This window comes from Aliiglaciecola sp. 2_MG-2023 (assembly GCF_030548145.1).
GTDB lineage: Bacteria > Pseudomonadota > Gammaproteobacteria > Enterobacterales > Alteromonadaceae > Aliiglaciecola > Aliiglaciecola lipolytica_A.
In genome coordinates this window covers 57672-115342 of sequence record NZ_JAUORY010000006.1, presented here as the reverse complement: position 1 = coordinate 115342, position 57671 = coordinate 57672, and the positions used below count along the sequence as shown (strand labels likewise).

Annotated in this window: 46 protein-coding genes (2 of these 46 cut by a window edge); 31 read left to right on the top strand and 15 right to left on the bottom strand. The window is 41.8% G+C overall.

The features are described 5' to 3' along the window. On the top strand, window positions 1–345 hold the final stretch of the coding sequence (locus Q4567_RS08275; protein ID WP_303500060.1) for an efflux RND transporter permease subunit. Its footprint begins 2745 nt before the window's first position; the window shows 345 of its 3090 coding nt (coding positions 2746–3090); its start codon lies off the left edge, out of view; it ends in the stop codon at window positions 343–345. Window positions 346–505: 160 nt separating this feature from the next. Here Q4567_RS08275 and Q4567_RS08270 read toward each other — a convergent pair whose 3' ends face one another. Both Q4567_RS08270 and Q4567_RS08265 read right to left on the bottom strand, forming a co-directional pair. Further along, complete coding sequence (locus tag Q4567_RS08270) at window positions 506–1237, bottom strand: transporter substrate-binding domain-containing protein (protein ID WP_303500058.1); 732 nt, start codon at window positions 1235–1237, stop codon at window positions 506–508. Window positions 1238–1472: 235 nt separating this feature from the next. After that, window positions 1473–2477: a DUF1838 family protein gene (locus tag Q4567_RS08265; protein ID WP_216049288.1), complete on the bottom strand. Its 1005-nt coding sequence runs from the start codon at window positions 2475–2477 to the stop codon at window positions 1473–1475. Window positions 2478–2996: 519 nt separating this feature from the next. Between Q4567_RS08265 and Q4567_RS08260 the strand changes: the two genes are divergently transcribed. Beyond that, window positions 2997–3713, top strand: coding sequence for an SDR family oxidoreductase (locus Q4567_RS08260; RefSeq protein WP_216049287.1), 717 nt, complete (start codon window positions 2997–2999; stop codon window positions 3711–3713). Between the two features lie 53 nt (window positions 3714–3766). On the opposite strand, the gene Q4567_RS08255 is transcribed toward Q4567_RS08260, so the two are convergent. After that, window positions 3767–4396: a Crp/Fnr family transcriptional regulator gene (locus Q4567_RS08255; protein WP_289847921.1), complete on the bottom strand. Its 630-nt coding sequence runs from the start codon at window positions 4394–4396 to the stop codon at window positions 3767–3769. Window positions 4397–4550: 154 nt separating this feature from the next. Beyond that, the gene (locus Q4567_RS08250; RefSeq protein WP_303500057.1) at window positions 4551–6068 is read right to left on the bottom strand and encodes an aldehyde dehydrogenase; all 1518 of its coding nucleotides are present in this window, start codon (window positions 6066–6068) and stop codon (window positions 4551–4553) included. A 409-nt stretch (window positions 6069–6477) separates the two neighbouring features. Between Q4567_RS08250 and Q4567_RS08245 the strand changes: the two genes are divergently transcribed. Further along, entirely contained in the window at window positions 6478–6987 is a 510-nt protein-coding gene (locus Q4567_RS08245) for a VOC family protein (RefSeq protein ID WP_216049284.1), read from the top strand. 3 nt (window positions 6988–6990) lie between these two features. Then, window positions 6991–7695, top strand: a complete 705-nt coding sequence (locus tag Q4567_RS08240) for a hypothetical protein (protein WP_216049283.1) — start codon at window positions 6991–6993, stop codon at window positions 7693–7695. Between the two features lie 49 nt (window positions 7696–7744). Here the strand turns inward: Q4567_RS08240 and Q4567_RS08235 are convergent, their stop codons facing one another. Both Q4567_RS08235 and Q4567_RS08230 read right to left on the bottom strand, forming a co-directional pair. Beyond that, entirely contained in the window at window positions 7745–9391 is a 1647-nt protein-coding gene (locus tag Q4567_RS08235; RefSeq protein ID WP_216049282.1) for an alpha/beta fold hydrolase, read from the bottom strand. A gap of 30 nt (window positions 9392–9421) precedes the next feature. Continuing rightward, window positions 9422–11020, bottom strand: a complete 1599-nt coding sequence (locus Q4567_RS08230) for an FAD-binding oxidoreductase (RefSeq protein WP_216049281.1) — start codon at window positions 11018–11020, stop codon at window positions 9422–9424. A gap of 254 nt (window positions 11021–11274) precedes the next feature. Here Q4567_RS08230 and Q4567_RS08225 point away from each other — a divergent pair, with 254 nt between their 5' ends. Further along, entirely contained in the window at window positions 11275–12435 is a 1161-nt protein-coding gene (locus Q4567_RS08225; protein WP_303500056.1) for an NAD(P)/FAD-dependent oxidoreductase, read from the top strand. 47 nt (window positions 12436–12482) lie between these two features. Continuing rightward, complete coding sequence (locus Q4567_RS08220; RefSeq protein WP_216049279.1) at window positions 12483–13895, top strand: MFS transporter; 1413 nt, start codon at window positions 12483–12485, stop codon at window positions 13893–13895. Window positions 13896–14061: 166 nt separating this feature from the next. On the opposite strand, the gene Q4567_RS08215 is transcribed toward Q4567_RS08220, so the two are convergent. After that, window positions 14062–14730: a hypothetical protein gene (locus Q4567_RS08215; protein ID WP_303500054.1), complete on the bottom strand. Its 669-nt coding sequence runs from the start codon at window positions 14728–14730 to the stop codon at window positions 14062–14064. Window positions 14731–15062: 332 nt separating this feature from the next. Between Q4567_RS08215 and Q4567_RS08210 the strand changes: the two genes are divergently transcribed. The 6 genes from Q4567_RS08210 to Q4567_RS08185 all read left to right on the top strand — a co-directional run bounded on the left by Q4567_RS08210 (window position 15063) and on the right by Q4567_RS08185 (window position 23503). Further along, window positions 15063–15704 carry a glutathione S-transferase family protein gene (locus Q4567_RS08210; RefSeq protein ID WP_303500053.1) on the top strand — a complete coding sequence of 214 codons (642 nt, stop codon included), beginning with the start codon at window positions 15063–15065 and terminating at the stop codon, window positions 15702–15704. Between the two features lie 443 nt (window positions 15705–16147). Then, window positions 16148–17269 carry an LLM class flavin-dependent oxidoreductase gene (locus Q4567_RS08205; protein WP_216049276.1) on the top strand — a complete coding sequence of 374 codons (1122 nt, stop codon included), beginning with the start codon at window positions 16148–16150 and terminating at the stop codon, window positions 17267–17269. Window positions 17270–17428: 159 nt separating this feature from the next. Further along, window positions 17429–18289, top strand: a complete 861-nt coding sequence (locus Q4567_RS08200; protein ID WP_216049275.1) for an NmrA family NAD(P)-binding protein — start codon at window positions 17429–17431, stop codon at window positions 18287–18289. Window positions 18290–18571: 282 nt separating this feature from the next. Next, window positions 18572–20938, top strand: a complete 2367-nt coding sequence (locus Q4567_RS08195; RefSeq protein WP_216049274.1) for a TonB-dependent receptor — start codon at window positions 18572–18574, stop codon at window positions 20936–20938. A 143-nt stretch (window positions 20939–21081) separates the two neighbouring features. Further along, window positions 21082–22458, top strand: a complete 1377-nt coding sequence (locus tag Q4567_RS08190; RefSeq protein ID WP_216049273.1) for an MFS transporter — start codon at window positions 21082–21084, stop codon at window positions 22456–22458. Between the two features lie 64 nt (window positions 22459–22522). Further along, window positions 22523–23503 (top strand): alpha/beta fold hydrolase, encoded by a 981-nt coding sequence (locus Q4567_RS08185; RefSeq protein ID WP_303500051.1) that lies wholly within the window; start codon window positions 22523–22525, stop codon window positions 23501–23503. Between the two features lie 37 nt (window positions 23504–23540). On the opposite strand, the gene Q4567_RS08180 is transcribed toward Q4567_RS08185, so the two are convergent. Then, a complete protein-coding gene (locus Q4567_RS08180; protein ID WP_216049268.1) occupies window positions 23541–24431 on the bottom strand; it encodes a LysR family transcriptional regulator in 891 nt (296 codons plus the stop codon). A gap of 179 nt (window positions 24432–24610) precedes the next feature. Here Q4567_RS08180 and Q4567_RS08175 point away from each other — a divergent pair, with 179 nt between their 5' ends. From Q4567_RS08175 to Q4567_RS08140, 8 genes are all read left to right on the top strand, one after another. Then, window positions 24611–24763, top strand: coding sequence for a hypothetical protein (locus tag Q4567_RS08175; protein WP_216049267.1), 153 nt, complete (start codon window positions 24611–24613; stop codon window positions 24761–24763). After that, the gene (locus Q4567_RS08170; protein ID WP_216049266.1) at window positions 24760–25740 is read left to right on the top strand and encodes a nitrilase-related carbon-nitrogen hydrolase; all 981 of its coding nucleotides are present in this window, start codon (window positions 24760–24762) and stop codon (window positions 25738–25740) included. The genes Q4567_RS08175 and Q4567_RS08170 overlap by 4 nt, the downstream gene beginning before the upstream one ends. A gap of 135 nt (window positions 25741–25875) precedes the next feature. Then, on the top strand, window positions 25876–26994 hold the full coding sequence (locus Q4567_RS08165; protein ID WP_216049265.1) for an LLM class flavin-dependent oxidoreductase: 1119 nt from the start codon (window positions 25876–25878) through the stop codon (window positions 26992–26994). A gap of 14 nt (window positions 26995–27008) precedes the next feature. Then, window positions 27009–27587: an NADPH-dependent FMN reductase gene (locus tag Q4567_RS08160; protein ID WP_216049264.1), complete on the top strand. Its 579-nt coding sequence runs from the start codon at window positions 27009–27011 to the stop codon at window positions 27585–27587. Window positions 27588–28041: 454 nt separating this feature from the next. Next, window positions 28042–29058 carry a LacI family DNA-binding transcriptional regulator gene (locus Q4567_RS08155; protein ID WP_216049263.1) on the top strand — a complete coding sequence of 339 codons (1017 nt, stop codon included), beginning with the start codon at window positions 28042–28044 and terminating at the stop codon, window positions 29056–29058. A 35-nt stretch (window positions 29059–29093) separates the two neighbouring features. Further along, the gene (gene hisD, locus Q4567_RS08150) at window positions 29094–30422 is read left to right on the top strand and encodes a histidinol dehydrogenase (protein WP_303500048.1); all 1329 of its coding nucleotides are present in this window, start codon (window positions 29094–29096) and stop codon (window positions 30420–30422) included. Window positions 30423–30430: 8 nt separating this feature from the next. Beyond that, the gene (locus Q4567_RS08145; protein ID WP_216049261.1) at window positions 30431–31204 is read left to right on the top strand and encodes an SDR family NAD(P)-dependent oxidoreductase; all 774 of its coding nucleotides are present in this window, start codon (window positions 30431–30433) and stop codon (window positions 31202–31204) included. A 217-nt stretch (window positions 31205–31421) separates the two neighbouring features. After that, window positions 31422–32303 carry an AraC family transcriptional regulator gene (locus Q4567_RS08140; RefSeq protein WP_303500047.1) on the top strand — a complete coding sequence of 294 codons (882 nt, stop codon included), beginning with the start codon at window positions 31422–31424 and terminating at the stop codon, window positions 32301–32303. A gap of 26 nt (window positions 32304–32329) precedes the next feature. Here the strand turns inward: Q4567_RS08140 and Q4567_RS08135 are convergent, their stop codons facing one another. The 5 genes from Q4567_RS08135 to Q4567_RS08115 form a co-directional block, all read right to left on the bottom strand. Beyond that, the gene (locus Q4567_RS08135) at window positions 32330–32761 is read right to left on the bottom strand and encodes a hotdog fold thioesterase (RefSeq protein WP_216049259.1); all 432 of its coding nucleotides are present in this window, start codon (window positions 32759–32761) and stop codon (window positions 32330–32332) included. Window positions 32762–32882: 121 nt separating this feature from the next. Beyond that, window positions 32883–33770 (bottom strand): 3-hydroxyisobutyrate dehydrogenase, encoded by an 888-nt coding sequence (mmsB, locus tag Q4567_RS08130; protein ID WP_303500046.1) that lies wholly within the window; start codon window positions 33768–33770, stop codon window positions 32883–32885. A gap of 40 nt (window positions 33771–33810) precedes the next feature. Further along, on the bottom strand, window positions 33811–35301 hold the full coding sequence (locus Q4567_RS08125) for a CoA-acylating methylmalonate-semialdehyde dehydrogenase (RefSeq protein WP_216049407.1): 1491 nt from the start codon (window positions 35299–35301) through the stop codon (window positions 33811–33813). A gap of 210 nt (window positions 35302–35511) precedes the next feature. Beyond that, window positions 35512–37674, bottom strand: coding sequence for an ammonia-forming cytochrome c nitrite reductase subunit c552 (locus Q4567_RS08120; RefSeq protein WP_303500045.1), 2163 nt, complete (start codon window positions 37672–37674; stop codon window positions 35512–35514). A gap of 219 nt (window positions 37675–37893) precedes the next feature. Then, the gene (locus Q4567_RS08115) at window positions 37894–38901 is read right to left on the bottom strand and encodes a substrate-binding domain-containing protein (RefSeq protein WP_216049256.1); all 1008 of its coding nucleotides are present in this window, start codon (window positions 38899–38901) and stop codon (window positions 37894–37896) included. Window positions 38902–39087: 186 nt separating this feature from the next. On the opposite strand from Q4567_RS08115, the gene galE reads away from it, so the two are divergent. From galE to galK, 3 genes are all read left to right on the top strand, one after another. After that, window positions 39088–40098: a UDP-glucose 4-epimerase GalE gene (galE, locus tag Q4567_RS08110; RefSeq protein WP_303500044.1), complete on the top strand. Its 1011-nt coding sequence runs from the start codon at window positions 39088–39090 to the stop codon at window positions 40096–40098. Window positions 40099–40281: 183 nt separating this feature from the next. Continuing rightward, window positions 40282–41337: a UDP-glucose--hexose-1-phosphate uridylyltransferase gene (locus Q4567_RS08105; protein ID WP_216049406.1), complete on the top strand. Its 1056-nt coding sequence runs from the start codon at window positions 40282–40284 to the stop codon at window positions 41335–41337. Beyond that, the gene (galK, locus tag Q4567_RS08100) at window positions 41324–42484 is read left to right on the top strand and encodes a galactokinase (RefSeq protein ID WP_216049254.1); all 1161 of its coding nucleotides are present in this window, start codon (window positions 41324–41326) and stop codon (window positions 42482–42484) included. The genes Q4567_RS08105 and galK overlap by 14 nt, the downstream gene beginning before the upstream one ends. A 112-nt stretch (window positions 42485–42596) precedes the next feature. Here the strand turns inward: galK and Q4567_RS08095 are convergent, their stop codons facing one another. Continuing rightward, window positions 42597–44585: a glycoside hydrolase family 127 protein gene (locus Q4567_RS08095; protein ID WP_216049253.1), complete on the bottom strand. Its 1989-nt coding sequence runs from the start codon at window positions 44583–44585 to the stop codon at window positions 42597–42599. A 151-nt stretch (window positions 44586–44736) separates the two neighbouring features. On the opposite strand from Q4567_RS08095, the gene Q4567_RS08090 reads away from it, so the two are divergent. The 5 genes from Q4567_RS08090 (at window position 44737) to Q4567_RS08070 (ending at window position 50112) form a co-directional block, all read left to right on the top strand. Beyond that, a complete protein-coding gene (locus Q4567_RS08090; RefSeq protein WP_216049252.1) occupies window positions 44737–46305 on the top strand; it encodes an MFS transporter in 1569 nt (522 codons plus the stop codon). Between the two features lie 10 nt (window positions 46306–46315). Then, entirely contained in the window at window positions 46316–47215 is a 900-nt protein-coding gene (locus Q4567_RS08085; protein WP_216049251.1) for a 2-dehydro-3-deoxygalactonokinase, read from the top strand. A 12-nt stretch (window positions 47216–47227) separates the two neighbouring features. Beyond that, complete coding sequence (locus tag Q4567_RS08080) at window positions 47228–47869, top strand: 2-dehydro-3-deoxy-6-phosphogalactonate aldolase (RefSeq protein ID WP_216049250.1); 642 nt, start codon at window positions 47228–47230, stop codon at window positions 47867–47869. A gap of 111 nt (window positions 47870–47980) precedes the next feature. Beyond that, window positions 47981–48736 (top strand): FadR/GntR family transcriptional regulator, encoded by a 756-nt coding sequence (locus Q4567_RS08075; RefSeq protein ID WP_216049249.1) that lies wholly within the window; start codon window positions 47981–47983, stop codon window positions 48734–48736. Between the two features lie 374 nt (window positions 48737–49110). Then, window positions 49111–50112 carry a family 16 glycosylhydrolase gene (locus tag Q4567_RS08070; protein WP_216049248.1) on the top strand — a complete coding sequence of 334 codons (1002 nt, stop codon included), beginning with the start codon at window positions 49111–49113 and terminating at the stop codon, window positions 50110–50112. An 84-nt stretch (window positions 50113–50196) separates the two neighbouring features. Here the strand turns inward: Q4567_RS08070 and Q4567_RS08065 are convergent, their stop codons facing one another. After that, on the bottom strand, window positions 50197–52620 hold the full coding sequence (locus tag Q4567_RS08065) for a glycoside hydrolase family 42 (RefSeq protein ID WP_216049247.1): 2424 nt from the start codon (window positions 52618–52620) through the stop codon (window positions 50197–50199). A gap of 268 nt (window positions 52621–52888) precedes the next feature. On the opposite strand from Q4567_RS08065, the gene Q4567_RS08060 reads away from it, so the two are divergent. From Q4567_RS08060 to Q4567_RS08050, 3 genes are all read left to right on the top strand, one after another. After that, window positions 52889–54415 (top strand): sulfatase-like hydrolase/transferase, encoded by a 1527-nt coding sequence (locus Q4567_RS08060; protein WP_303500042.1) that lies wholly within the window; start codon window positions 52889–52891, stop codon window positions 54413–54415. A gap of 27 nt (window positions 54416–54442) precedes the next feature. Then, window positions 54443–55891 (top strand): sulfatase, encoded by a 1449-nt coding sequence (locus Q4567_RS08055; RefSeq protein ID WP_303500041.1) that lies wholly within the window; start codon window positions 54443–54445, stop codon window positions 55889–55891. A 110-nt stretch (window positions 55892–56001) separates the two neighbouring features. Further along, window positions 56002–57671: the 5' portion of a CRTAC1 family protein gene (locus Q4567_RS08050; protein ID WP_216049244.1), read on the top strand. 241 nt of this gene lie beyond the right edge of the window; 1670 of the gene's 1911 nt are visible here — the first part of the coding sequence; the start codon lies at window positions 56002–56004; its stop codon lies beyond the right edge, outside the window.

The window sequence follows — 57671 nt, the reverse complement described above, 5'->3', positions numbered from 1 at the left end:
ATCTTTAGCCTTTTAGGACTCTTGGCATTAGTTGGCATAGTGGTAAACGATTCGTTAGTTCTTGTTGATTACATTAATAAAAAACGTGAGCTGGGTATGGACTTATTAAAGGCTATTCTAACCGCTGGCTCGTCCCGATTCAGGCCAGTAATGTTAACCAGTTTGACCACTTTTATTGGTTTAATGCCATTATTATTTGAAAAATCGACACAGGCACAATTTCTAATTCCTATGGCGGTTTCTTTAGGTTTTGGGATTTTATTTGCCACTTTTATCACGCTGATTTTAGTACCAATAAACTACTTAATACTCGAATCAGTTAAGCAGCAATCGTGGTTAAAATAAGCGCGAATATGTAACCTAAGGGAGTGCAAAATTAGCCACTAAATAACATTTAGTGGCTACTTCATTTGCGCTCTTTTAGCGTTCTTCGCGGCATGATAGCGGGGATTGACAAGTTGATACCTTTAGCGACAACAACAATCAAAAATTTATTGTTTATGGGCTACTTTTTCGCCTGGGGCATAAAGCCTTTCGGTATTAAATGCGCAACTGATTCACATTCTGGATTTAGCCAAACAGGCAAAGGAAAACGAGCCAGCATCTTTTCTGAAAATTGCAAAGCTGGGCCATCTATCAATCCATTTTCACGGTAGTATTGGTAAGACAAACTATCCCCCAAACTATAGTTTACTCGGCCTATCATAACCATCTGATAGCTTTGCATCAACGAATCAACACTGACTAACTGCGCGCCTGCTTGGGTTAAGCGTTTCATTACTGGTTGTTCGTCAGATACTCTAAGAACACTGATGCTTTTGCCTGATAGCTCATTTATCGACTGCCAATCAAAAGGGGTAGATTCTGCAAGTCGATATAAGCCTAATGCAACATGAGGCATATCCAACATGATATAAGGCAGATTCTTTTTGCCTTGCATGGTGTGCATGCTAATATACCACTCACCGCTTCCCATGATTCGTTCCGCTCTGGCGGTAGGCACTACATAAGGGGCGAAATCGTAATTGACTGGCAGTTGATGCTTTTTTGTATAAGCACGCAGTGCATCAAACATCAATCCACCATTTTTTATCTTTTGTGTGCTGTATGGGGGAAATTCAGCACCGAGAACGAGTACTTTAATTGTTTCTTTTGAAGCTAGTTCAGAAGCCGCTGAAAATTTTCCATAAAAAATCAGGACTAACAAAAGTATGCATTGTGTAATTATTTTAGACATCGATGAGCAGCGCTAATCCATTAAAACCTGAAGTATAGCCTACTATAACTGATGGGTTGCCATAGGCACATACCTACAATCAATTGGTTTTCACTAGTAGTAACAGAGTATCAATAAGTTACCTAGTAAAGGTGAAGAGGGATTAGAAGGCAATTTACAAGTATTGCGTTGTGTTAAATATAAAAAAGCGGCAATTAAGCCGCTTTTGTATTTGTAGGGCATATGCTTATTTTAATTATTTTTTAACTGGGGCTGGTGTTTGTTGGCGGGCATAGTTTTCTAAACTTGATAAACTCGGGCCATACCATTCTGTTGGCGCTTCGAAATACTCTGGGAAGTGTTTTTCGGCATAGGCACGTACTTTAGGTGAAAGAATTTCCGAACTATTATAGGCACCCATCTCACAATCGTAGAAACAATGTCCTTCGGCTTGTCCCATTAACATCCACGGTAACCAAGGAGTGATTCGACTCCAAGCTCCAGAGTATTGAATGCTGGTCACGTTTGGGTTGGCTAAGTCGTCTTTATTGATAACGTAATTAAACATCTCAGAAACACGATTCATTGGACCTGAAGATTCTCTTGGCCATGCATCTGGTTGCAGTGCATTTGGATAAAATAAATGAATATGCGAATTTAATGTGACGGTATTGTTTGGTGTTTCTTTCCAAGGGTAGAGCATGGGGATCTTTTTCTTCTCGGTTTTATTTAGACCACCATAAGAAGGCCCCTCCGGAACATAGGGAGTTAGTTTATAGTTGAATGGGTCGTTTGCTACAGGCACCACTTTCACGGTTTCGTTGGTATATGGATTCGTCCATTCTTCTAATACGTCGCCAGTTTCTAAATCTGTATAAAAACCAACTTCTTTGAGCACTTTTCCGTATACGCCATTGCCTTCGTCAATTAAACGGGCATATGAAAATCCTTCAAACCCAACCAAAGGTTTAACTTTTTCATTAGGACGAACGCCATTCACTATACCGGCAAAATAACCAAATTTTTGTTTACCAAAATCAAGATCACCTTGCAAACGAGCCATGGCATCACGATTCCATTCAGGATCGTGGTAAGGCAATGCTCCAGATGCTTTAAAAGGCTTAGCAGGGCGATCAGTTGCGCAACCTGCTAATGCCAGTGTACCGGAAGCTGCAACACCACCACCAATCAAAATTTTACCTGAATTAAGCAGAAAATCTCTGCGCTCAGAAGTGTTAGTTTCTAGCTTTTTAGAATCCATAATATCCTCGGTCATCAGCTATGTAATGCTTGCGAATACCTAAGTTGTTATATTTGGCACAGCACTGGTATTCGTTTACGTTTATCAAGTATTTAATCTTGTCAGTAATAAGTACTAATTTAATTTGCAAACTTATTTTGCAATGGCTTTAGATTAGGGGCTGCAAAATACATGGGCATTAACAAATGTCAAAAACAGCCTATCTTTTTGCATATTAGAAAGGTTTGCATTCAATCATTTATGGCATTTAGGTGTTTTATGTTTAGGGGGAGTAGAATTACACGTAAAGCTGCTCATTATTTAATCATAATTCCTGTAAATCTTTTAAATCATAGAATATATCCAAGACCAATATCCAATGGCTTCCCAATGGACTGGAGTGGTTAAATGTAAATTCCTTCAAAGTACTATGACAATTATCAATGTTGAGATTGTTGATTAGTGGAAAACTGACTACGTATTTTGTGTCTGGGGATATGAATTACACTGTTTCATTCGGCTTACAGGAGAGCTTAAATAATGACAACTTATCTAATTACTGGCGCTAATCGAGGCTTAGGTTTTGAGCATACTAAACAAGCCCTAGCGGCTGACGAGAGCGTTATTGCAACTTGCCGAGAACCAGAAAAAGCAACTGAGTTGTTGGCATTAAGTGAGCGTTATCCAAAGCTGAGAATTGAGCAACTTGACCTATCTGAGCATGATTCCATAGCGGCTATCGCTAAACGTTTAGATGGTGTGGCCATTGATATTTTGTTTAATATTGCCGGTTTATTCGGTGGTGGTTGGTCGAATCAGGCTGATCGCTATAAACAGTCATTAACGGGTATGGATTACGCCCTTTGGCATGAAATAATGCAAGCCAATGTATATGGCCATTTTGAGTTGATTGCAGCTTTATTGGCTAATGTTGAAGCGAGTACACGAAAAACCATCATTATGATGTCATCTGATTTAGGTTCTATCGCCAATAATCAACTTGGGATGGCTCACGCTTATCGTTCCAGTAAAGCAGCCTTAAATATGTTAACAAAAGGTCTTTCTATTGAATTAGCGCCCAATAAGATCACTGTTATTTCACTTGCTCCAGGGTGGGTGAAAACAGATTTAGGAGGTGATGATGCTCCTTGGGAAGTAGACGATAGCGTCAGACACCAGCGTAATGTTATTGCCAATTTAATTCCCTCTGCAACGGGGAAATTCATAGATTTACTTGGTAAATCAGTGCCGTGGTAAGGGCAAAAATAATCGTATTACCCGCAACGATAAATACTTTTTAAGCCTTAACGTTAGTTTATGCTGCCCATTTCCTGCACTGCTTTGAGGTTAAGAATGCTGATAGTATTGGGTGAGATGACCGAAATGAGTCCATCTCCTCTTAGTTGACTGAGGGTGCGGCTGACAGTTTCTACTGTTAGCCCTAGATAATCGGCTATATCTGTTCGCGTCATCGGTAATTCTATTTTTTCTGGTTTGGCACCAGGCAGGCGATTAAGTAATTGTTTCAACATAAAACAGACGCGTTCATAGGCTTTTAATTGACCCAAAAGGTAAACTTGTTCAAAGGTATGAGACATGACAACTGAACGGATTTCTTTCAAGTTTTCGCCTAACGTCGGAAGCTCTTCGGAGAGCGCCAAAAGGTGTTGACGTTTAAATTCGTAAACGGTCAGATTACTTAGACTTTTGACGCCATATTGGTAACTGTCAGAATTGGATAAACCAATGAAGTCGCCAGGATAAACGAACGCAAATATTTGACGACGTCCATTGCTCGCTATTTTTTCCATTATCCCTACACCAGAAACAATATTATATAGCCTGTCGGAAGGAACATGTTGCATAAAAAGGTACTGTTGTTTGGCAAGTACTTTCAACCTAGCGCTGTTTGATAAGCAGTCCAGGTCCGGCTTGTTCATGTGCTTGAATAATAGACAATCATCTCCAAAGCTAATGCTTTTATACGGACTAGTTAATTGCACCATTGTTGAATCTCTCTCTATTATTTTGGGTTGTTTAATCAGTAAATGAATTACGCTACTCAGTACCCAATACCACTTATGTGCAATATAGTTACAGCTGAGCTGTAACTGCTTTTGTTTCCAAATAGGCATCTAGACCTTCTTGACCAAACTCTCGTCCCCATCCCGATTGAGCATAACCACCAAAGGGAATATTTGTGCCTACAGCACCATGACAATTAATCGATACATGCCCAGCTCGAATCCGTGCAACAAGTGAATGTGCAATGGATAAATTTTGTGTCCAGACGCTACCGGATAAACCATAAATAGTGTCGTTAGCCATTCGCGCTATCTCATCTAAATCAAGGCTGGAAAATCGTTGGACGGTCATTACGGGTCCAAAAATCTCTTCTTTCACTATGCGCATTTGTGCTGTGCAATCAGTGAAAATAGTTGGTTGCACAAAATATCCATCGCCTTCCAACTTTTTGCCTCCGGTTAGCATAGTCGCACCTTCATTCACGCCGATTTCGATGTACTTCAAAACCTTTTCACAATGTTTTTCAGAAATAAGCGGCCCAATCATGGTGGCTGGATTGATGCCATGGCCAATCACCAATTGTTCGGTGAATAACTTTACACGTTGCACTAATTCATCATGGATGGCGTCATGGATGAATATACGTGTTCCGGCCATACAGTTTTGGCCTTGTAGAAAAAATGTCGCCATCGCGATACCGACAGTCGCAAGATCAAGATCTGCATCAGGCATAACTACCACAGGGGATTTTCCGCCTAGCTCCAGAGCAACTTTTTTTAGATTGCCAGTGGCTGCACAGATAATTTTTCGACCGGTTTGCGTAGAACCGGTAAACGAAACCTTATCCACATCAGCATGTTCAGAAATTGCTGACCCCGCCTCGCTTCCATAACCATTTACAATGTTTACCACGCCTGCTGGAATCCCTGCTTCTAAACAAAGTTGACCAAGTAATAATGCGGAAAGCGGTGTTTCCTCTGATGGTTTCATAACGACAGTACAACCGGCTGCAAGTGCCGGTGCTAATTTTAGTACCGCTGTTGACGCTGGCACATTCCAAGGCACGATTAATCCTGCAACACCAATCGGTTCACGCAAAGTATAGGTCAAGGCTTCTGCATGATCGGTAATATGTCGCGGTGGAGTGGTCGTTGTGCCTTCAATACGCTGTGCGGCAGCACCATAATAATCAAACATTTCTGCAATATTTTGAATTGTTAGACGAGCAATATTGGTTGGCATGCCGTTGTCCAACACTTCAATTTCAGTCAATAAGTCAGTATTGGATTCAATCAACCTAGCTATTCGAGAAAGCAACTTGGCACGCTCAAAATTAGTCAGTTTCGACCATGGTCCTTCGAATGCTTTGCGCGCAGCAATAACCGCATTATCAATGTCTTGGGAGCCTCCAATCGCCACTCTTGCAATTACTTCATTGCTGGCAGGATCGCGGGTTTCAATGGTTTTTCCCTCAACCCCATCAACCCACACCCCATTAATTAATAACTTGTGAGGTTGTGTTAGAAATTGTTTAGTGGCTGTTGAAATAGTGATATTTTTGATGCTGCTGTTATTCATGTTTTGCATTGTTATTTACTCGCCCACTTAAATTATTAGCCGTCGCTTTCCCATGTGTCGAAAATGTTCGGAAATGTCATTTTTTCAAAAGAAAGATCTCATTCACTTAGCGTTCAATTATGCTTTGAACGCCGGTACAAAGTGTCAACCTAACCTCAACTTATAACGAACAGTTTTTGTTCACTATGATAAATGTCAATTCCCCCGATGCATCTTGAAACTAGCAACTCCTTGGTTTATACCCTTGGAGTTGTTATCGAGTCGAGCCATCTTGGTTTAGCCATATTTGTGGGTTTTTTGTGGTTATTTCGCGCTTTGGCAATATCTTAATTGTTCGACAAGATTGATTATTATCAAGGATAACCTTTAGATAATTCACGTAGAGTGTGGCTGTCGAGTTTAAAAGTGAAACTATATTATGCAAACTTCCAATACTAATGTTTCGGCGCTGATACGTGCGACCATTTTTGTGCGAGATTTACAAGTCGCAACTCAGTTCTATCGCGCCTTAGGTTTGTGTGAAAGCTATTATGAAGGTGAGCTCGAGCATCCTTCAGCCAGTAAGGTGCTGGGATTTCAGCAGCATCACCCGTATCCCATTAAAATCCTAAAAGTTGCGGGCCCAAATTTTGGCATGCTTGGTTTGTTTCAATTAGCCCAAGAACATCAGGCAGAGCAAGTTCAGATAGCCACTGGCGCTGCCCGTATCGGTGAAGTGGCGCTGGTTTTTTATGTGTCTTGCCTAGACGCTATTTTGCCAAAACTAAAACAGCTTGGGGCGGTTTGGCTACCCGAACCAGAATTGTTTGAAATGGGACCTATTTCACAGCGTGAGGTTTGCATTAGAGATGCCGATGGCACCTTATTAAATTTGGTTGAGCGCAGCCCTGACTGCCAAAACCTGCAAGGACCAGAGATGGGCTTTTAATTTATGACTGTCACTTTGCAACCTGCATTAGAAAAATATATTAGCGCACGCATTGCCTATTGGGGAAGGGATAACACCCTGATTGGAAGGGAGAGTTTTAGTTTAGCCTCACACGCTCAAGGGTATAGTTTTCGCGCATTCTGCGAAATGGATGACATTGCTTTACTGCGCGACGTGACTATGTCTCTTGATCGCAATTGGTCACCCATTGATGGCTTCTGCCGCATTACAACTGCTGGTCAGGTGGTTGCTGCGAATTGGTTCAGTTTTAATAACGATCAGGTCGTTGTCGAGACGGATCTTAAAGGCAAGGAGCGGATTTCACAAAAATTTGAGAATCAACCGGCTTATTGCTATTTGGGTTTGCATCCATTGCAAGGGGACGCATTGGTCACCACTCAGGTCGATAAATCGAAACCCGGAGAATATGTTGCGGTTCATGGTTTAACTAACTCCCTATCGGAAAACGGTGATCAAGGATTAACAGCTACCCCTGTGACCATTGAAGTTGCTTATTTAGGCAATCAAAAACTCACCGTTGCCGCAGGGCAATTTGATGCACGAAAGTACGCTTTGCGCTGGCAGCCCGACTGGCCACCTGCGTATGTGTGGGTGAAAGAGGGCGATTACATTTTTCTGAAAATGACTTGGCAGAAAATTGATAATTGGTACGAGCTCATCGAATTAACGGAACGTAATTCCGTCTAATTCGATGTCTGCTGTTAATTGTGTAAATTGTTTTGATTAACCTCTAAGCCTAATTCGCAAGCAGCAGTTGCGGCCAACGATACATTTCATTTGCTAACGGAATAGAGTCGACAAACAGGTTTCTACAAGGAGCTGTTGAGGTAAAGGCTACCTGTGAATCTGGGCAATTATTATAATCATCGGCACTGAACATCGACCCATGTTGCAAACACTCCTGCAAACCTTCGCGGGATTTTAACAATGCCAATAGTTCTACTTGCAAGCTATGCGCTTCTGGGATTTGTGCATTCTGAATTTGGCTATCTAGCGACCGTTCATACCAAGGGTAATAAAGGTAGCGGTCGCGCAAATAATACCATCCCCTTAACAAGTGAGAACCGGCAGAATCAACCCGTAAATCTGGCAATCTATCGGCATTTTTAGGTTGCATGTTGGCACATTCTGGATTGCAAAACGTCACTGCTCCTATTAATTCGGGAAATTGAGTTTTCAGTGCCAGCGCGCATGCACTTGCGTTAGCGATAGCGAAAACGTCTATCTTGCTTATATTCAATGTTGCTAATAGTTGAGCCAATGCAGCTGCCATTTCTGTGGGGCTGCTGCAATTCGCATAGTCGCTTTCACCATGGCCTGGTAAGTCTGGTGCGATTAACACTTTTTGCTCGCTAAGGGTCATCATTAATGTACGTAATGTCTCATTATTTAAGCCTAACTCATGCAAAACTAGCAAAGGTTTTGAGTGTGTATCGGTAGCAGAATCTTGGTTGCTGAGTAAATGAAATACACCCTTTTCAGTGGTCACGAAGCGGTTACTCAGTCCATATTGTTTGCTTTTAGAAATCCCTTCGAAAGACTCATGCAAGGGAACACAATTTTTCTGTGCATAGATTAAGAGTGCTTCGGGTATGTCACAAAAATCTGGCACTGTTTGAATATCTACGTTGGCGGGTAAAGGGGGGTAGTGTTCAACATAACGAGATAAGGTATCTGCTTTTGCGGCTAACATTAAACTAGGAACGGTTAATCTAATTAAATCATCAGCAATGGCATAATCTACGGCGGCACGATATGCAACGGGATAGTTATTCCCAGCTTCCATGTAATTTAAAAAATTCGCATCTATTTCAGCATCGGTTGCTGGCCAGTAATTGATGCTGGTGGTGGCGCGTTCATACCACGGGAAAAAGCTATGTTGATCCCTAAGCCTCGACCACAAGCAGCTTAGGTGAGTACCATCCCATTTAATATCATAAGTAGGAAAATATTTGTCACATAGATCTTTGCGTTCATCTGCGCTGTTAATTAGCACACCATTTGCCACTAACGCTGCGATCTTTTGTGGGTAACGAGCGGCTAACCGCACACCTATAATTGCACCAGTATGACTGCCATATAACAGTGGTTTTTGTAAATCTAAAACATCAAGAAAACTAGCCAATGCATCAACAAAATCATCTATTGAAGCCTGATGATTAGTACTGCCTAACGGGTCAGATTGCCCGTAACCCGGTGTGTCAGGGGCGATAACAGTGAAATAAGGTGCTAAGTATTTTATCAGAGGGATGAGCTCTTTACTGTTGTTCGGAGATTGATGAATCAATACTAATAGCGGTCCACTCCCGGCATATCGATAATGTACTTGTCGTTCACCAATCAAGGCATATTGGCGGGATATAGTGCAATCTGTTTTGCTCATCGTCGTTTATCTCCTTGATTAAATAACTAATTAAAGACCTAAAGTGCCTGGCGAAAATGTATTCTTTGGATCTGTCACTTGTTTGATATTTTTAATTAGTTCTAAGGTTTGTGGTGAGACTCTTGATGCATAGGGATAAGCTTTGCCCAACTGGAAATTGGTCGCATTGTGTTTAACGTATAACGCGATAATGTCCTCTTTTAATTGATGGATATATTCCCTCGCTTCAAGGTTAGCAGGATGTTTAGGTAAATTGGCAAGATAGTCTTGGGGGACAACTTCTTTGTGATATGCAGTGATTTCGTCAGGCCAATATAATGCTATTTCATATAAAAAACCCGATGAAGCAACGGTGGCAAACATGCCGCCACACCATATTCCAAGGCGCTGCATTTCGGCTGAACGCTGCGCATAAAATTGTTCAAGTTGTTGATGAAATTTTGCAACGTTAGAGTGGGGAATAATACCGTGTAAAGGAACCCAGCGTTCACCAGCAGGGCCTAAAGTATTGAAAAAAGGTGCAAAGGGCATTCCTCGGACTATGGCTGGAACGGTTGCTGGAATTTCAGATCCCAAATCAGTGGTTAGCTCACGGATGCGGTGTAATCGGCTTTTAACTTCAGCGTCATGGGTGCCCTCTACGATATAGTGTGTCATGTAGGGAGCGGAACTAATCGCTTTGCGGGCCGAAAATGCAGACTTAAACAATTGTTTAATACCAGCTAAATATGATGGCGAACTAGTCAGAATGGACAAGGCTATTTTCAGCGTTTGCCCAGCACTATCTTGACGAGCAATTTGCCCTTGAGACAATGCGCCATCTAAAGCAAAGTGAGTATCTTCTAATCGCTCTAAGCCAATGCGGCGCATAGATTCATGCATGGAATTAAAGTCTGCAAAGGCAAAAGAAATGACGCGGTGCGCAGAACGACGGCGAATAAGTGGGAGTGTAATGCGAGCTTTTATTCCAAGCGCACCACAATCTCCGGTAAATAATCCGGTTAAGTCAGGGCCAAAATGGCGCATGAAAGGACTTGCGCCAGCACTTGCAGAACCGGTTTGCAATAATGAACCATCACCTAAAACAATGTCTACTGCTTGTACTGATTGCGCGGAAATTCCATATAAACCCGATCCATGGCTGATAGTATTTTGTGATACAGAGCCTCCGACAGTGGCTTTTATTCCGGAAAATGGTCCCCAAAATGGTGTTCTGAGATTCCGTTTATCCAGCTCATCTTTAAGCGCAGACCAGGTTACACCCGCTTCGACAGTAACGTAGCCATCCGTTTCGTTGATTTCTACTATCTTGTTCAACAAACTTAAATCTAAAATCACAACACCCTTAACTGCTGGTAAGTAGCCGTCAGTATAGGACGCTCCACCGCCTCTTATGGTCACACAAATATCATGTTCATTGGTAAAGGCGACCAACTGTTGCAGTTGTTCAACTGTGGTTGGACGAACCACAGCGTCAGGAACTTCAAGCTGACGATAAACATCAGTGTAGAACGCTGCACCCGCAGTGCCAGTTAAGCATTGCTCTGCTCCTACGATGTCACACAACTTATCTTTGATTATGGGATCAAGGGTTACATGTTGGTCTTGTGCCTGATGTATATTTGTCATGCTTTTACCTATTACTTGTTAAGAGTAGGGAGCAGCGCAATATCCTGATGAATATTGCACTTTTCAATTCGTTTCTATGACCACTTAATAGTCGTATTCGTTATTGATTGAAAATTCAGAATACTATCAGGGGTAAACTGCGTCCTTGATAATTGTCATGGTTGAAAATTTACTTACTGGGATACTAGTTAGATTACGAGGGCTTTTTGCTCGACCCGTGAAAAGCAGATCTGGTAGCAATTAGGAGAGTAAGTATGAAAAACTTAGATATCGCTGTGGTCGGTGCCGGCATTGCTGGGCTCACCGCGGCGATTGCGCTAGCAAAAAATGGACAGAAGGTCAGCTTATATGAGTCTGCCCCCGCATGGGGGGATGTGGGGGCGGGTATTACATTAGCGCCCAATGCAATGCGAGGGTTAGATTATATTGGTGTTGGGGAAGCAATCGTTGAAGCCGGCATTGAACCTAGTACGCAAAAAATATCACATTGGCAAAGCGGCGAAACATTATTAATGGTGGACCGTTCTCAAACACGAGAACAATATAGCAGTGCCTATGTTTATATTCATCGTGCTGATCTACACCGTATTTTAGTTGCTGAGGCGGAAAAAGCTGGGGTAGGCATTTATTTAGGCAAATTGCTGCGATCAGTGAATTATCAAGCCGCTAAACCAGTTTTAATTTTTGCTGATGATAGCACTGCAGATGCTGATTTGATCATAGGTGCGGACGGTCTAAAGTCTCAAGTTAGACAGCTATTTAATTCAGTTCAGCCCCATTTTACTGGTCATATCGCTTATCGAGCTTTAGCGCCTATCACCCCCGCTATTCAACATCTAATTGAACAGCCAGGCATGCACATTGGCCCTGGGAAAATGGTTGTCCGGTATCCACTTCGCAAAGGAAAGCTGCTCAATTTAGTGTTTTTTGCTCGTCAAGATGGCTGGACTGAAGACGGTTGGTCAATTCCTGCTGAGCTGCAAGAACTGAAAGATTTATACGCTGGCTGGAGCGATGATATTAGCACCTTAATTGATGCGATTAAGCCTGGCACAGTATTTAAATGGGCAATCAATGCGCATAGCTCTCTACCTCATTGGTCAATTGACAATAAAGTGACTTTGATTGGCGACGCAGCCCATGCCATGACCCCATTTCTGGGACAGGGAGCGGCAACTGGGATTGAAGATGCCGTTATGTTGGCGCGGGTATTGGAAGATGCTGAATCAGTCGCAAAAGCCCTTGCTCGATACCAAGCTGCTCGCCATGAACGTACTACTTTTATTCAAAAAGAATCCAATGAAAACGCCGATCGTTTGCAAGGAGAAGCCGCCGAATTATATGGCTTAGGCAATTTGCGAAACGAGGAGACCTTAGGGCTTTTCAACTACGACTGCGTAACTGAGTCAGTTTAATTCAGTTTAAACAGCAGCAAAAATAAGTCACTAAAAAGGTAAAAATGATGAGCGATACAATAACAACAACAAGTTCGAACTCAGCAATACAAGCCGGAAAAACAGCGCAGGCTGAAAAAGTGCCGCAGAAAACCATGGTTTTATACGGCTTTGGTCAAGTAGGTGCACAGCTTTTTCGGGATGCGCCAGCGGCTTTATTACCATTATTTATGACAACTATGCTGGGAATTTCCCCTTGGTTGGCTGGCATGGTGATTTTAGTACCGAAAATTTGGTTGATCTTTTGTGACCCTATCATCGGTGCAATGTCCGACCATTATAAGCCGCGCTATGGACGTAAACCGTTTTTGGTGTTTGGTGCGATATTAACCAGTTTGTCGTTCATGGCATTGTTCGCTTTTTCCAACTTTGCTTCACCTTTATGGGCGGCCGCTACCGTGTGTGTGCTGTTTTTTATTGCTTCTACAGCGTTTAGCGCATTTTCAGTACCCTACTTAGCAGTGGCTTCAGAGTTGTCTAGCGATCCCCATGAGCGCACCAAAATTTTATCCTATCGTATTATTTTTGCGGTGGTAGGCGTGGTGATGGGCGTCGGTCTTGCACAACCTTTGGTATTTCAATTGGGCGGAGATGCTGCAGCTTGGCGTACAATGGCAATTGTTTTTGGCAGTATCTCATTGCTTGCCATGTTGGCTACCGCATACGGCGTTCCCATCAATTATGGTAAAGCGCACACAGTGGATCCCAAAAAGCTACTAACGCGCTTGTCAGTGGTTATGCAAAATAAAGCCTTTGTGGTGTTAAGCAGTACCTTTTTTGTGCAATCTATTGCTCAGGCAAGTGGATATGCAGTGGTTGCATTTGTGTTTATCTATGCCATACAAGATATCAATCTGTTGCTTCCGTTTGTCATGGTAATGGCGACAGGTTCCATTCTGAGTCAGCCCTTGTGGTTAAAGTTATCTGCAAATATCGGTAAGCAAGGGGCGTTTTGGATTGCCTGTGTCGGTTGGATGTTAGTGACTTTTACTTGGCTTTGGGTCGCGCCTGGCGATGACGTGCTATTTAGTTTGCCATTTTGGGGCGAGATGCCAACGGAGCATTTTTTGGTCCTAATTAGGGCTTTTATTATTGGCTGCACTAACGCTGCATTTTCGGTTTTAACATTTTCACTAATGACTGACACCATCGACAATCAGCGCATTAAACACGGTAGTGTAGATGAAGGGGTTTTCTCTGGGGTGTTCTCAGCGGTTGAAAAATTGGCTTTTGCATTAGGTCCGATGTTAGCGGGAGTTGTATTGAGCCTAAGCGGATTTCAATCCTCAACCGGAGGGGTAATTGTCCAAGGGACTGGCGCTATCGACGGTATGGTGTGGCTATATTCGACAATTCCTAGTTGTATCATGGCGCTGAGCTTGTTGATATTTAGCCGCTACAACAAAGCGTTATCAGCATAGACATCAGCACTTAACTAGTTACCGTTAACTAAAGGCTTTTCATTTAGTTGAACAGAAAAATTTAGATTCAAAGTAATTGGGTAGGCACTGGTTTTAGTCAGTCCTACCCATTTTATATGTATTTATTGTGAAAGCTGGAAGTCGATTCACAGTCAAAGATGAATGGCTATTGAAACAAGGGTTTAGCAATGCCTATTGCACCTGCGCTGATTAATCCTGCCCAAATTGTATATACCCAAGGCTTGGCTTTGTTCATTGCTTTTAACATTGCTCGGTCTTCAACTGCAGTATGAGTGCCTTGGATAAGTTTAGAATAAGCTGGGCCGAAGTCTTTTAACGCGAGACGAATCATCAGTCCACAAAATACCAATAAATAAAAGATAGACAGTTTTGCTGCTATCCAAGTGTTGTCATTCAATTTGCCATTAATTACCGCAAAACAAAGGGATATTAAGCCAATTACAATCAACGCACAGCGAAATATAAAATCAAATTTAACAAGATTGTTAATGTACGACGCGTGATGTTTGTAATGTTGCAGTAATACTAAGGTTAACCAAAATGGGCCTAACAAAATAATCGCAGCCATCTGCCATACAGGATGCTCAACACCAAAAAATGTAGTGAGTAAACCGCCAGTGGTTAACATCAACGTCATACAAAGTTTGGGCACTAAATCACAGGCAACCATTATTTTACCTGCGACAATCCTAGCTTCACGGCTAGCCTTGCTATCCACCACAATATTGCTGGAATAAAACACGCCTATATCACCACCAAGCCAATAACAAAAAAGCAAAATATGAATAAGTAGTAGTAGGTCATGTGCAGTCATAGTGGAACACTCCATTTTTAGAATCGTTATCGAGATCATGCGTTTTTGTCGTTTAAATTTGTGCCCGTGCAATGAACGGTATTTATAGCAAGTGTTTGTTTACAAAACTCTTGCTGGCCTATAAAGAAATATTAGCATAATATTATATCATTAGAGTGTAAAGTCTAAGTTTTAAGCTCAGTCTCAAGACGCTTTATAAAAGATCTCATGAGAAAACAGAGCATATGTTTAACCAATACCCATTTAAAAATAGCTGTGGATTACTCATCAATTCACCCATTCATTAGGGTTAGAAAACGTTTCAACCCTGACTAATTAGGAAGCGAATAAAAATGAAATTATACAGTCTGCCCCATTCTCCTTATGCTGCTAGGGTAAGAATGCAAATATACAAAAAACAACTGAACCTCAAAATTGTAGCCCCTGAAATTCCCCTAAAAACAGATGAGTTCAAAGCGGCTTACCCTATGGGAAAGGTGCCGCTATTAGAGATTTCTGCAACTGGGTTGTTGCCGGAGTCAACAGCCATAGCAGAATATTTAGAAGATGTATTTCCTGACAATCCATGTCGACCTAGTGATCCCTATGCATTAAGTATCACCAGAGCAACAGTGAGTTTTGCCAACTCGCACTTCGGACCGTCACTATTTCCGTTGTTTAAGAATATGGCGCAAAAAGATGCTCACAGTGATAAAAGCACATTTACAGCTCCTCTGTGTGCAGAGCTAGATAAATTGAATCGTTGGATGAGTGTTCATAAATCCGACTCGTTTGATATTGGTGATTTTGCTTTAGCCAGTAGTATTTGGTATGCCACAACGTTAGCGCCTTTTTACGATAAGTCAGATGTTCTAGCTGATTACCCACTGGTTAAATCTTGGTGGGAGTCAATAATCAAAGAACCTTATGTGCAGAAGGTACTAACTGAAATGGCCGTGGGTTTTGCGGAATTTTCAAAAAAGTTAAAAAACTAAGGCACTTGAATAACCTCGGATAACTGATTCAAACATCCATTGCTAAATCAAGTGACCAATTTTTTGGTCACTTGGCCACCAGCATTTTTCTACTCGTTAAACTTAAAAAACAATATTTATAATTTTATTGTCACTAAAGTATGACTATATATCATTTAATTTTCCTTTTTTTCATGAAGTATTGAACAGATAAAATTCCTTTATTAATTATGACGAGACTAATCCGCATAATTTGTTCAGCCCCCGTATAACAAAGCTTTTGTGCTAATTCTGCTTGTAATTTGAACTAGTTTTGATGGCTATCTGAACAGTGAGTTTACAAAATCAGCTTAAGATTGGTTATAGGATTAATGTATAGCGCATACGTAAATTGATTTAGGAAATCTATCTCATAGGGCCTAGTATCGAATCCATCGAAATGAAATTTATTTATAGGAGCTACCATGAATTTTGGAACTTCAGACGACCTAGAGATCATTGGACTAGTAAATCACCATGCGGGTGCAGTAGGTGATCCTCCATCTCCTGTCGATTTTGATGCTGAGCATATTCGTCATTCTGCGACCTCACAAGAAAATGCCGGCTATGACAGAGTTCTAATTGCCAATGCAGCGACAATGCCAGAGAGTTTTTCCATTGGGGCTTATCTTTCTGGCGTAACATCACGTTTAGGATTTTTATTGGCGCACCGTCCTGGTGTTGTTCCTCCCACAACTGCTGCTCGTAATCTAGCCACACTTGACCGTCTTAGTGGTGGGCGCGCTGCTGTGCATATCATTGCCGGTGCGGACGACCGCGAAGTGCAAGCCGACGGACTGTTTAACACCAAAGAAGAGCGTTATCACATTGCCGCCGAATATGTAGAAGTGATGCGTAAAGTATGGGCTTCTGCGGAACCCTTTGATTTCGATGGCGAGTTTTATAAGTTTCGTGGCGCCTATGCCATGGTAAAACCTAAGGGTGGAGCGATTCCTGTTTACTGGGCCGGTACCTCTGATTTGGCAATCGATCTTTGTGGAAAAGTGGCGGATGTTTATGCATTAGGTGGTGATACCTTCGATAGAGCCGGAACACTGGCAACTAAAGCTTATGCAGCCGCTGAAAAGTATGGACGTGAGATAAAAGTGTTAATGACGATGGTGATCATCGTTGCAGACACAGAAGAAGACGCTTGGGCTAAGGCTCAGATGCTTTATGAAAAAGTCGAACTTCAAGTGGCTAATGGTAACGGTGCCATATTGGCCAAGCATGAGAAAATCGGCGACAAACCTGCCGCTGGTGCTTTTCGACGTATGATGGACCAATCCAAAGAGGGCGATAGATTAGACCGTTGTTTATGGACTGGTCTTAACAAAGCCTATAAAGGTCGAGGAAATAATAGCGTCTTGGTGGGAACAGCAGAGCAGATTGCAGATAGTTTGATGGAATATCGACGCTTAGGTGTTACTCGGTTTTTGCTGCGAGCACCGGATCAAGATGTAGATGCGGCAAAAATTGGTAGTACGCTAGTTCCTGAATTACGAGAAAAAATAGCTCAGGCAATGGCCAAAAAACAAAGTGCTTAAATATTGAATAACCTAGAGGGCTTGTATGCCCTCTAGTGCTGTGATTAATGACTAAGTAAATGAAACACCTAGTTGCACAGACCAGAAGAAACTGATTGAAAGGTTTCACCAGCCAAGTTTAATGGATAACCATTTTAATTTTACAATAGTAGGTCGTATATGATTTTGATAATTGGAGCAACAGGTAAAACTGGCAGTAGCGCAGTAAAACACTTAGTTGAAAAAGGGTGTTCGGTCAGAGCATTGATTAGAAACCCAGACAAAGCATCGGCCCTCACTGATGTTGGTGTCGATGTTGTCGTTGGAGATGTTGCTGACAGCGTGGCTTTGCAAAAAGCGATGCATGGCGTGAATAAAGTGTTTTTGCTTTTACCTAATAGCTCTGATCAATTGGAATTAGAAAAACAGGTTGTCGATGCTGCGGTTAAAGTGGGTGTTGAGTTATTTGTTAAACAATCCTCACAGGAGTCGGTGGAAGGAACAGACAAACCAATTCCATTGAATCATCTTGCTTCAGAAGCCTATGTTAAAGCTTCTGGTTTGAATTGGGTGATGATACGACCTACCTTCTTTACTCAGATGTTACTTACCTGTGCTCCTGGTATTAAAGCTGCAAATAAACTCACTTTTCCTATGGGGCAAGGCCAAGTCGCTGCTACTGACGCTCGCGATGTGGGCGAAGTTGTGGCTAACGTACTTACCCAATCTGGTCATGAAAATAAGAGTTATGACTTAACCGGTCCAGAGCTTCTGACTTTTAGTGAAATTGCAGACATTTTCACTAAGTTGCTGGGACGGCAGATTGATTACGTTGATCAACCTATGGAAGATTTTCACGCTTTATTGTCCAAGTTTGTCCCTGATAAGTGGAGAGTCAATGCTGTTTGCGAGGAAATACGTAGTTTGGCTGAAGGCGCGTCTAATCACACAACAGATACCATGAGAGACTTATTAGGTAGAGAGCCTCGTTCAGTGAAGCAGTTTATTCAGGAATATGCCAAGGCTTTTAATCCTGAATAAGAGACATTTTTGAAACTTACACACTGAATAAATAGCTCATATTAGCAAACTAAAAATGACTGTGTAGCCAAGCTTAATGTGCTGATAGTCGTCAAGATTCAAACCTCATTTATGCATTTTACATATTCGCAATGGGGTTACTACGATTTGAAAGGTATATTGATAATACAATATGTGGTTGTGTGGATATGCGTTTAGAGCAAAAGCTGTGCGTCTTTTTCAGAGATTGAGAAACGACGATTAATTAAAACTATAACTAGCACTGAAATGACAGGAAAACTTATGAAAAAAAATAAAAACTTTAAGTTAACGTTACTTGCTCAAGCGCTTTTAACTATTGCAAGTGCAGGAACTGTTACCACTGCTGTATCAGCTCAAGAAGTTGATATGGCAGATAATGCTAACGTTGAGCGCGTAGTGGTAACAGCTAAAAATCGTGTAGAGCCTCTGCAAGAAGTACCATTAGCTATTAACGTATTATCTGGCGACGATTTGAAAAATAATCAAATTAATGGAATGCGCGATTTGCAAGATGCAGTTCCCAATCTTTATCTCTCAGGTGCGAACCGGAATGACCCTACTGCTGTTGGTATGCGTGGTCTAACACCGAATACCTCAGACGAACGTTATCAAGGGGTTTCCTTTTTCCTTGATGGTATTCCGCTTAGTGGTCAATTAGCCTCATTAGGGCTAAATGGTGTAGAGCGAGTTGAAGTCATCAAAGGCCCCCAAGCTGCAAGTTTTGGTCGCGCTACATATAGCGGAGCCGTCAACTTTGTTACTAAGGAATTAGGCGGTGACGAGGTGACCGGTAATGTTCGAGCTAAACTCGGTCAAGTTAAAGGCGGTCCTGACACCAGTTATCTACTTGAAGGTTCAGTGGAAATACCATTGATCGATGACAAACTCTGGTTAGGTATATCTGGCAGTACTTTCCAAAATGGCGGGGTGACCGAAGCAGTAGATGATGGTTCATCTATTGGTCAAGAAAAATCGAATATTGCTTCATTAGAATTATATTATACACCCTCGGATACTCTTTCAGTCAAATTGCGGGGCTTGTATTCTCATGATAGAGATGGGGGGAATGTATCTGTTATTCAACATCCTAGAGACTGGGTTGAGGCGGGGGCAGATTTTGTTACATTGCCACGCGCGTCAGGCTCAAGATACCCCACGGTTCTGCCGGACCCTGATTTTGATAAAATAGCTAATCTAGGCGCTAGTGGCACTACTCGAGACCGTTATTTTACGTCTTTGATAGTGAAAAAAGAAATCGGAGATTATGAGTTAACCTATAGTGGCGGCTATTTTTACAATGAAGATGAGCGGGTCTCTGTGTATGCGAATAGGGATTATGCACCAGGGCAAGATCCAGTCTTTGGTGACCTTGTGGGTACCGACGAAATTGATTTGTCTTTTTATGCGGGTTTTACTTTTCCTTCTCGTGAAATCTTTGAAAACTTTAGTCAACAGCTAGTCTTGTTGTCGCCAGGAGATTCGGATTTTCGCTGGCGTGCTGGGCTTTATTACTTCTATGAGTCGGATGAAACCCAATTCACTGCTCTTACTAATTCTGCCAATCCTAATGGAACTGCGCGTCGAGATAAGATGGAGAACTATGCGATCTTTGGTGGCTTTGATTATGACTTGACTGAGCAACTTACCTTTAGTGCTGAAGGTCGAATTGCAGATGAAAAAGTTATCTACACTGATTGTCCTAATTGTACGTCGCCAATCGCTGAAGGAGACAGTTATTCGTCTACCGACTTTTCGCCTAGATTAACCCTTAGTTATAAATTGTCAGACGATAATATGCTTTATGGTCTTTATTCCTCAGGTGTGAAAAGTGCTCGCTTGAGTCGCATCGTCGTAAATGGAGAGGCTCAAGTCGCTTCAGCAGATCCTGAAGAGTTGGATAACTTCGAACTCGGTTCCAAAAATGAGTTTTACGATGGTCTTTGGACCTTGAACATGGCGGCTTTTTATCAACATGTTGAAAATCAGCAGTTAGTTAGTTCAGTGAACGTTATTACGGGTGACGGGGCCATTCCCGTAACTTATGTTAACAATGTGGGTGAATCAGAAGTATCTGGGTTTGAAATAGAATCAAAAGTTGCGATTTCAGATTCCTTTTCTCTGAATGGCTCGGTCGGTTATGCAAAGCATGAATTTGTTAACGATGAACCATTTGTTATGTCGGCAACCTCTGCTTGGGGCTTCCCTGGTGAAGTCGGTGACCCAGTATCATTGGACGGTAAAACCCAGACTAACGTACCTAAATGGAATGGCCGACTTGGTGGTGAATACTATGTAGCTGATGCATACAAAAATATGAGCTTGTCGGTACGATTCGATGCCAACTACCGAGGTAAATTCTATGCGGATCTGTCTAATCTTGTCACCATTGAAAGTGCTTGGACTTTTAATGGACGCATAAGCTTGACTGGGGATGACCTAGAAGTTGCTTTGTATGGTAAGAACATCTTTAACCAAGACAGAGCCATTGGTGCCGGTTTAGCTGGTTCATCATCAGTTTGCGCTTTTGTCGAAACAGATACCGCAACTTACGGTAATAACCAACTTTGTTTACAAGCAACAGGGCAAAGACCTGCTGAGTTTGGTGTAGAAGTGGGTTACAGGTTCTAAATTGCAATTCCCGTTGGCTCTGGCTGCATTTTTGTGTCGTCAGGGCCTTTTTTCGTTATTAGCAAATGGGTCATTTTTTACTATTTGTGGAGTTTGATAATTGATTAATAAAAATAATAACTCAAATAAATCGGAGGCTATCTGTGTCTAATCAAAGTTTAAGCGACACTCTGCCTGATCCAACTGCTGTTGATATCAATGCAGAAAAAAATAAATATGCGACTTTCTACTCGCTAGGCGGTCGCATAACCATTTTTGCCCTAATTCTGACAGCAGCATTGAATACAATGGACCGAATGGTGCTTTCAATGGTTGTGGAGCCATTGCGAGCAGATCTTCTTCTTAGTGAAACCCAAATAGGCGTTTTGCAAGGCTTATCCTTTTCGTTACTTTACGCATTTGCTGGAATTCCGTTGGGGTTGATGGCAGACCGTTTGAAACGTAATAAACTACTAGCATTTGCCGTATTGACTTGGAGTGGTGGGACCATTGCTTGCGGCTTGGCAAATAGTTTTGAATCATTATTTGTGTTTCGTATGATCGTTGGAGCTGGCGAAGCGGCACTATGGCCGGTGGCAATTTCCCTAATTGGAGACCTCGCTCCACAGCGTAACAGGGGCTTCCTTATTGGAGGGTTGATTCTTGGTCAATTGTTTGGTGCAAGTTTCTCACTCATCTTAGGCGGACATCTACTTGAAAGCGCAGTAGGCGGTGGTTTAGCTGGCATTCCATTTATAGGTGGCATGGATTCTTGGCGAATATTGTTTGTTATTTATGGCCTTGCTGGCTCATTGGCGATATTGATGTTGTTATCAGGCAAAGAGCCTCCGCGTGAATATACTAGCAGTAATCAATCTACACACCCTTTAGCCGGTCTTGGAGAGTTTTATAACTTCTTTAAGAGAAACTGGAAATCAGTCGGCTCGTTATATCTATTGACCACTGTAGTTGCAGTAGTGCAGTACTCAGGTTTAGCATGGAATGTGCCCTTGTTTTTAAGACGCTTTGAGTTGGGACCACAGCAAGTGGGTCTGATTTTAGGAATCGTTATGTTTGCAGCTGGTGGTATTGGTTCTCTGGCTGGTGGTTACGTTTCTAAACTTACTGGAAAAAGTCCTGTTAAACGGCTTAATGTGATTATTTGTGCGTATTGTTTATGTATCGGTTATGGGCTTGTCGCATTCAATCCTGGCCTTTATGTGACTGTATTTCTGGTTTCATTTCCTGGAATACTATTGGCTATAGCGGGCATTATGAAGTTGGTTATTCTACAAGACATTATACCTTCTCATATGCGTGGTGTAGCTACATCGTTGGAAAGATTGTTCTCTAGTTTGATTGGCGCATCATTGGGCCCAATGCTGGTAGCGATGTTAACCCAATATGTATTTGAGGCTGATGATATGGTTGGTGTATCGCTTGGTTTGGTCGTGGGGCCAGCCATGGGAATTGCGGCTATTTTAGCGTTCGTTCTGAAAAAAGAGATTGTTAAAAAGTATGATGGTATGAAGGCAGAGTAAGAGTCCTAAGTGGGGCTCTTTGTTTATTTTCTACTGCTAGCTTTTTATTAACTAAAGGTTAAATATGATAAAACGTATATTAAAATGGGTGAGTGGCATACTTATCGTTGTATTTCTAATTTGTGCGGGATTGATTGCAAGTATGCGCGCTGGTTGGTGGAATCCGACTTACGACTATGTACAACAAAAACATGCAATAGCACCTTCAAAGTTTGTCAAAGTAGGTGATACAACGTTACATGTGCGGGACGAAGGCGAAGGTCCGGTTATCATCATGTTGCATAGTTCAATGACAAATCTTCGCATCTATGATGACTGGGCTAATCTGTTAAAAACAGACTATCGTGTTATTCGTATAGACTGGCCTCCGTATGGACTTTCTAATGACCCTAAACCATCTATTGGTATGCCCGGTATTGTTGCGTTGCTTGAAAAATTTGTTGAACAAGAAGAATTAGAGAAATTTACTTTGGTCGGTAGTTCTAGTGGTTCAACTATTTCAGTACTTTATGCCGCATCTCATCCAGAACAAGTGCGTGCGCTTGCGTTGTCGACATTACCTTTGTCAGCACCACCAACAACAAAGCGACCAATCATCGCAAGTGTGAGTCGCTATATACATCAAAATTGGGTGCCTAATTATCTGCCACGATTTTACTATCAATCTTCTTTGAGTTGGTTGTACGGTGTCCCTTCGCGACTCAAGCCTGAGACGGTGACTTGGTATTATGAAACTAATAATATCCCGGGAAAATTTGCGCAGGTTAATCAGTATTACCAGGCTAATGTGAAAGCAATTTGGTCGAAAACTAAAGGTGCGGGTAATGAAGCGGCCCAAGTTAGGGTACCGATACTTCTTCAGTGGGGTGATGTTGATCCTGTTTTACCTATAAATCTGGTTTCAGGTGCAGTCGCTGAATTTAAGAACACCGAAGTGAAGGTGATTCATTACCCAGATGTTGGACATTATCCGATGTTAGAGTTACCAGAAGAAACCGGTAAAGATTTAAAGGCCTATATAGACCAAATTCATGCTCAAGAATAACCTTAGCTAAGTGTTTGCAATCTATTCTTCGCTTAGTCTATTGACAGACTTTGCGAAGAGTATTAATTAAGGTTTTCTCGCTCTGAGACAAGCGCGCTTCCTCTCGCCAAAATATTCCAGCAGGACGAGAGTAGCTAGACTGTCCGAAGTCTATCTGGATTAATTGACCTGATTTAATTTCGTCAGCGTATTCTCTGTGATTTCCTAGCGAAATAAAATCGCTGTTTAACAAACAACCTTTCATCAGTAATAAAGACGATGTTCGCAGACCAATCTCTGGTACAGGTAATTCATTATCGAGGAAAATCTTTTTCCAACCCTGAGTGACCATTGTATCGTCTGGCACGATCCATCGTGCATTGACGACATCTTTGAGTTTTGGTTTGCCTTTTTTCAATAACGGGTGGCCAGCGCGCATTAACATGCTAGCGCCTTCATCGGATAATTGTTCGAAAACTAGACCTGTAAGATCTATGGTTGGCGCCCTTGCACCGAAGGCCATGCGCACACTTCCTTCCTTTACCAATTCTACTAATTCATGGATGTTGTCTTCAACTACGGTAATTTGTAATTGTGGGGTCGTTACTGCTAATCGTGAAATAGCTAGAGGTAGTCGATGCATAATAAACATTGCTTCTGTACCTATTGTAATAGCTTCTTCCCGTCGACCACGAAGTGAATTGATGGTTTCTAGAGCTCGATCTCTTTCAGTCAAAATAATACGAGCATGAGGAAGGAGTTCTCTAGCTTGAGACGTTAAGGTGATACCTTGAGATCCTCGCTCAAAGAGCTTGATGTCTAAGGTATCTTCCAACTGTTGAATACTGCGACTCAATGAAGGTTGTGACACAGCGAGTATATCTGACGCCTTATTAAAACTGCCATGTTCAGCGACAGTTACAAAACGTTTTAATTGTCGGATATCCAAACTTTATTCTCCTAGATAAATATAATCTTAATGTATGTGACCATTGATTCTGCATACTAGATATTTTGTTATAGATTTATTGTATAGGCAATCGATAAATTCATTTAGATATTTTATAACTAAATGGTTATGGTGGACGCTCATTTTGATTATTTGATAGCCGATGATAGGAATTGATAATGGCAAAGAATTTATTTGTAGACTTAGCTATATTCGGTGACTCTTATTTATTGAACCGTCATTTCCCCTTATCAATTCAACAAAAAATCGTCCCCGGTAGGATGCATATCAATTTGCGCAGTAACCAACAGAATAAAGAGATGAAACAATGAAACCATATGTGATGGCGATGTGCCGTCCAGCGATTAAGCCCGTTTTTAATTCATCCAACAAAGTGCAACAAGAGATACTTGATGAGAATTTGACACTTTGCTGTGACCATATCTCTAGGGCCAGCGCAGAGCATAACGCCCGTCTAATTGTATTCCCTGAATTTACCTTTACAGGCTATGGTCCCTTGACCAATGCAGACTGGGTAGAGGCAGGAGTAACCTTTCCTGGGCCAGAAACCGATCGCTTTGCCGAAGCAGCTCAAAAAGCCAATGCTTACGTGGTCGTTCAAGCGGTCGAACGTCATGATGCGTTTCCGGGGCGTTACTTTCTTTCGGCTATCATCATTACTCCTGCTGGCGATATTGGTCTTAAATACCGCAAAAATTACACAATATCATTGCGCACTAGTCCTATAGATGTGTACGACCAATATATTGCTGAGTTTGGTGTCGATGCTTTCTTTCCGGTTTTAGATACTCCTCTTGGTGTTTTGGCCTTGTCCATTGGTGCTGAACCTCATTGGCCAGAGGCTATTCGTGAGTTGAGTCTTCGAGGTGCAGAAGTTGTGCTCAATCCTGTTGGCTCGCTATTTGGTGTGGATTATATGAAGCGACCCGGTGCTGAGCTGGTGCGAGGTACTAGGGCATTTGAGAACATGCTGTATTTTGGCATGACTAATATTGTCGGTGAACAAGCCGCTGATCCGCAAATATTTGATTTTAATGGCGCTAACATTGGCGAGGATGCGAATTACGGCATGACATTGGCTGAGGTGGATATTGAGGCGCTACGCTTGGCGCGCAAACAGCCTGGTGCCAATTTCTTAGCACAGATTCAGACCGCGCTTCATCGCGAGTTAAATGATTTTCCCCTTTGGCCTAAGAATACCTTTCCTAACGGGCCTACACCTGGTGCCGAAGAATTGCTAGCCGTTGAGAAAGCGTCTTGGCAACGTTGGTTGTCTTTATCGAAATAACAATGGGTATGAACCCTTAATCAAGACACTTAAACAATGCTTACTTGGTTAAATGTGGTGATCAATATTAAAAATAAATTCTGCGTACTTTAGTCAAACTAATACGCGCTTGTTTTTCCTTATGGAGGTTATGAAATGCCATGTGAAATTGTTGGCTTACACTTTTTTGCTGACTCGTCAGAATTACATCCAGTGGACAATGTTTTGGATACTGATTTTATTCGTGAATATGCCATCGCCCATGAAGAAGCAGGGTTTGATCGAGTATTGATTGGGCAAACTGCCACTTGGCCAGATGGAATTACTATCGCCAGTCATATTGCTGCGGTAACAACCAAACTGAAATTTATGATCGCACATCGTCCAGGATTTATTGCCCCGACTATGGCTGCTCGTATGTTCGCTACTTTAGATCAGTTATCAAATGGTCGTGTGGGTGTGCATATTATTACTGGCGCCAGTGATGTTGAAATGCAGTGCGATGGCGACTTCCATACTAAAGATGAACGCTATAAACGCAGTCGTGAATATGTTGATGTATTGCGTCAAATTTGGCAAAGCGATGCTCCTTCAAATTTTGCAGGAGACTGGTATCGCTTTAATGCTGGCTATTCAACCATCAAACCCAAGCAGGAATCTATTCCAATCTATTGGGGCGGCGGTTCGGAGCTCGCCGTTAAGTTGGGCGCAGAATGTGCGGATACATATGCAATCGGCCCTGGCACTGTTGAGCAGACAGCTAAGGTTATCGAAAATTTTAAAGCCGCAGCTGCAGAGCACGGACGTAACCCGGGTATTTCAATGTCGATGCGAGTCATTGTCGGAGAAACTGAAGAGGCCGCATGGCAAAAAGCACAAGGAGTATTGGACGCTGTAATTAAAATTCAGTCTACCGGCAAAAAAATCGGTCGTGATAAAGGGCCTGATGATTTGGGCGCTAAACATATGTTAGCGATTGCAGAGCAGGGAGATTGTCTTGATGAAAGACTTTGGACTGGTATTACCAAAGCAACTGAAGGGCGGTTGCATGCAATGGCCCTTGTTGGTACTGCCGAACAAGTATCTGATGCGCTCATGCTCTACTACCAAGTGGGAGTCGACCGTTTCCTCCTAAATGGTTTCGATACGATAAACGATGTTCGTCTATTTGGTCAGGAGCTTATCCCGCTGATCCGTGAAAAAGTGGCGATGCAAGATAGTAACTTAAGAATTATAACTAATATAAACGGTACTCAAGACTTTGTACCCAATTAATCGAGGAAAGATGAATGACTGAAAGTATATCAATTGTCGGAATTGGTGGTACTACTTCACCGAACTCTTCTACTGAGTGTGCGTTGCATATTGCATTGCAATCAGCTGTGTCTCAAGGCGCTTCAGTAACCCATTTTGACGGAAAGTTTCTTTCCGAATTACCGCACTATTCAATGGATGCATTAAACAATTCTGCTGAAGCTCGTGAGTTAGTCGCCAAGATACGTCAGGCAGATGGTATTATCATTGCCACTCCAAGTTATCATGGCTCAATTTCTGGATTAATAAAAAACGCCATTGATTATTTCGAAGAAACGTCTAAGGATTCCCGAGTTTATATGGATGGTCTTCCGGTTGGGATTATTGTGACAGCTTATGGTTGGCAAGCAATAGGATCGACACTTGGCTCAATGCGCTCAATTGTACATGCATTGCGCGGTTGGCCTACACCTTTTGGAGCTGGTATTCGAGTAACCCCAGGTATGTTTAAAGACGGTGCAGTTGATGATGCTAACGTAGACACTCAACTCACACTGGTTGGCAAGCAAGTGTTTGATTTTGCAAAACTACATTGCACTCCAACGTCAATTTAGTGATATCAAAACCGCACTCAGCGCGAAGCTAATTTAGTTTTGCGCTTGATAAGTTTATGCCCCACAAATGGCATTATTTAGTTTAATCATATTACACGCCTTGCAAGGCCGATAAACTCAAATTGTTTCTTCTTTGCTAATACTCATTATGACGCTTTTTTAAGCGTCAAACTCTTTTAATCCTTAATAAGCCGTACTGCAATTATCTCAGATTGCATATATTTCAACTTTCGAATTTATATTGACAATAATTATCAATGCGTGCAAATATAGATTTTTGCATAGCTATGCAAAAATGCTGATTAGCCAATTCTGGCTGATAAAAACAAGCTTAATTAAGGTCTGAATATGATTTATCAAATAGTACAAATGGACTTTAGGCGAGTGTTCATTAGCGGGCATTTTTGCGCAGCGCTAAAACGTTGTCATAACTATCTAATTGTTGGTTTGGTAAATGAGTGAAAATCATAAACAAGTGGCCGCGGCCAGCGATGTAGCCAAACTCGCAGGCGTATCCCAGTCCGCGGTATCCCGCACCTTTACTGAAGGAGCGAGTGTTTCGCTAAAAACCCGTAACAAAGTAATCGAAGCGGCGCAGCAATTAGGTTATCGACCTAATTTATTGGCTCGCAGTTTACTCAAGGGTAAGTCCAATATTGTTGGCGTGGTTTTAGGAAATCTGGAAAACCCGTTTTATTCTCAGATACTTGATGTGTTATCAACCAGTTTATCGGCGGGTGGTAAAAGGCTGTTGGTCTTTACCGTTGGAGCCAATGCTGAAGCTGATGCGCAGATAGATGAAATGCTTCAGTACCGAGTTGATGCCTTGATTCTTATGTCGACCACCTTGTCTTCCTCACTCGCTAAACAATGTCAAAGTGCCGGTATTCCCGTTGTCTTTTTAAACCGCACGGGACAATTTCCCGAATGCTGGGCAGTGACAGGTGATAACCAGCGTGGCTCACACTTAATTGGTAAGCACTTAATCGATTGTGGTTATCAGCGAATCGCCTTTATGGCTGGTTATGTTGATTCGTCTACCAGCTCAGAACGAGAGCAGGCATTTAGCCAATACATACAAGAACAAGGGCGGCCAGCTCCAATTCGCGAAGTAGGACATTTTAGCCGTCAAGGTGCATTAGCAGCGGCAAGACGACTATTAGCGCTACCACAGCCGCCAGATGCCATATTTTGTGCCAATGACCATATGGCTATGGCTTGCCTTGATGTCGCAAAATTTGAATTTGATTTAGAGCCTGGTAAAGACATCGGCATCGTCGGTTTTGATGACGTAAGCGCCGCTAGCTGGCCGAGCTTTGAATTAACCACTTTTAGTCAACCGGTGGCACTGATGGCACAAAAGGCCGCCGAGCTAATTATAAACCCTGCACTTGTGAGTCAACAGGCAGAACATTTTGTCGTACCAGGAGAGCTGCTTATTCGTAGCAGTACCGTTGGTAAAACGAAGTAAAACAACAAGCCCAATTAACAAACTAGGATAATAGAATGGCCGTTTGGTTAAAACGCGGAGCAACCGCAGAAGTAAAAGCTGATGCTGATCGTAAAGTCAGAGATATTGTAGAAAGTACCTTAGCCGATATCGATCAACGTGGTGATGCCGCAGTGCGAGATTTGTCGATAAAATTTGATGGTTGGGATCGTGAAGATTATCGACTCTCAGCTAAAGAGATCCAAGCCTGTATTGATACCTTGTCGAAACAAGACTTAAAAGACATCGAGTTTGCTCAAGCACAAGTCAAAAATTTTGCCACCATTCAACGCCAATCGATGCAAGACGTAGAAGTGGAAACTATGCCCGGAGTTATTTTGGGCCACAAAAATGTGCCAGTTAACGCTGCTGGTTGTTATGTACCTGGCGGTAAATATCCGCTTTTGGCCTCTGCTCATATGTCAGTTATCACTGCAAAAGTGGCTGGGGTTAAACGAGTCATAACCTGTGCGCCACCGTTCAAAGGTAAACCTGCACCGGCGATAGTCGCAGCTCAGGCGTTGGCGGGAGCTGATGAAATATATGCTTTAGGCGGTATTCAAGCTGTGGGCGCGATGGCATTAGGTACGCAAACTATCGATCCTATCGATATTCTTGTTGGCCCTGGAAATGCTTTTGTGGCTGAAGCCAAACGCCAGTTATTTGGTCGCGTCGGTATCGATTTATTTGCCGGTCCTACGGAAACATTGATTATTGCAGACGAGTCGGTTGACGGTGAAATATGTGCTACCGATATCCTTGGTCAAGTTGAACACGGCCCTGATAGTCCAGGTATTTTATTAACCAACTCTGAAAAACTTGCCCGTGAAACTATGGCTGAAATTGAACGCCTATTAGAGATATTGCCGACCGCAGATATCGCGCGCAAAGCGTGGGAAACCTACGGTGAAGTTATAGTCGCAGAAAGTTACGAAGAAATGGTACAAATTGCCGATGAACTTGCGTTTGAGCATGTTCAAGTGATGACCAGTGACCCGGAGTATTTCTTGAATAACATGACAAACTTCGGTGCCTTGTTCCTTGGTCCACGCACCAATGTGTCCTTTGGAGATAAGGTGATTGGTACTAACCATACATTACCAACCAAAAAATCGGCTCGTTTCACTGGCGGATTGTGGGTCGGTAAATTCTTGAAAACCTGTACCTATCAAAAAGTCACCACTGACGAAGCATCCGCTTTGGTGGGTGAGTATTGTTCACGTTTATGTAACTTGGAAGGTTTTTCTGGTCATGGTGAACAAGCGAATATACGTGTTCGTCGTTATGGTCATAGAGATGTGCCATACGCAAGTGCCGTTGTTCCTTCTGATAAAACTCGCGCCTGAGGTGAATTGTGACTGAGATTAGCTTACCTAAACTTCCAAATATGCGACTAGATGGACGTCGTGCGCTAGTGACGGGGGCTGGTCGAGGTATTGGCATGGCAATGGCTGCTGGTTTAGCTGAGGTTGGTGCGCATGTGACCTTAGTTGCCCGTAGTCAGGGCGAAATAAGTGCGGTGGCTGCGGCCATCGTCGCTGCTGGTGGTCAGGCTGAAGCTGTGTGTTTGGATGTTACCGATTTACAACAAGTCGAGGTCTTTTTCGAGCAGCGCCAAGGGTTTGATGTTTTGATTAATAACGCGGGTACTAATCGTCCGAAAGGGATGATGGATGTCACTGAAGATGACTACGATGCAGTTTTAAATCTGAATCTCAAAAGTGCGTTTTTTGTTGCACAGGCATGTGTGAAAAAAATGGTCGCGTCAAATATTAAAGGTTCGCTTATACATATTGGTTCGCAAATGGGTCATGTTGGCGGCCCTAATCGGTCGTTATATTGCGCTTCAAAATGGGCCTTAGAGGGAATGAATAAAAGCCTAGCTCTGGATCTTGCAAGTTATGGCATTCGCTCCAATACCATAGCGCCAACCTTTATTGAAACACCCTTAACCAAGCCGTTTTTTGAAGATCCGTTATTTTTACGCTCGGTATTAAGCAAAATTAAATTGGGTCGATTAGGACAAGTGCAAGATTTGATGGGCGCTGCAGTATATTTGGCTTCGGATGCTTCTTCGTTAGTCACTGGAACCAGTATAGTGGTGGACGGTGGTTGGACAGCCGATTAGTTTGCCACACCCCCTGCCACTGCTTTGCTAGCTGCTAATTTCTGTTAGAAGATGGCCCCAGTGCGTCCTCACATTAGACTTCTACTCATCTGGATCACCCTCTCGGTTCCGCTAATTTATTTTGTATCTCATTATTAATATGGATTATATTGCGTTGTGCAGCCTTGAGTAAAATGAAGCCTTAGGTTTAGATTATCCAATTGGAGAGAACAGCGCAGTGAGCAAAACATCGAACTGGCCCCTCAGTAGCCACAGCGAACGAATGGTGTCGCCCGTTGTTATTCGCCAGCAACTACAACAACATCCACTTACTCAAGATTGTTACCCTTTGGCAGTGGGCCGCTACGAAAAAGCGCTTTTTCATGAAATGTCACGAAATAGGCATGACGACAATATCTTGATTTATTGCTTTTCGGGCAAAGGTTTTTTACGTACTAGTGACTGGAGCGGCGAGATACAAAGTGGTGAGCTGGTGTTATTGCCTAGGGGAGTGAGTCATAGATATTGGGCAAATGCCGATGACCCTTGGTCGATTTATTGGTGTCACTTTTCCGGTCATCAAGCTCAAGAATATGTCTTTAATATGGATTATAAAAAGCAAATGCCGATCCTTAAAATCGGGCATTCACCCCAACTAATGGCACAGTTTGCCTCAGTGCTGGCCGAATCAAGCACAGGTTACAATACGCCAGCTATGATCTATGCTGCCAATATGCTTAAACAATTACTTGCTTATATCGGTAAGCTGGCGCAGCAAGTTAACACTCCTGAAAGGCAGCAATTTAACCTCGATATTTTACAAGCTTATATGTTGCAGAACCTGAATAAATCAATTGATCTGGATGCATTGGCAAAGCAGGTGAATTTGTCTAAGTTTCATTTCAGTAAGAAATACAAAGAAGCGACGGGTTTTTCACCGGTTCAACACTTTTTAAAAATGAAAGTGGAATATGCCAGCTACTTATTAGAAACCAGCGAATTAGCGATACAGGGTATCGCTTCACGGGTAGGTTATGACGATAGTTTGTATTTTTCTCGATTATTTAAAAAACACACTGGGTTGTCGCCTTCAGAGTATCGAAAACTAAAGCATAGTTAAGTGATAATGCCTTTGGTTATTCTTGCTTAACGTCTTATTGGAACTACCGCAGTCGTCAATTTCGACAAACAGCTAAGTTTACCTTGATCGTTCTCTAAGCGAATTTCCCAGATTTGTGAGCGAGAACCTAAGTGAATAGGTCTAACTGTTGCCGTTACTAAACCTGAGGATACCGAACGTATATGACTGGCATTGACTTCCTGACCAAACACTTGAAATAAGCTTGTGTCGACACAGTAGTAACCAGCTATGCTTCCTAAGGTTTCTGCAAGTACCACATTTGCGCCTCCATGGACTACACCGTATGGCTGAAAAGTGCGTTCATCCGCTGGCATAGTTCCACGTATAAAGTCGTCACCCACTTCCGTTACTTCCAGCCCAAGTGAGCGATTAATCTGACCTTTGGCTAACATTTGATTTAGATCTTCAACCTGTGGTTTTGCAAACCAGATACTCATTGCTTTACCTCAATAATCATCACAAAACATAAATTCCATCATACTAGCCTAGTAACGGTCAAATTAGTGTCACTTATAACGGACTATTTTTAGCCGTATGTATTTGAATAAACTGGTTTTATTAGTCTTGATATAATTGCATTATGCTGGAAAAGTCCAGAGCTCCATTGCCTTTTGACTTGTGCATCGAATACAGTGATTTTGCTTGCGAACCCATGGGCGCTGGTGAGCCACTTTGATGGCTAATGTCCATTGCCAAGCCTAAATCTTTGTACATCAAATCAACCTGGAAGCCTCCTTGATATCCGTTAGACGAAGGCACTCCTTCCATCACATTGGGATAAGGATTATATTTTTGTAACGCCCAATTATTGCCAGAGCTTTGTAACATTATTTGCGATAACACTGCGGGATCTAGGCCATTTTTTACGCCCATATTAAGTGCTTCCGCAGTGCCTGCCATTAGCACTGACAGCAACATGTTATTACAACATTTTGCGATTTGACCTGCGCCACTAGCGCCTGCATGAAAGATGTTTTGACCCATGTTCAATAAAATCGGTTTAGCTTCGGCAAATTGTGCATCTGTCGCGCCAACCATAAACGCTAAGGTACCTGCCACTGCGCCAGCCACACCACCAGAAACTGGAGCGTCAACAAAGCTTAATCCGCGCTGCTCGGCAATTTCACATACACGTTTTGCAGTTGCTGCATCAATCGTTGATGAATCAATGATTAAGGCGTCTTTTTTAACCACATCAAACAATGGTTGCGATGACGATACGTAAAGCCCTTCAACATGCTTCCCTGAAGGCAACATTGAGATCACTACATCTGACTCTTGAGCCGCCTCAACCGCGCTGCTTGCGGCTAAACCACCTTTTGTTACGACATGTTTAATCGCCTCAGAAGATAAATCGAATACTTTAACAGAGTGACCAGCGTTAACTAAATTGATGGCCATTGGACCACCCATATTACCTAAACCTATAAAACCAATAACGGCCATGACTTTGTCCCTTACTAATATAAAGTTAAACGGTGAAAAATCATTTCAATTCAATAGTGGTATTTACACCGGTATCAATATCATCATCGAACCATCTTGCTGTGATGGTTTTTGTCTCAGTATAAAACTTCACGGCTTGCTTACCATAAGCGTGTTGATCACCGTAGAACGATTTTCGCCAACCAGTAAACGAAAACATCGGGAGCGGCACAGGGACTGGGACATTGATACCCACCTGTCCGACCTTTATCTCGTGTTGATATTTACGAGCAACTGCGCCAGAAGAGGTATAAATGGAGGTGCCATTGCCATAAGGGTTTTCATTAATTAGGTTAATGGCTTCTTCTAAGGTGTCCACTTCCAATACAATCAATACCGGACCAAATATCTCTTGTTGGTAAATTGACATGTCGCGAGTGACATCGGTGAACATCGTTGGACCAACCCAATTACCATCGGGATATCCAGCAACTTGATAGTCACTACCATCGAGTAAACAGGTTGCCCCCGCATCTTTGCCTTCTTGAATCAGCTTCAACACCCGTTGTTTCGCTTGTGGATTGATCAAAGGACCATAACCGGCTTCAGGATCATCCCAAACACCAGGTTTGACCTTCGCCAATGCATCACGCATTTCACCAATCCATTGCTTTGTTTCACCTACCAACACGACTACCGAAATCGCCATACAACGTTGTCCGGCAGCGCCAACTGAAGCTCCTGCAATACCATTAATAACTTGGTTTTTTGATGCATCAGGCATGACGACCATGTGATTCTTAGCGCCAGCAAAGGCTTGTACTCGTTTTAGGTGGTCGGTACCGGTACGGTAAATATGTTCACCCACAGCCACTGAGCCTACAAAGGAAATCGCCGGTGTATCTTTATGTTCCAATAATTGATTAACAGCATCTTTTCCACCGTGCACAACTTGCAATAAGCCGTCAGGTGCACCTGCTTGTTTAAACAGTGCCGCCAATCGCATAGGCGTGAGTGGATCTTGTTCTGACGGTTTAAGTACAAATGTGTTACCGCAGGCAATTGCCATGGGGAACATCCACAACGGGATCATCGCTGGAAAATTAAAGGGGGTAATACCGACGCAAACACCTAAAGGTTGCGTGATGCTGTAACAGTCAATCTTGTTAGCTACGTTTTCAAGAATCTCACCCATACTCAATGAGGCGATATTGCAGGCATGTTCAACAACTTCGATACCCCGCCATACATCCCCTTTGGCATCAGCAAAGGTTTTTCCGGTTTCTTTAGCCAGTAAGCTGGCAAGTTCATCATGATGCTCTTTAAGTAAAGCTTGGTAACGCAACATGAGTCGCGCTCTGTCACCAACTGGCACATCTTTCCAAGTTTCAAACGCTGCTTTGGCTGCGTTCACTGCATCTTCGACTTCTTGCGAGGTGGCGAGAGGGACTTGAGCAATCACTTGTTGGTCGGCTGGGTTGGTAACATCCAACCAGTGTTGGGTTTTACTTTGGACTAGCTCACCATTAATTAGCAATGGCACTTTGTGTATTTGTTCGGACATAACAATTCTCAAGTATCGTATCAATACTTTAAGATTAGCATATCTGGCCGAACTAGAAGATTGATAATCTTGTGAACATTATGGACTATCTTGCGATCATAAATGAGGGATTGTTAGCAGTTTTGTTGCGCTCACGCCGATGGCGATTTGCCCATAAACTGGCAATATCGCCTTGCTCGGTCAGTGAAAGTTAATTTGTTAGTTTAACCTTTGGAAAAAATTGAATGATCCTTGGTCACCGATTTTTCTAGAAAAACTAATGCCAAGTTCAATCAATTGAGGTGCATTATTGTACTGTTTAATGACTTTTTTCAGTTCACTGACCGCGCGTTTTGTTTGGTCAACGCTATCTAATGCAATAAAGTAAACATAAGCGTATTGAACATTTTGCGAGTCCCATTTTATAGCCTGTTTAAATGACTTTATAGACTGCAATTTTTGTTGCTGACGAATTAAATGCAAACCTTGCGCGTAGTGTAATACTGCTGATTTAGGATTGGCTGTTAGCCCTTGTTGAAGGGTTTGTGCAACTTTATCGGTTTGTTGTGATGCACGATAAATATCCACCAAATTAACGTAATTGATATCAAAGTAAGGATCGACTTCAATTCCATGTAAAAGTGCATCTATCGCTTGCTGGTTTTGTTGAAGTTTCATATACACTTGGCTTTGATTCAGATTTCCTTCACCGCGCCACTGGGTTTGTGCATTGCTGGTAAGCAGTATGTCTAACGCTTGTTTGAATACCGCAGTGGTGTCCAATCCTAAGCCAATTAAATCACTTGCAGCAAACGCTCTTACGGCTTTATATTTATCGTTTAACAGCGTTTGATAGCTTTTTAAACGCTCTGCTGGTGGCAGTAAATGGCCTATTCTGGCGGTAGCCAAGCGAATTAAATCATGCTCTGAGTTTACCCATTTTTGAATATCTGCATCACTCAATTGTTGCACAGAATTTGGTAACATAGAGATGGCACTGGCGCGTTTTATCACGCTCAGCTGTTCATCATTAATCAATCTGAAATGCGCTTGCTGGGGCAAATAGCCTCGATGCATTAAGTCAATATAAGCCTGTTCTCCTTGCGGTAACGACTTAGGTTTGCCGTGCCAGAGTTCGACATTTTTGGCTGCCCATTGGGCTGACTGATCTTGATGGCACTGGTTACACGCATTCGGTGTGTCATAGGTTACCGACAAATCAGGGCGAGGGACGGTTAAGTTGTGGTCGCGCCTATCATCTACACCCATATATGTGGTCTCCGGCATATGACAATTAACGCATTGAGCACCAGCAGAATCCATTGGGTGACGAATATGTTCAGGCTGTTGGTATTCTTGAGGATTGTGGCATTGCAGACATAATCCGTTGCCTTGCACCTTAATCTTCATACTGTGTTGATTATGACAGTCAAGGCAGTTGACTCCAGCTGCAAACATTTTACTTTGTAAAAATGAGCCATAAACATAGACCTCTTCCTTAATATGGCCATCAGCATGATACAAGGGAGGTGATAATAACGTGGGTGAAAATTGATCTAAAAATGCCGTTTCGGAATCGATTCCATCTGTCAGTGGAGCGCGTAACGAGTGGCATGCAAAGCAAGTATCCATAAATTTGTTGTCGCGGGGAGGCCCTTGCCAATGGGCGACCTTATCATCTTTTGTACGCAACCAATTGCCAAACTCCTGCTGTTCTTCTTTGCTTAATAGGGGCTCAGAGCTTGTGGTTTGAGTGGAGTCAGTTTTTGGGTGCTCGGTCATTTTCCCGTGACATGATTGACAGCCAACATTGATGTTGTCCCAATGTGTATCGAAACTGTTGTCAGCCACATTGTAATTACGTTTCAGACCATCAGAATGACAGTCCGCACACATGCCATTCCAGTTCTGCAAAGGTTGTTGCCAATGTAAGCGGTCATTGGGTTTGATGTCTTCTTCGGGATAAATGGGGTACCAACGCTGCCCACCGTTTTGTTCTGTTCTAGAGTCCCAGGCAAAGGGAAAAACCTGCAATCGGCCACCGTCTTTTTCGATGAGGTATTGCTGCAATGGGTAATGGCCAAAGGTGAATTTTACTTCATAATCATTGGTGCTTGCGTTTTCAGTAAAGCGAATACGATAGGTATCATTTTTTGTATAAAATTTGGCGTTTTGTGAATAATGCTCTGCCTCAACGCCGGAAAAGTCACCCAACACACTATGTTTGTTGGCGATGGCCATCGCCTTTGCATGGTCTGACTGATTCCAATCTGACACTGCTTGTTGGTGGCAAGAGACACAATCTGTCGCATTAATCGAGGCGCTAATCTCACCAATATTAGAAAACCACAGCAACAACAAAAGCAAAGGAACAAACTTCATGGATTAAACTCACAATTTACTTATATAAAAATACCTAGACGATGCAGCTAAATTTAAAAACGGCAAACATCTTAAATTAGGGACTTAAAATACAGGAATTAGTAGTGATTAACACCCTCATATTGCATATTAGTAATTAGGCCATGATCAGACTTTGGTTAGCTAGGTCAAAAACTTTTTTTAGGTATTTATACAAACCTGTCTGGATGGGGTCATAGTTTATTGGTTTGCTTTGGAAACCGATTCTCTTTTTACTATAGTCGGTGCGTACTTAAAAGTTTTTCCTGGCTCAGGCTGAATCCCTGCTGCATATTGCAGCGCAAGTTCGGTCGCTTTGACTGCCATCATTTCTATAGGGTATCGAAGTGTAGTCAATTTAGGGCGACAATATTTGGCAAGTAAAACATCATCGTAACCGATGACTGAGACTTCGTTGGGTATATCAATACTGTGATCTAGTAGCATGGTCATTGCACCTGAAGCCATCGCATCGTTATAGGCTAACACTGCGGTAAATTCTGCTCCCTTAGCGAGAAAATTTTGCATCGCTACTTCGCCACCTTCTTGATCTGGCGTGCTGTACTCAATCATATTAGGTGATAAATCAATACCGTTTGCGTTCAGCTCTTGTTCAATACCTGCAATTCGGTCTACTGGATCGTTTATCTGATATTTACTACTTACAACAACAAGCTTTTTGTGTCCTTGCTTTAGTATGTATCGAGCCATAGTTTCCCCCCCCGCAATATTGTCCAACCAAACGCAACGATTGCCGATTTCTTCGATATAACGATTGATTAATACAAATCCGGGAATGGTATTTGCGAAATCTATCAAAGTGGCATCATCTAGTGCCTTACTATGCACCACCATAGCGTTACAGCGGTGCTCTAAAAGGGTTTCAATTGCTTTTAATTCTGTGGCCTTTTCAATTGATCCTGTGCTCATCAATATTTGAACATTCTTCTTACGGGTTACCGATTCAATGCCATGTGCCATAGTCGCAAAAAATGGATCTGATAATTCTGGTAGTACGATGCCAAAAGAGGCACTTCGCTGGGTAACAAGCGCGCGTGCATTGGCATTTGGCCGATATCCAAGGTCGGCCATGATCTTTTTTACTCTATTGCGTGTTGCCTCTCCCACCTTAGGGCCATTATTGATCACACGAGATACCGTGGCAGACGAAACGCCCGCTTCTTGTGCAATATCTTTAATTGTAGCCATAGCTGGAAGTACCTCTCAAATCCGAAGTTGTTGTGAGCATTAACGCTACTGATAGTAAACTAACTATTGCTACCATCCTAGCTGTTTTTGTGAAAGTTTAACCTGTTTTTCATTTATCTCCATTATATCCCTTTATTTATGTAGGGAAAACGTATAACCTTCATGTTTACCTTAAGGAGTCATAATATGAATATATTGGTTACCGGTGGAGCAGGTTACATTGGCACACATACGCTGATTTCGCTTATCGCGAGCGGTCATGATGTTGTGGTGGTAGACAATCTAATTAACAGTAAAGCTGCAGCTTTGAAGCGCGTCGAAAAAATTACGCAAACAAAAATTCCATTTTATAATGTCGACATTCGAGATGAAAACGGTTTGGATGACGTTTTTGTTCAACATGATTTTGATGCGGTAATTCATTTCGCTGGATTAAAAGCGGTTGGTGAGTCAGTACAAAAGCCCTTGGCATATTATGACGTTAATATTAGTGGCACTAGGGTGATTTTAGATGTGATGCAAAAACATGGCGTCAATAGTATTGTGTTTAGCTCTTCAGCCACAGTTTATGGTGATCCGCATCAAGTTCCCATTGACGAAGGCTTTCCGCTAAAAGCGACTAACCCCTATGGCCGCACAAAGCTGTTTGTTGAAGAAATGCTAAAAGATGCGGCTATAGCGAATGCAAATCTTAACGCTATTATTCTAAGATACTTCAACCCTGTTGGCGCTCATCACAGCGGTTTGATTGGTGAGGATCCCAATGGCATCCCAAACAACTTGGTACCTTTTATCGCGCAAGTGGCGGTGGGTAAACGTGAGTCGCTGGCAGTATTTGGTAGTGACTATCCAACGGCAGATGGTACTGGAGTACGTGATTATATTCATGTGGTGGATTTGGCTGAGGGTCACGTATCTGCGTTAGAGAAAAAGCACGAACAAGCAGGGGTACATATATATAACTTGGGTACAGGCAATGGCAACAGTGTCCTACAAGTGATTAATGCATTCGAGCAAGCCAGTGGTCAACAGATCAAATATACTATTTGTGACAGACGAGCAGGAGATATCGCTCAATGCTTTGCCTTAGCAAACAAGGCACAGCAGGAACTTGACTGGCAAGCAACAAGAGATATCAACACCATGATGGAAGATGTATGGCGATGGCAGTCTGCTAATCCAGATGGGTATGAATAGATAACTAGGTCTACTCCTATTTGCTAATAAATGTAGATGTATTTATATATTTTCAACGTTAATTTTGTCGTATTTCATTTGCTTAAAAAATAATCTATAGCGACATGTTGCGATCTGTAGGGTAATCGTTTACCCTCCATGGGTTGATAAAATTTACACTAACTATCAAGGTAGAAAAATATGATGGATACCGAATTCGATCCTACTGAACATCCACATCGTCGTTTGAATCCGATGACTGGAGATTGGGTGCTTGTTTCACCTCACAGAGCGAAACGTCCTTGGCAGGGGCAGTCTGAAGCCGTCGATAACAAACAAAATCCAAGTTATGACGCAGATTGTTACTTGTGTGCTTCTAACACGCGAATAAACGGTGAAGTCAACCCTGATTATAAAAATACCTTTGTATTTGAGAATGATTTTGCTGCATTAAAAGAAGACGTCCCTACTTTTGCAACTGAAGATCCACTTTTTACTATGCAAGTAGAGAAGGGCCGCAGTCGTGTTATTTGTTTTTCTGAAGATCACAGCAAAACTCTACCAGAGCTTTCATTAAACGAACTTGTAGCAGTCGTTGCGACTTGGCAACAACAAGCACTAGAGTTGGGCCGCGAGTATCAGTGGGTCCAGGTGTTTGAAAACAAAGGGGCGATAATGGGGTGTTCTAATCCTCATCCCCATGGTCAAGTGTGGGCTCAATCTCATCTACCGACTCTTGCAATGCGCAAGCGCGATAATTTTACGACTTATTTTGAAAAGTATGGTAACTCACTGTTAAATGATTATGTACAAAAAGAACTAACGCTTAAAGAGCGTATAGTTTGTGAAAATGATGACTGGTTAGTTGTAGTTCCTTATTGGGCTGCATGGCCTTTTGAAACTTTGCTATTACCGAAGTTCTCAATCTCGAGTTTAACTGAATTGAATGAGGTAACTAGCAAAAGCTTGGCAGATATTATTCGCCAAATAACTATCCGATACGATAATTTGTTTAGTACCTCCTTTCCATACTCTATGGGTTGGCATGGTGCTCCATTTGACCAAGAGACACATCCGGAGTGGACGTTGCATGCGCACTTTTTCCCGCCCTTATTGCGCTCTGCTACAGTGAAAAAATTCATGGTGGGATATGAAATGATGGCTGAATCACAACGGGACCTTACCCCAGAGCAAGCCGCACAGCGATTGCGCGATGTTAGTGCAATACATTATAAGGAGTCTCAACATGACGATAAATAATATCTCAGAAAACCTATTTTCAGAACATTTTAATGGCTCTTTAGAGGCCGATATAGTGGCTCCTGGACGCGTAAATTTAATTGGTGAGCATACAGATTATAATCAAGGCTTCGTATTCCCAGTGGCGATAAACTTTGGCACACAAATTCAAGGTGCTAAACGTGATGATAATATTGTTGAAATCGTTGCGCTGGACTACGATTCCGAAAAATCACAGTTTGCTTTGGATGATATTCAGCACGTTGAAACGGCTACGTGGAGCAATTATGTTCGCGGTGTAGTGAGGATCCTTAAAGCTAAATATCCGCAAATTAAAGGTGCAAGCTTGCTGGTAAAAGGCAACGTACCGCAAGGAGCGGGGTTGAGCTCTTCTGCTTCGTTTGAAGTGGCAGTGGTAAAGATATTTAGTGAGTTATATAACTTAGATATTGATGGTGTAAATGCAGCGCTGATTGGGCAAAAAGCAGAGAACGAGTTTGTGGGTTGTGCCTGCGGAATTATGGATCAGCTTATTTCAGCGATGGGAGCTAAAGGCAAAGCAATGTTGCTTGATTGTCAGTCATTATCATTTCGCCATACTCACGTATCAGATGACTTTAAACTGTTGATCATTAATTCCAACGTAAAACGAGGACTAGTTGATAGCGAATATAATCTGCGACGAGAGCAATGCGAAGCTGCTGCACACATCATGGGTGTAGCCTCTTTGCGAGAAGCAAACGTTGCTTTGCTCGAAGCCAACAAAGTCGAACTGGGTGATGTGAATTACAGACGTGCAAAGCACATTATTACTGACAATCAACGCACCTTAGATATGTTTACAGCATTACAACAAAATGACTATAAGACTATCAATAAGCTAATGCGTAACAGCCATAATTCTATGCGTGACGATTTTGAAATTACCACAAGTGAAATAGACTATTTGGTATCTTTAGTTGATCAAAATCTAGGTGAGCTGGGTGGTGTAAGAATGACCGGTGGTGGTTTTGGCGGTTGTGTAGTGGCACTCGTACCAAATGATAAATTAGACGAAATAGTTGACATAATTGATGCCAATTACCAAGTTCAAACAGGTATAAAAGAAAGTGTTTATGTGTGCACTGCTGAACAAGGTGCTTTCTATCAAGAAAGTGCGTCAAGCTAAAATTGTGATAAAAAAACTAACTCTATCAGCTCCTCAAATTTCAATATAGTTAATCAGATTTTTTATGTCAAAGTGGCAACAGTACAAGCACTATTGCCACATACTTGATAGTTTATCTCCACACTATAGGCATAAACACCGTCATTTCAGCCGTGCCTCGATTGCTCCACGAAAAGTACGGTACTAATTGTACTTTATGTCGAAGAAATGTAGGTTTTGTTGATATTGAATGATACATATTTTCTGACGGTTGTTTGCGCATCAACATAGTCGCTTCAATTGTTGTAATACCGCCTAGAAAATCAGTCTTGTGCTCGATTTTAAAATCGGTTTCGCCATCAATGTACGCATCTAAAATTGTTGCATTTTCGGGTAAGTCAGGTGATTCAACACAATAAACGATAGGCCCACGTTTAACTGCCACTTGATTGCGCACTTCTTCTATTCGCGGGTGACCTTCTATAAAAGTCGCTTCCATAGGTAGGTCTATTGTAATGGTGTCGCCTTTCTTCCAGTTCCGCATAATTATGGCATAGGTTCCGGGCTTGGCGGTTACCTCTGCGCTGTGTCCATTCACTTTTATATCTGCACTTTTAGTCCAACCTGGGATGCGAAGCGCAATTTCGAAAGAGTCTGATTTACACTCTTCAATAGTCAGGTTGATAACGCCTTGCCATGGATAATTCGTTTCCTGAACAATCTTAATCGCAGTTCCATCTCGCATATTCGTTGCTAGCTTGTTACCACCGTATAAATTTACATAGATTCCGTTTTCGGACAAGCTGTAAGCCCAGCCTGATAAGTTTGCAATAGTACGAACAAGGTTGGGAGGGCAACAAAAACATGCAAGGTAGCCTTCACGGTTGGGTGTTTCAGTAACATCAGCATGGGAATGATAGTCGCGAGCGTTATGCAGCATTCTAAGTGGATTAGCATAGAAGTAATCTTTACCTTCGATACTAATCCCCGATAATCCACTGTTGTGCATCACCAGCTCGATAATATCCGCATATTTTGCTTGGCCATGGATACCCAGCATTCTGAAGCTAAACATAGCATTACACAAGTTCGCGCAGGTTTCGTTATATGCGGTAAGGTTAGGCATCATATAGTCATCAATAAAACCTTCTTCTATCATGTCCCGGTTAGCAGAAGCTCCATAATGAGTTTGACCAACCGCGCCTGTTGCGTACATTTTCTTTTGAGTAACACTTTCCCATAAACGATCCAGTGCAGTTAGTAGGGCTTTTTCACCTGTCTCAGCGTACACATCTGCAGCACCTGCGTAATAATATAACGCTAACACAGCGTGACCTACAGGATCAGTCTCTTCGCGCAGCGGAGTGCGCTCTTGCACCATGTCTCCGATTGGGTAGCCTACTGTGGTTGAATCATGCACGATGTCGTATGTACCGCGGCGGTCGATAAATTTTTTCGCAAGGTCCAAATATTTTTTGTCACCTACCGTGCGATATAACTCAACCAAACCCATAATTTGAGTTTGGTTAAAACCAAAGCGTTGGTAATGTTTCGTGTCGGGGAAAAAAATGGTGTACAACAATTCAGCGTGTTTAATCGCAATATCGAGAAAGTTGCGTTTCTCAGTTAAACGAAAATGAGCACAGGCGCTTATGAACAAATGACCCGTATTGTACATTTCATGATATTTGCGGTTCTCGTATCTATCTGCATCTGGGTTTAATTGAATTTGAGTTTGCAAGTAACCGTCCGGTTCTTGCGCTTTTGCAAAAATCTCAATGTATTCATCTATTTCGTTTAATAATGCAGTGTTTTTTGATAACGCATAAGCGTAAGTTTTTGCTTCCACGAATTTATAGAAATCACCATCATGCCAATACATGCCCTGATGTTTACCTTCTTTCATTCCAGCAGCAATTTTAAAGTTATTGAGTGCGTGACCTATGTCTCCGCATAACACATCGCCCATGTATGGGAGCATTACATCAATTGCTTTTTGGGTTTTGTCTGCCCAAAATCCAGTAGTCCATTGACAGTCAGCAAAATTAGTGGCTTTAAGCTTAACGTGTGGACTATTTGAATTGGCGATAATCGCTTTATTTTGTGAATTAATCGCGCTCATGATTTTACCTCTTTGTCTTTTGGTCTTAACTTTAATTTTGAATAGTGTTCAATTTATTCACACTTTCGATCACTAATTAAACATTGTATTTTACATCTTTTAAACATACTATGTTTAAATTAGTCTTATGTATAGTGTGTAGTGAAAATTTATGCAAAAAAATCCAGATAGCTTAGTAACCCAGTATTCATTGATTGCTGCATTTGGCGGATTTATATTCGGTTTGGATGCTGCCAATATCTCAGGAGCGATCCGCTTTGTTAGCTCGTTGTTCGAACTAGATAGCATTCAACAAGGTACCGTAGTGGGGTGCGCATTGCTGGGTGTGATTGTAGCACTGCTATTTACTGGCACCCTATGCGACAAGTATGGACGCTACCGCGTATTACTGGGAATTGGTTTTACCTATTCTTTATCGTCCCTTATATCAGCTACTGCGGTGAACTATGAAATGCTGGTTGTTGGCCGCTTTATTGGAGGCGTTGCATTTGCTTCAATAACCGTTTCAGCAATGTATATCGGTGAAATCGCACCTGCTAAAAAGCGTGGAAAGTTTGTTTCCGTTAATCAATTTATGATTGGTTTAGGGTTGCTAGTAGCCTTTGTAGTTAATTATTTCTTGCTAAGCGCTATGGATGATATTAGTTGGATTAACAAAGACAATGTTTGGCGGGTAATGTTAGGAGCCGAGCTAATTGCTAATGCGGTTTGGGTGACTTTATTGTTTCGTGTACCTGAATCGCCACGCTGGCTTATTAAACAAGGCCGGGATACTGAAGCTAGAACAGTTTTTAGCAAAATTGCTTTGCCTGAAAAAATTGAACAATTGATCAACGAAATTAAACACAGTCTCAAGGAAGATGTAAAACTGAATACCCAAGGCCAGCTAAAGCTATTGTTCAGTCCTCGACTACGATTTGTACTCTTGATCGCAGTTTGTTATGCCATCGTGCAAGGAGCAACTGGTATGAATGCGGTGTTATTTTTTGCGCCTATGGTATTTGAGCAAATAGGGATGAGTGTTGAAGATACATTTATGCAAACCATTACTATAGGTGTTGTTGGTTTGGTAGCAACACTTATTGCTATTGGCTTTGTAGAAAAGCTTGGTCGACGTATTTTGACTGTAGCTGGCTTGCTTTTAGTTGTTGTCGCGCATGGTTCCACTTGGTTCGGTTTTAGTCAGGCTAACTATGTTTTTGATGAGACAGCAGTGGGTAGCATAACTAGTCAATTACAACAGCAAGGAATCGAAACAGACAAAATTGAACAACTTCATGGTGAAACTTTTGCCAACGACGTAGCGCTAAAAAGCAAACTAGCTGAACTGTTCAATAATAAAGACCTCCCTATGGTGAGTGGAATTATCATCAAAGCCACCATAAAAGGCGTAAACGCACCTCTTGTTTTGTTTGGTATTTTTGCCTTTTTAGCTGCATTCAATTTGTCAATCGGTCCCATAATGTGGGTCATATTTTCTGAAGTTTTTCCCAATGCGGTACGCAGTGTCGCGCTACCTTTCGCCGCATTAGTGCAAACTATTTCATCTTGGTCTATTCAACAATTCTTCCCTTGGCAGCTAAACAACATGGGAGTCGCAAACATCTTCATGTTATATGCGGTCATTGGCTTTATTGGATTGATAATAATGTATTTCTTTCTGCCAGAAACGAAGGGCAAAACGATCGAAGAAATTGAACGCGAATTAGCAAAAGTCTAAAGGAAAGAACGTGCAAAAAATTGACTGTTTAATTATAGATTGGGGAACCACAAACTTTCGCGCATTTGCTATGTCAGCCAATTATCAACTTGTCGAAACCAAAGAGTTGAACCTTGGGCTATTACAAGTAGAACAAGGTAAATTTGCTGAAACCTTAAAGCTAATGTTGTCACAATGGCTACCTGAGTATCAATCGCTACCGATTTACATGGCAGGCATGGTGGGTTCAGCAAAGGGATGGGTTAACGTTGATTACGCTCACACTGCGGCAGGTTCAAATGAAATCGCAACTAAGGCTCATTGTTTTCATTTACCTTGGGGCCCCGAAGCCGTTATCTTTCCGGGAGTTTGCCATCAATATGAAAAAGAAAAATTTGATGTGATGCGTGGGGAAGAAGTGCAGTTACTCGGTTTGGCAAAACTCCTAAAAAAGGGCAGTTTTACTTCGGTTCTACCTGGTACTCACAGTAAACATGCAGTGGTAGAACAGGGTAAATTGAGCCATTTTTCTAGTTATCTAACTGGTGAGTTTTATGCCTTGCTGTTAAAGCACAGTTTATTAGGCAAAGGCCTCTCACAAAGTCCAGCTTTCGATGAGCGCGCTTTTTATGAAGGGGTTGCAGACGCCAAGGATGCCACGTTGGTTAATCGCGTGTTTTTGGCCTGGACCCATCGTCTTTTTGGTCACTTAAGTGACCAACAGGTTCCCGATTACCTATCAGGACTACTAATAGCACATGAACTTGAAGCCTTATCCACTAAACAACCGATTTATTTAATTGGGGGCGGCAATTTATGTGACCGTTATCAATTGGTTTGCAATAAATTGAATATTAACAACGAAGTTATCTCTGGCAACGAATGTTTCCTCGCTGGAATGATCAATCTAATTGAGCTAATTAAAAACTAAACGAGTTTACTTATGACCAAACAAGTTGATTTAACAGAGCAATTACCGTTAATTGCAATAATCCGCGGTGTTACACCTGACAACGTCATTGACGTGGCAGGAATACTTATTGAAGAAGGCTTTACAATGATAGAAGTCCCTCTTAATAGCCCCGATCCTCTCACCAGTATTCGCGCTTTGGTAAAGGAATTTGGCTCTGAGTATTTAATTGGTGCAGGAACGGTTACTACGCCAGAGTTAGCCGCTAAAGTTATTGATACTGGGGCTAACCTTGTTGTCACACCTAACTGTGATCCTAAAGTGATCAGCATGTGTGTGAATGCTGGATGTGCTACTTTTCCAGGTGTAGCGACACCAACCGAAGCGTTTACAGCAATCTCAGCCGGTGCCACTGATTTAAAATTGTTTCCAGTTTCTATGTTTGGAATTGAAGGGATGAAAGCGTTAAAATCTGTACTACCTAACGATATCAAGCTTTATCCGGTTGGAGGCATTAACCCTAGTATTGAAAGTATGCAACCTTATATAAAAGCTGGAGCCGCTGGATTCGGGTTAGGCTCAGCCCTATTTAAATCAAGCATGTCTTTGGATGAAATTCGCAAAAGCGCGAGAAGTTTTGTGCATAACTTTCGAGAATGTGTAAATAATCACTGAAATGTCACCAAAAATAAGGATATTTTGTAATATAGAATTATTTATTACTGGAAAGTTAGCGGCTACACAAACATAATATGTTTATTATTTTAAAATAAAAAAGTACAAAATATGAGTGAACTAGTTTATTACGACTTAAAACGTACCGCTAAAATGACACCCAGCTTGTCAATTCAAGTAGCTCGAGAGCTTGGCAGAAGAATTGTCGCTGGTACTTTTGAAACTGGTAGTTTAATCGAAGACGAAAATGCCTTGGCGGAACGTTTTCAGGTGAGTCGAGTGGTGGTGCGTGATGCGGTTAAAATATTGGTCGGCAAAGGGTTGTTGGACGTCCGCCGAGGTATTGGCACTAAAGTACGCCCACGCAATGAGTGGACCTTATTAGACGATGATGTTTTAGCATGGCACATTACTGCCACGCCAAGATTAGATTTTATAAGTCAACTGATGGACATCCGTTTAGCTTTTGAACCCAAATCTTCTCGCTGGGCTGCTGAACGTGCTACCAAAGAAGATATCGCAGAAATTGAAAAGGCCTGTGAGCGAATGGAAGAAGAATCAGGCTCATTAGAGAAGTTTGTTGTTGCCGATGCACTTTTTCATAAAGCAGTATTGCACGCCGCTCACAACGAGTTTTTAACTGCTATGGAAGGTGTGATTTATTCTGCTTTATTGGTCAGTGTTCGTATTACAAATAAGGATCCACGTAAGAACAGTGATTCAGTTGCATTTCATCGTGAAGTTTGTGATGCCATTGCTAGAGGTGATGGGGATAAAGCTGAAAAGCTGACAGAAAAACTATTAAGAGACGCGATTCGTCGACTTAAAGAAGCTTTTGGTAATGATCAGTTTAAAGAATCACTCTAATTCGTCATTCATCCTACTGAATAAACTTATTTGAGCCCTGTTTAGCACATAACGTCAAATCTTCCTTGTGCTGCCTAAAGGGGCTCTAAACTCCCATAAAAGTAAATGCACCTTCAATAAAGTTGCTTTTATCTGTTATTGTTTTTATTTTTAACATCATACCTATGCTATAGTATGATGTTATAGTAGATCTTTATAGTTATTAACCTATTTGACGGTAAGTTACCAGCAAGTATATGAGTAACGATGGTTACGCAAGTAGATAGCAGAATAGAGGTTTAGCATACCTAGAATTTAATTATGGGTTGGTAGGCGGCTGATAAATCGAGTGCCAAATCACTGAAACTGAACTAAAACCTAAAAGCAGGTCAACGATGAGTAATAAACAATATTTTAAAAGAACACTTATTTTCAGCGGTCTAACGTTCACTTCAATGCTGGTTGACGCAAGCGCGTTACTGCCGTTATCAGATCAAAACAATACTGGTGGATGGGTACTAAATACCGATGTAAGTGATGAGTTCGACCATGAAACAATAGACGAAAACCGCTGGTTTATCGTCGGAAAGTTTAAAAACGGCAAGCCGCAATACATTCATCCAGATAAACCTGACAAATGGGTATGGAAAGGCCGAGCACCCTCACAGTTTTCCGGCCGAAATTACCGCCTAGAAGAGGGGATGTTAATATTGGAAGCGCGCTGGGAGCCGGAATTTCCGTTTACAGAAGAGGTCAGAAAGCCAGTATTCGGTAAGCCAATGAAACATGAAAATATTACAGTCCCGTGCTTAATAAATCGACGCGCTTTTACCTATGGATATATTGAGATTAAAAGTAAATCGGCGGATGCTGAAATTACTAGTGGTTTTTGGTCAATGGGACCCGGCTTAGAAATCGACTTTTTTGAGTCTTTTGGTGATAGTCGAGAAGATCCTAAAAAAGACCATCTAGATAGTCAGTTGTGGTGGTCAATTCGTGATTGGAAAAAACCCCTTGGCGGCAAGCCAAGTTACACAGAAAGAAAAGATCTTGGTTTTAGAATGGCGGATGATTTTCATGTCTACGGTATCGAATGGGATGAAAATGGTATGAAATATTATGTAGATGGAAAGTTACTATCAAGTGTAACTGCAGAGCAAGTCACGCAATGGGCCAAAGAAAACAGAGATGACTTACCCGAGAACTATAATGGTTATGTGGCTACTCAACCAATAAACCTTTGGTTAGACATGGAAACATTTGCTTGGCATGGCTATCCGAATAGCAAAGAAGATTTAGAATTGAATAGTCCTGAAGGTGAAAAAGATGATGGGGTTGTTGATTTTGCCGTTGAATATATTCGTGTCTGGCAAAAACCATCTCATTTAGGTAAATAGTACAAAAGCCTTTTTTAAAAAATTGGCAGCGGATATTCTATTGTATTTCTACATGATATCCGCTGCCAAAGACTTCATTCAATATTACTGCGCCTTTACTTCCAATAACAACACGCCCTCTGAAGGTAATTCAAAAGTAGCGTCCATTGAATTGCCAGTCATCATATTCTGAACCGATACCGGTTGGTTATTATGCAATGACAGCTTTAGTTTGGCGGTATTGTGACCGACATTGAGTATATTAACCAGGTAACTTCCATCCGGCTGAGAAATAGTGCGCCACATGGTTGTTTTGTGACCTAGTTGATTGTCTTCCTTAATAATTACATCCGGCTTACTGCTATCTTTAATTTCGGCAAGTGCAGCTTGTTTTATTTCTGCAATGTCTGTCGTGCCTATAGTAATCAGTTTACCTTTACCCGAATCTAAACGTTTGGTGCGTTTCTGGCCATATTCGTTTAAAGATAATGCTTTTTGAGTATCAAGAATAATTGTTCCACCACTATCTAGGTATGACTGTAATGTTTCAAATTCCGCATCGGTAACAAAATTATTTCTGTAAACAACGATCACGTCCCAACTACTATTATCTTGTTTTTGAATAATGTTCTTGGTGGCAAAACCTAGAGGAAAGCCTTCGAAAAACATGGACTCATACAGTTTGTAGCTTTGTGACATATAATCGTCGATGTTAATTGCAGTCGTTTCTGAATAGAAAAAACGTAAAGGGCGACGTTGTTCGCGCAAAGCCACAATCTCTTCTGAAAAACTATTTAAGTCATACATAACCTGCGTAACTTCGTTAGTAACATGAGGTTGCATATTGTTTGAACCTGCATAAGCTCCCCCAAGACCTGGGTCGAAAAAGTTTAGTTCTCCTTCTAAACGGTCCTCGGGCGACCCATCGGGATCGCGAGCCCAGAACCATCCCATATTTGCATCCATTCCAAGTAAAGTGGCTAACCAATACACACTTCTAACATAGCTCGTACGCGTATCTAAATCACGCCATTGACCAGAGGATAAAAAGTGAGATTCAGAGTTAACGTTTATTTTGTCAGGAGCCACTGATTCCATAAAGTCATGGAACATGGCGACGAGTCCCCAGTGGTAAGAGTATTTTTCCAACCATTCCGATGATTTGCCTGGACGGATATTTTTGCTGCCAAAGGATTTGGCATCATGGCCAACCATTGTCGTAAGTTCCGCTAAAGCTTCGGTATCTATACCTCCTGAGCGTGCATTATCCATGAACATCCGCGGCATAATTTTAATATGGGTATCGGCGTCAGGGTTAACAGCATGAAGCTCACTTTGCATAAATGTAAACCAGTCAGTACTTCTGTCCATATTATAACGGGTCCAGTCATACCAAATAGGCTTCCCCTGCAAAGCGGGATCAATGGGAATTTCAATCTCGACTTCATCAAAGTTCTTAAATTCACTTTGCCAATTCCCGTTAAGCTTGGCTATATCATTCGCGTATTTTCTATCTAACCAACTACGAAATTTATTTAAAGTGTAAGATGAAATAGAAGTCATTTCTTGGAAGTTATGTGTCCAATGGTTTTTTTCAGCATACCAGTGAGGTTCATTGGCCAAAACAAATCCCAATTCTGTTACTTTCTTGCCTTTCGTTAACTCGCCAGTGCGGCGAATAATTTTACTCCATAATTTGCGTGCAAGTGGATTGTCGATATCAAATCCGGTAAATAGTGACCTACCCTTTCGTACCTCAGGTTCTTTTTCCTCAACCCACTCAGGAATACCCATTATCCAATAGACTAAAAAGCCAATATTGGTATCCGGTATATTTGTTAGCTCCTGCATTAACTCCTGATCAAAAGTCCCATCTTCTTTGAGTAAGAACGAATTGATAGCGCGATCATGGTCAACCGGATATAAATTCTCACCGCCATGATAAAGTGCGCCTAAATGATCGTTGTAAACATCAGTATTGGTGAGAGGTTGCCCCACTGTTTTTGAAAAGTAGTCATAGGGAAATATTGGTTTACCATTACTAACAAACATATTGTCACCGGACTTAGTACCTTGCCAGTCGACCTTATTAACCGGGCGACGTTTAATTTCACCACGTAACTCCTGACCAAGTATGTCAATACCCTTGTCCAAAATTTGAATAACCTTTTTACGTTCGAAATCTGGCAACTCGGCAGCAAGCCTCACCTTGTCTTTTGCATAGTAACGTTCGTAACCAAATGCCTTTTCTAAGGTCTCTGGGTTGGCTTCATCCCAGTTAGCAAATTTCAAAAATTGTTCAGAAAACCAGACGATGGTTTCCTCTCTAGTGACATCTATTCCTTTAGCACGAGCGTCGTTCATCATTGTTTCAAGTTGCTTTAGTCTCACTCGTGCTTGCTGCTCTAAGGAACTTATTTGTTGTTCTGCTACTTGTGCTGTATTCGATTTTGATTCAATGGACTTAGTGCAGCCAGCAGTTAGTAATAATGCTGAAGCTATCGATGCTGCCAAAAGGTGACGTGTCATGACTTTCCCCCAAATTAAAAATATCAATTTATTCTTTCATGTTAATTTTATGTTTCTTATTTAAACATATCATGTTTAAATAAGTCTCACTAATAAAATTTATTGTTAATCTGTTTGTTTTTGTAAAAGTGGCGTAACAACGACGTACCTAGTGAGTTTTATAGTAAGCACACTGATATCGCTGTGAATGTTAAGAATATGTGCCACTAGGTTGCAATGGAATTAGTGAAGTTATCTGAATAAAAATAGTTTAAAAGGTCGGTGGATAATGTTTAGTAAAATTACAAAATTATTGTTGATTTCTTTTGTGCTGGCGTCTACGTCTTCAAGTATCGTTGCCGCAGAGCCTACATCAGACAGTAATAACATGAAAAACCCCAATGTTTTGATATTGATGTTTGATGACATGCGTTTTGATACTTTTTCCTATCGTGGAGGACCTGTTAATACACCAAATATAGATGCGTTAGCTGCTGAATCAACGCGCTTTGACAATGCTATGACAACAACAGGTTTATGCTCTCCGTCGCGAGCAGCACTTTACACGGGGCGCTGGGGACATAAAACTGGATTAGATGACAATGTTGAATTGTATTCAACCCGTTTAGCTGAGCTTGATCTCAAAGAGGGAGGGGTATTGCGCCGCGCGTCTGATGCTGGCTACTTAGTCGGTCATGTTGGGAAATGGCATTTGGGCGCGCGCGGAACAGAGTTACGTGGTGCAGAAATAGACTTAGCGCACGGACATGAGGCTCGAGAACGTTTTGCACGAGTTTATACCCCATATAGTAAAGTGCCTAAAATAGAGGGATATTATCAAGGAAAATTGGATAGCCGCGGGGAAAAGCACGAGTACTATATGACCTTAGACGGAGGATATGAGGACACTGCGGCCTATCAAAAAGTAGTTGCAGGAAAAAAAATGCTCAAACAAATGGCAGAAGATGATAGACCATTTTTTGGCGTAATTAGTTTTAATCAACCTCACCCAGCCTATCGTGTACCTGAACCTTACGCAAGCATTTACGACCCCGCGTTAGTTGAACTACCTGCCAATCATTTATCAAAGCGTGTATTTAAGCCGTTAGCGCAGGATGGTATTTGGTGGCCTTGGCATGACGTTGGTCATATGTCAGAAACAGACTGGCGCAAAGCTCGTGCTTTTTATTATGGGGCCATGGCGATGGTAGACAGAATTGTAGGGGAATTACTGCAAGCTGCAAAAGATGAGGGTGTTTATGACGATTTGCACATCGTTCTTTGGGGCGACCAAGGCAGTATGTTGGGGGAACACACTTTATATGACAAAGGACCGTATGCATACGATGAACTTATGCGTATGCCGCTGTTAATTAAAGACCCTGAATTACAGCCCAGAATAGTTAAACGTCAAGTATCGGTCTTGGATATTACTGCCACACTTGCTGATTGGATGACATTAGAGGCAGATGGTGACGAAGACGGACATACGTTGATTCCCCTAATGGAACAAGGAGATAAAGCGGAAGAAGGTGAAGTTGACTTATCTTTGTATGCTTATGAATGGTACAACGGCAACTGGTTTGGAATACGTGCAGTACGTACACCTGACTTCAAATTTGTTTGGAATCCTGGGGATAGTCGAGATGAATTTTATGATCTCAAGAATGATCCTGGGGAAGTACACAATCTAATCAAAGATCCTAAGTACAAAAAGCAACGGGCTGACATGGTCAAACTGCTGATATCTGAACTGGAAAGAGTTGCCGATCCCTCATTAGAAAAATTAAATTACCACGCGAAAGCGTATTTATAAGTTAAACCTATTTTAAAGAAGATAAGTATGAAAACTAAATTAAGTAAATACCTTTTCTCTGCCTCAATACTCCTAACTAGCTTTGTTGTGGCTGCTGAGCAAGCACCACGGCCTAACATTCTATTGGTATTAACAGATGATCAAGGTTATGCAGATGTTGGGTTTAGCCAATACGCGAGTAAGGATATTCAAACACCGAATTTAGATGCGCTAGCCAACTCAGGCGTCACATTTGATTCCGCCTATGTAGCACATCCTTTTTGTGGCCCAAGCCGTGCGGCATTAATGACTGGGCGATATCCGCATAAAATAGGTTCTCAATTTAATCTTCCAGTTAACGGTTCCGATACGGGTATAGATACCAATGAAGAGTTTATCAGTAAATCTCTTCAAAAAGCGGGCTACTTTACTGGGGCAATAGGTAAGTGGCATCTAGGTGAGCAGCCACAATATCACCCGAATGTTCGTGGATTCGATGAATTTTACGGTTTTTTAGGGGGCGGGCATAAGTTTTTTCCGGCTGATTATCAACCTAGATATGAACACGTAAAAAGCCAGGGAGTAAAATTTATAAATGACTATATTACACCGCTTGTACACAATGATGTTGAGGTACGTGAAACCGAATATCTAACCGATGCTTTCTCTCGTGAAGCTGTAAATTTTATTACTAAAGCAGCTGATGATAAATCTCAGCCATTCTTTTTGTATCTTGCGTACAATGCACCTCATGTTCCTTTGGAGGCAAAGGAAGAAGATTTAGCTAGGTTTAAACATATAAAAGATAAGAAGCGTCGTACTTATGCTGCAATGGTGTATGCCGTTGATAGAGGCATTAGGGAGATTGTTAAAACCTTGAAAGATACCGGTCAGTATGACAATACCTTTATCGTTTTTCTAAGTGATAACGGTGGAAAAGTTGAATTTGGCGGGGTGAATAAACCATTAAGAGAAGGTAAAGGAAGTGCGCGCGAAGGCGGACACCGAGTACCTATGATGATGCACTGGCCGGCAAAACTGAAACCTGGAAAACGTTATCCTCACCCGGTTTCTTCATTAGATTTTTATCCAACCTTCATGGCGTTAGCTGGGGCTAAAATACCGGAAGATAAAACACTTGATGGCAAAGACATCTGGTCACATATCGAACAGGGTTCCAGTGCGCGGAAGGGGGAGAGCTTATATGTATTGAGGCATAGAAAGGCTGCCCACGATGTGTCGGTAAGACGAGACCAATGGAAAGCAGTTCGAACAAAAGTAACTGGAAAGTGGCAGCTATTTAATATTGAGTTAGATATTGCTGAAAAAAATGATTTAGCCAAACAACACCCCGAAATATTACAAGATTTAGTCAATGATATCGCCCATTGGAGTTGGTCTAACGTCCCACCTAAGTGGTTTCATCAGCATTGGGAAGGAGATCAATGGCGTAACGACAATATGCCCAAATTTGGTGAAACTTTCACGGTCGACTAATTAATAAAAATAATCGTTATGGAGTTTAGTTTGAACTGACTTTAGTCGTCTATAAGTTGGTGTGAGCTACGGTAATTACGATATTACGTCACTTCAAATGGGAAACTATTATGGTAAATAACTTAGGTGTAAAAAACAGTTTGGCTATGGTTATTTCTGCTGTGTTAATGATAACAGGTTGCGAAAACACAACTATTGAATCAAATATGTCAGAGACAAAACCTTTAAATAATGATTCCGCTTCGCTTTTTACAGAATCAGAATCAATCATGCAACTTGAACAAAATTCACGTAGAAAGTGGGACAACCCCCAAATAGTTGACCTTGATAACGATGGATATTTAGATGTAATAATTACCGAGCATGCTCATGCTGCGAAAATTTTGTGGAATGACGGGGGCAGGTATTCGGAATCAAAACTGCTAATAAGTGGGGATACGCACGGTATAGCTGTTGCTGATTACGATGGCGATGGGCGCATAGATATCATTGTTTCGCAAGGTGGTGGTGGCGGCACAAATCCACGTTTACCGATTAGATTTCAAGTCAATCCAGACCGCACCTTGGAATCACTAGGGGTTTATTCACATTTTGAACGCAGCCGTGGAAGAGCCGTGAAGTTTGTTGATACTAATAATAACGGAGAATTAGATCTAATCACTTCAGCCTTTCCGCTTAAGTCGCAGAAGCAAGGGGGAAATTTTCAATACAGCAAAAATGATAGCAACGAATTCGACTTTATCAATTATCTTCCGCATGCCCAATGGTTGGGATATAAACTTTTAGTCGCGGATCTGAATAACGACAATGATACTGACCTCGTATTTTACGGTGGCAAAAATATGATTGCACTCTTAGGTGCTAATGGTTTGGAATATCAAAATGCCACAAAAGAGCTCTTTGGTGACCTAACCAATATCTCTCATACAAGCAGCATTTCTGCGTTCGATTTTGATAATGATAATGATCTTGATCTGTTGCTTACCCGTGCAAAACACCAATTTGAGGGGCAAACCTACTTCGATGATAAACGGCGACGCTTCGCTTTTTTTGCTCGCGGAAATAAAATGGATTACGAAGATTTGTTGATAGAGGGTGATCTTATTATTGAAAATTTACAAATGGCCTATCCTGATTTTAGTGTTTTCGTTGGTGCTAATAAATCAAAACTAACATTTGGTGACTCTGATAAACATGGACAAAAAGATTTTCAGTTAACTTCCCTAGAAGCCACTGGTTTTCCTGAAGATACGACTGAAAGGGGCCTTTATATTGGGTACATTGGCGATGGGTATTGGCGCATAGGTGGGCTGACAAAATCGCCAACGTCCGCGGTAATTCTTAATGTGAAATCCACGCCAAAATCTACACAGCAAGAACAACTACCGGTTAAATTATTAGAGAATAAACAGGGTGTCTTTTTAGATGTAACTGAACAATTTGGTATCGACGTCGCTGAACAAACTAGCAGTGCGGCCGTTGCTGATTTTGACAACGACGGATGGTCAGATATTCTAATTATCCGCAATGGTGACTCTTCTCAAGCCAATCAACAAATATTCTATAAGAATATTAATGGTAAGTATTTCGAACTTACTGACAACCACGGTGTTATATCTGCTGAGTTGGGAGCGACAGGGCAAGGCGCTGAAACGTTTGATTTTGATGATGACGGAGATATGGACATTCTCTTTGGAAATCAACGCGGCCGTTGGCATTTATTCGTTAACAATAGTAACGCACTGTCGAAAAACAATTTTCTAAAAATTCGTGTGGGGAA

Bases quoted from the DNA above. Each gene is read 5' to 3' on its own strand.
- Q4567_RS08270 (WP_303500058.1), bottom strand. From the start codon at position 1,237: ATGTCTAAAATAATTACACAATGCATACTTTTGTTAGTCCTGATTTTT.
- Q4567_RS08265 (WP_216049288.1), bottom strand. From the start codon at position 2,477: ATGGATTCTAAAAAGCTAGAAACTAACACTTCTGAGCGCAGAGATTTT.
- Q4567_RS08260 (WP_216049287.1), top strand. From the start codon at position 2,997: ATGACAACTTATCTAATTACTGGCGCTAATCGAGGCTTAGGTTTTGAG.
- Q4567_RS08255 (WP_289847921.1), bottom strand. From the start codon at position 4,396: ATGAACAAGCCGGACCTGGACTGCTTATCAAACAGCGCTAGGTTGAAA.
- Q4567_RS08250 (WP_303500057.1), bottom strand. From the start codon at position 6,068: ATGCAAAACATGAATAACAGCAGCATCAAAAATATCACTATTTCAACA.
- Q4567_RS08245 (WP_216049284.1), top strand. From the start codon at position 6,478: ATGCAAACTTCCAATACTAATGTTTCGGCGCTGATACGTGCGACCATT.
- Q4567_RS08240 (WP_216049283.1), top strand. From the start codon at position 6,991: ATGACTGTCACTTTGCAACCTGCATTAGAAAAATATATTAGCGCACGC.
- Q4567_RS08235 (WP_216049282.1), bottom strand. From the start codon at position 9,391: ATGAGCAAAACAGATTGCACTATATCCCGCCAATATGCCTTGATTGGT.
- Q4567_RS08230 (WP_216049281.1), bottom strand. From the start codon at position 11,020: ATGACAAATATACATCAGGCACAAGACCAACATGTAACCCTTGATCCC.
- Q4567_RS08225 (WP_303500056.1), top strand. From the start codon at position 11,275: ATGAAAAACTTAGATATCGCTGTGGTCGGTGCCGGCATTGCTGGGCTC.
- Q4567_RS08220 (WP_216049279.1), top strand. From the start codon at position 12,483: ATGAGCGATACAATAACAACAACAAGTTCGAACTCAGCAATACAAGCC.
- Q4567_RS08215 (WP_303500054.1), bottom strand. From the start codon at position 14,730: ATGACTGCACATGACCTACTACTACTTATTCATATTTTGCTTTTTTGT.
- Q4567_RS08210 (WP_303500053.1), top strand. From the start codon at position 15,063: ATGAAATTATACAGTCTGCCCCATTCTCCTTATGCTGCTAGGGTAAGA.
- Q4567_RS08205 (WP_216049276.1), top strand. From the start codon at position 16,148: ATGAATTTTGGAACTTCAGACGACCTAGAGATCATTGGACTAGTAAAT.
- Q4567_RS08200 (WP_216049275.1), top strand. From the start codon at position 17,429: ATGATTTTGATAATTGGAGCAACAGGTAAAACTGGCAGTAGCGCAGTA.
- Q4567_RS08195 (WP_216049274.1), top strand. From the start codon at position 18,572: ATGAAAAAAAATAAAAACTTTAAGTTAACGTTACTTGCTCAAGCGCTT.
- Q4567_RS08185 (WP_303500051.1), top strand. From the start codon at position 22,523: ATGATAAAACGTATATTAAAATGGGTGAGTGGCATACTTATCGTTGTA.
- Q4567_RS08175 (WP_216049267.1), top strand. From the start codon at position 24,611: ATGGCAAAGAATTTATTTGTAGACTTAGCTATATTCGGTGACTCTTAT.
- Q4567_RS08170 (WP_216049266.1), top strand. From the start codon at position 24,760: ATGAAACCATATGTGATGGCGATGTGCCGTCCAGCGATTAAGCCCGTT.
- Q4567_RS08165 (WP_216049265.1), top strand. From the start codon at position 25,876: ATGCCATGTGAAATTGTTGGCTTACACTTTTTTGCTGACTCGTCAGAA.
- Q4567_RS08160 (WP_216049264.1), top strand. From the start codon at position 27,009: ATGACTGAAAGTATATCAATTGTCGGAATTGGTGGTACTACTTCACCG.
- Q4567_RS08155 (WP_216049263.1), top strand. From the start codon at position 28,042: ATGAGTGAAAATCATAAACAAGTGGCCGCGGCCAGCGATGTAGCCAAA.
- hisD (WP_303500048.1), top strand. From the start codon at position 29,094: ATGGCCGTTTGGTTAAAACGCGGAGCAACCGCAGAAGTAAAAGCTGAT.
- Q4567_RS08135 (WP_216049259.1), bottom strand. From the start codon at position 32,761: ATGAGTATCTGGTTTGCAAAACCACAGGTTGAAGATCTAAATCAAATG.
- mmsB (WP_303500046.1), bottom strand. From the start codon at position 33,770: ATGGCCGTTATTGGTTTTATAGGTTTAGGTAATATGGGTGGTCCAATG.
- Q4567_RS08120 (WP_303500045.1), bottom strand. From the start codon at position 37,674: ATGAAGTTTGTTCCTTTGCTTTTGTTGTTGCTGTGGTTTTCTAATATT.
- Q4567_RS08115 (WP_216049256.1), bottom strand. From the start codon at position 38,901: ATGGCTACAATTAAAGATATTGCACAAGAAGCGGGCGTTTCGTCTGCC.
- galE (WP_303500044.1), top strand. From the start codon at position 39,088: ATGAATATATTGGTTACCGGTGGAGCAGGTTACATTGGCACACATACG.
- Q4567_RS08105 (WP_216049406.1), top strand. From the start codon at position 40,282: ATGGATACCGAATTCGATCCTACTGAACATCCACATCGTCGTTTGAAT.
- galK (WP_216049254.1), top strand. From the start codon at position 41,324: ATGACGATAAATAATATCTCAGAAAACCTATTTTCAGAACATTTTAAT.
- Q4567_RS08095 (WP_216049253.1), bottom strand. From the start codon at position 44,585: ATGAGCGCGATTAATTCACAAAATAAAGCGATTATCGCCAATTCAAAT.
- Q4567_RS08090 (WP_216049252.1), top strand. From the start codon at position 44,737: ATGCAAAAAAATCCAGATAGCTTAGTAACCCAGTATTCATTGATTGCT.
- Q4567_RS08080 (WP_216049250.1), top strand. From the start codon at position 47,228: ATGACCAAACAAGTTGATTTAACAGAGCAATTACCGTTAATTGCAATA.
- Q4567_RS08075 (WP_216049249.1), top strand. From the start codon at position 47,981: ATGAGTGAACTAGTTTATTACGACTTAAAACGTACCGCTAAAATGACA.
- Q4567_RS08070 (WP_216049248.1), top strand. From the start codon at position 49,111: ATGAGTAATAAACAATATTTTAAAAGAACACTTATTTTCAGCGGTCTA.
- Q4567_RS08065 (WP_216049247.1), bottom strand. From the start codon at position 52,620: ATGACACGTCACCTTTTGGCAGCATCGATAGCTTCAGCATTATTACTA.
- Q4567_RS08060 (WP_303500042.1), top strand. From the start codon at position 52,889: ATGTTTAGTAAAATTACAAAATTATTGTTGATTTCTTTTGTGCTGGCG.
- Q4567_RS08055 (WP_303500041.1), top strand. From the start codon at position 54,443: ATGAAAACTAAATTAAGTAAATACCTTTTCTCTGCCTCAATACTCCTA.